The sequence below is a fragment of the Sphingomonas sp. Xoc002 genome, from assembly GCF_050408055.1.
GTDB lineage: Bacteria > Pseudomonadota > Alphaproteobacteria > Sphingomonadales > Sphingomonadaceae > Sphingomonas > Sphingomonas yabuuchiae.
Map to the genome: position 1 here is coordinate 1,390,428 of NZ_CP191175.1, position 57,671 is coordinate 1,448,098.

The following is a 57,671-nucleotide window of genomic DNA, read 5'->3' on the forward strand; positions in this document are numbered from 1 at the left end:
TCATCATCCGCGGGATCATTTTCGCCAAGACCGCGTTTCGGAACCGAAAGCAGGAGATGCCATATGGCACGCGATCACGGCGCCCAGATCAAGGATGACGCCCTGTACGAGGAACTGCGCAAGCAGGGCCAGTCCAAGGAGAAGGCGGCGCGCATCGCCAATGCCAAGGCGAAGGGCAGCCTGGATCACAACGCCACCCATCTGGAGGATCGGACCAAGGACGATCTGCTGTCCGAGGCACGCAAGATCGGGATCGAAGGGCGGTCGAAGATGAACAAGGGCGAACTGATCGAGGCGATTCGCGGGCACGGCTAGGCTCGCTGGCATTGTCGGCCCCTCCGGTGCCGCGAAGCGGTGGTGGAGGGGCGGGGGAGCCTAGCCGTAATGGGTGACTCGGCCGTGGTTCCGTTATAACCCCGGCTCCATGGCCGACCAACGCGACACCGGGCTGACGCTCGACCCCAAATTCGACGCCCATGGCTTGCTGACCGCGATCGCGACCGATCGGGCGTCCGGCGAGTTACTGATGGTGGCGCATATGAATGCCGAGGCGCTGGAGGCCACGCGGACGACGGGTGACGCGCATTTCTGGTCGCGCAGCCGCGGGCGGCTCTGGAAGAAGGGCGAAAGCTCGAACAACGTGCTGCGCGTGGTCGAGATGCGGATCGACTGCGATCAGGACGCGATCTGGCTGATCTGCGATCCGGCCGGCCCGGCCTGTCACACCGGCGCGCGCAGTTGCTTCTATCGTCGGATCGAGGGCGACGGATTGGCACCGGTCGCGTGATCCGGCGGGCGAGTGCGCTTGCGTCCCTGTTGCTGCTGGCCGCCTGTGGGCAGGCAGGCCAGGGCGGGGACGACAAGGCGGGCGAAAGGCTGGAGGCGGCGAGCATCGCCGCCGGGCTGGTCGCCGATCCGGCCGCCGCACCGCTGGAAGGCATCTGGTCGCGGGACACGGATCGCATGTGCATCCTGCCGGCTGGGACGGGGCCCGCCCGCCGGGTCGGCGTGATGCTGGATTACGGCGAAGGGCAGGGCTGCACCGCCATCGGCACCATGGAGCGATCGGGCGCGGCGTTGAAGCTGACGCTCGGTGCGTGTCGCTTCACCGCGCGATTTGACGGAGACGCCATCCAGTTCCCCGCGACATTGCCCTCCACCTGCAATGCGTTCTGCACCGGCCGGGCGACGCTCTCGGCACTGAATGTCCAACGGATCAGCGCCTCGGTCGCCGAGGCGCAGGCCTTGCGCAATGCGAACGGCACCGCGCTTTGTGCTGATTGACGTTCACGTAAAGGGCATTTAGCCTCAGGCGTCATGATCCAGGTCGCCGCCTCCGCCGAACCGCTGCCCAGCGCCGACCGCGACGATTATTCGATCACCGAGCTGTGCGCCGAGTTCGGCGTCACCGCGCGGGCGCTCCGCTTCTACGAGGACGAGGGGCTGATCTCGCCGCAGCGGCGGGGCACGCAGCGTATCTATTCGCAACGGGATCGCGCGCGGCTCGCCTGGATCCTGCGCGGCAAGCGGGTCGGGTTCAGCCTGGCCGATATTCGCGAGATGATTGACCTGTACGATCTGGGGGATGGCCGCCGTCTCCAGCGTGAGGTGACGCTGGAACGCTGCACCGCCAAGATCGAGGCGCTCCAGGCGCAGAAGCGGGATATCGACGCAGCCATCGCCGAGTTGACCGAATTCGTCGCGCTGGTCGAATCGCACCGGGATTAATCGACGATATTCCTCCCCTGTAAGGGAGGGGGACCATCCGAAGGATGGTGGAGGGGTGTCGCGGGTAGCGATGGTCCACCTGCTCCAGCCATAACACCCCTCCGTCAGGCCTCCGGCCTGCCGCCTCCTCTTACAGGGGAGGAATCTTTTGCTTGGGCTCGGCCGGCGGCGTGCTGGCGCGACGGACGCCGGCCAGTTCGCCGGTGGGGGTCGGCGTCGGGCTGGGCTGCGGCGTGGGAGCGGCCAACGGGACGATGGTCATGGACATGCGCTTCATGCAGCGCGGGCCCTTGAACGCCGGATAGACGCCGCAATTCCACAGGGTCCGCTCCAGCCCGATGCCCGCATCGCGGAAATAGCTGAACGCCATCGTCTCCATCTGGACCTGGTTGAGCGGCACCGAGAAGGCGGTCGAGGCGGCATCGCGCCACGCCATGACCGTGCAATGCTTGCGCGGCCCGCACAGGGTCGTCGCCAGCGCCGGGAAGCCGTCCGGCGAGAGTCCGGCAGGCAGGGTGATCAGGAACGTGTCGGGCTCGCTGGCCAGCGGTGCCATGGTCCCCGTCGCGGCGGCCCCTTCGGCCAGCGCGGCTCCGGCATCGTCGCTGGCATCGGTCCCCGCCCGGTGCGCGGGCGAGAAGGGGGCCAGCTGGGTGATGACCGGCTCCCCCGCCAGCATATGCCGGTTGAAGGCGGGCGGCGTGCCCCACCAGCCGGACCAGCGGAAGAACAGATGGCTGCCGACCCGCGCCACCTTGTCCAGGCTGGCCTGCCAATAGGGCACGACCCAATCGGTATGATAATGGGTCGAATGGCCGACCGCCGGGAAGACCTTGCCGTTCAGCGCCATCGCCGCGACCTGACGTGCGCGGGTCCAGGCGGCTTCGGGCGGCTGCCACTTGGTCAGCGCCCCGTCGCAGGTAAAGGTGAACTGGCAGCCGGTGCTGCGCTCCTGACCCTCGAACACCACGCCGCACACTGTCTTGGGGAAGGCGGGATGGCGGAGCCGGTTGAGCACGACCTGCGCCACGGCCTGTTCGCCCTTGGCGTCGTCGCCCGCCTCGTACAGCACACCCGCCGCCAGACAGTCGAGCGCCCGCGCCTTGTCCTCCGCCGAGCCGCGATAGAGGAAGGGCCGGGCGGCCGGGTTGGGATCGGTCGAGAACGCTACGCCCGCATTATAGGCGCGTGCCTCGTCCGGGCTCATATCGACGAACGCGACCGGCTCGACCGGGGGCAGTTCGGCGGGCGGAACGACGCGCGGCGCGGGGCGAGCCCGCTGGGCCGACCTGTGCTGGGTCCGGGGCATGTCGGGCGCATTCGCCACGAGCAAAGCCGGTACGACGCTGGCCGTACCGGCGATCACGATCAGGGGGGCGAACAGGGCCGCGCGGGTGCCGCCGCGCGGCCGGGACACATCGCTCACTGTTCGGGCAGGAAGTCCGGCACCGACAGATAACGCTCGCCCGTGTCATAGTTGAAGCCCAGCACGCGCGTGCCGTCGGGCAGGTCGGGCAGCTTCTGCAGGATCGCGGCCAGCGTCGCGCCCGACGAGATGCCGACCAGCAGCCCCTCTTCGGTGGCCGAGCGGCGCGCCATGTCCTTGGCGACATTGGCATCGACCTCGATCACGCCGTCGATCGCCTGGGTGTGGAGATTGGCGGGGATGAAGCCTGCGCCGATGCCCTGGATCGGGTGCGGACCCGGCTGGCCGCCCTGGATGACCGGCGAGGCGGCGGGTTCGACCGCATAGACCTTGAGGCCCGGCCATTCCTTCTTCAGCGTCTCGGCAACGCCGGTGATGTGGCCGCCGGTGCCGACGCCGGTGATGATCACGTCGATCGGCGAATCGCGGAAGTCGTTCAGGATTTCCTGCGCGGTGGTGCGGACATGCACGTCGATATTCGCCGGGTTCTCGAACTGCTGCGGCATCCAGGCGCCGGGCGTCTCGCGCACGATCTCCAGCGCGCGTTCGATCGCGCCCTTCATGCCCTTTTCACGCGGCGTCAGGTCGAAGGTCGCACCATAGGCCAGCATCAGGCGGCGGCGCTCGATCGACATGGATTCGGGCATGACCAAGATCAGCTTGTAACCCTTGACCGCCGCGACCATCGCCAGGCCGACGCCGGTATTGCCGCTGGTCGGCTCGACGATGGTGCCGCCGGGCTTCAAATCGCCCTTGGCCTCGGCCGCCTCGATCATCGCCAGGGCGATACGGTCCTTGATCGACCCGCCGGGATTGGAGCGTTCCGACTTGATCCAGACCTCCGATCCGGGGAACAGCCGCTGGAGCTTGATGTGCGGCGTATTGCCGATCGTTTCCAGGATGGTGTTGGCCTTCATGGCTTGGCTTCTCCGTGGCTAGGTTCGGTTGCAAGGATTTCAGGCGGATCAAAGGTTCGCGCGCGCCGGAGTTCCGGGAACAGTCGCGACCAGAGCAGGGTGACGCCGATCGCGCCCAGCCCGCCGAACACCACCGCGCCGACCGGACCGAGGATCGAGGCCATGACCCCGCTCTCGAACTCACCCAGTTCGTTGGAGGCCGAGATGGTCAGCTGCGACACCGCGCTCACCCGTCCGCGCATTTCGTCGGGGGTGTGAAGCTGGATCAGCGACTGGCGGACATAGACCGACACCATGTCCGCGCCGCCCGCGCAGATCAGCGCGATCAGGCTGAGCAGGAAGGCGGGATGGATGAAGATGTTGAAGCCGTTCACCGCCAGCGTCCCCGTGCCCAGACCCAGCGCGCCGGTGATATGGCTGGCGATACCGAAGGTCAGGATCGACAGACCGAATACGACGACCGCGATCAGCATCTTCACCCCGACATTCTGCGTCATCGGCTTGAACGAGAACCAGATCGCGGTGGTGGCCGCCCCGATTCCCATGCCCGCCGCCAGCACGCCCAGCCCCTGCGATCCCACATGCAGGATGTCGCGCGCATAGACCGGCAACAGCGAGGTCGCGCCCGCCAGCAGCACCGCGAACAGATCGAGCGTGATCGCCGCCTGCACCAACCGGTTGCGCCGGACATAGCTGAACCCCTCGACGATTCGGGTCAGCGGGCGGCGGTCGGTCTGCGCCGGGGGTTGCGGCACTGGGCCGATCAGGAAGATGCAGAACAGGGCGACGGCGAACAACAGGGTCGCGACGCCGTAGGCGAATTCGGGATGCACCGCATAGAGCAGGCCACCGACGCTCGGCCCCGCGATGGTGCCGACCTGCCACGCGATCGAACTGACCGCGATGGCGGTCGGCAGGCTCTCGCGCGGCACCAGATTGGGGGCAAGCGACGAATAGGCCGGTCCCGAAAAGGCGCGCGCGATGCCGAAGGCGATGGCGGCGGTGAACAGTGCGCCCAGCGTGAGATGTCCCGACCAGGTGAGCAACCAGAGCGTCGCGGCGGTAAGAACCAGAAGCGTCGTCGTCGCCCGCACGATCCAGCGCCGGTCGACGCTGTCGGCGACCAGCCCGGTGATCGGGGTCAAGAGGAACAGCGGCACGAACTGCGCAAAGCCGATCATGCCCAGCATGAAGGCGGCTTGGCGCACGTCCATCGTCTCGCGCGCCAGATTGTATACCTGCCACCCGATGACGATCGACATGGCGGAAACGGCGATGGTACCGCTGAACCGCGACAGCCAGTAGCTGCGGAAATTGGCGATGCGGAACGGGTGAACGGGTCTATCCATAATCGGCCAGCGTTGTAGGCTGCGGTTCGCCGACAAGGCAACCGAGGCAAAGCTATTCCCCGCTAAATTCCCGCTGTCCTGATGGGAATTAAGAGGGGGAATTGAGTTTCATGACAAAGCACGCCAATAGGCGTCCATCCTTCCCTAACGGAAACAAAGGTGTTCCCGACTGTGGCAAAAGCTCCAAGCCGTACCAGCGAGCCCCCCATTCCCAATCGGGAGCGTCCCGCCGAACCGCAACCGTTCCAGGCTACCAAGGAACAGTTGCTGGATTTCTACAAGCAGATGCTCCTGATCCGCCGCTTCGAAGAAAAGGCGGGTCAGCTTTATGGCCTGGGCCTGATCGGCGGTTTCTGCCACCTGTATATCGGCCAGGAAGCCGTGGCGGTGGGTCTCCAGTCGGCGCTCGACGGCGACAAGGATTCGGTCATCACCGGATATCGCGACCATGGCCATATGCTGGCCTATGGCATCGATCCCAAGGTCATCATGGCCGAGCTTACGGGGCGTGCCGCCGGCATCTCCAAGGGCAAGGGCGGGTCGATGCACATGTTCTCGACCGAGCATAAGTTCTACGGCGGCCACGGCATCGTGGGCGCGCAGGTGTCGCTGGGCACCGGCCTGGCGTTCGGGCACAAGTACAGCAATGACGGCGGCGTCTGCCTCGCCTATTTCGGCGACGGCGCGGCCAATCAGGGCCAGGTGTACGAGAGCTTCAACATGGCCGAGCTGTGGAAGCTCCCGATCATCTTCGTGATCGAGAACAACCAGTACGCCATGGGAACCGCGGTCAACCGCGCCTCGTCCGAGGACCAGCTGTATCGCCGTGGCGAAAGCTTCCGCATCCCGGGCATCCAGGTCGACGGCATGGACGTGTTGGCCTGTCGCGGTGCGGCCGAAGAGGCGCTGGCCTGGGTCCGCGCAGGCAAGGGCCCGGTCATCCTCGAGATGAAGACCTATCGCTATCGCGGTCACTCCATGTCCGACCCCGCCAAGTATCGCAGCCGCGAGGAAGTGCAGGGCGTGCGCGACAAGTCCGATCCGATCGATCACGTGAAGCGTCTGCTCGAAGAGCAGGGCGTTACCGAGGCCGATCTGAAGGTCCTGGAGCAGGACATCCGCAAGCAGGTCAACGAGGCGGCGGACTTCGCCGAGCAGACCCCCGAGCCCGATGTGGCTGAACTCTACACTGAAGTGCTGGTGGAGCGTTACTAAGATGGCGATCGAGATCAAGATGCCGGCCCTTTCCCCGACCATGGAAGAGGGCACGCTCGCCAAGTGGCTCGTGAAGGAAGGCGATACGGTCAAGTCCGGCGACATCATGGCCGAGATCGAGACCGACAAGGCGACGATGGAATTCGAGGCCGTGGATGAAGGCGTGATCGCCAAGATCCTGGTCGCCGAGGGCACCGACAATGTGAAGGTCGGCACCGCCATCGCGCTGCTGGCCGAAGAGGGCGAGGACGTTGCGTCCGCCGCCGCTTCGGGTTCGCGTTCGGGCGATGCCGCCAATGCCGCGCCGAAGAACGAGGCGACCGACCACAACGCGCCGCCGATGCCGGAAGGCGCCGCCGCCGCCGAGCAGGAAAGCGGCACGCAGAAGCTGGTCGCCGCGGCCGAGCAGGAAGCGCCCGCCTCGCCGGAGATTCCGGAAGGCACCGAGATGGTGAAGCTCACCGTCCGCGAAGCGCTGCGCGATGCGATGGCCGAGGAAATGCGCGCCGACGACCGCGTCTTCGTGATGGGCGAGGAAGTCGCCCAGTATCAGGGCGCGTACAAGGTCACGCAGGGGCTGTTGGACGAGTTCGGCGACCGTCGCGTCATCGACACGCCGATCACCGAATATGGCTTTGCCGGTGTCGGCACGGGTGCGGCCATGGGCGGCCTGCGCCCGGTCATCGAGTTCATGACGTTCAACTTCGCCATGCAGGCGATCGACCACATCATCAACTCGGCCGCCAAGACCAACTATATGTCCGGCGGCCAGATGCGCTGCCCGATCGTGTTCCGTGGTCCCAACGGTGCCGCCAGCCGCGTCGGTGCGCAGCACTCGCAGAACTATGGTCCGTGGTACGCCTCGGTCCCCGGCCTGATCGTGATCGCGCCTTATGACGCGGCCGATGCCAAGGGCCTGCTGAAAGCGGCGATCCGTTCGGAAGATCCGGTCGTGTTCCTCGAGAACGAGCTGATGTACGGCCGTTCGTTCGACGTGCCCAAGCTCGACGATTTCGTCCTGCCGATCGGCAAGGCGCGGATCATGCGCGAGGGCAAGGACGTGACGCTCGTCTCCTACTCGATCGGCGTGGGCGTCGCGCTCGAAGCCGCCGAGAAGCTGGCCGCCGAGGGCATCGACGCGGAGGTCATCGACCTGCGCACGCTGCGTCCGCTCGACACCAAGACGGTGCTGAAGTCGCTCGCCAAGACCAACCGTCTGGTCGTGGTCGAGGAAGGCTGGCCGACCTGCTCGATCGCGTCGGAAATCACCGCCGTCGTGATGGAAGAAGGGTTCGACGACCTCGACGCGCCAGTGCTGCGCGTGACCAACGAGGACGTGCCGCTGCCTTATGCCGCCAACCTCGAAAAGCTGGCGCTGGTCGACGCGAACAAGGTCGTCGCGGCGGTCAAGAAGGTGACTTATCGCGGCTAAGCCGTGAAGTAACCTGTTGGTTGAAAGGGGCCTTCCGGGAAACCGGGAGGCCCTTTTTCATGCACGCGACCTGTGCGAAGGGCAGGGGATGACCGACGCCCCCCCATCCGCCGCGCCCCCGCCCGCCATCGAAGCGGTGATGCGCGAACAGGCGCTGGCGGTCGGCTATGCGCCTGCGTCGGCGCGTGAGGGGTTTGCGGCGCTGCTCGATCTCGACCACCAGCTTGCCTCGATCCTGCAAAGCACGACCGAGCCGATGATCGGCCAGATGCGGCTGACTTGGTGGTATGAGGCGTTGGAGAAGCTCGACCACGCGCCCGCGCCCGCGCATCCGGTGTTGCAGCGGCTGGCGGACTCGGTCCTGCCCGGCGGCGTCCGAGGTGCCGACCTCGCGCCGATGATCGAGGGGTGGGAAGCTCTTCTCGATGATGGCGAGGCGCTGGATGACGAGCGCATCGCGCGCCATGCCGAGGCGCGCGGGGGCGTGTTGTTTGCGAGCGTCGGGCGGTTGCTGGGGCAGTCGGGGACGGCGCCGCTGGGGGAGGGATGGGCTAAGGCCGATCTGGCGCAGCATGTTTCCGATGAAGCGACCCGCACGCGAATCGGGGCTGCGGCTCTATTGGACTTGGACGCGATACTGGCGTCGAAATCACCCAAGCCGGTTCGGGGTTTGAGTGGATTGGCCATCCTGGCCCGCGAAAGCCTGCGCCACCCGGATCGTCTGCCCGGCCACCCGATGCGCGCGGCGCGATTGGCGTGGCACGGTCTGACGGGGCGCTGACCCCCCTATTTTCAGAGCGGAGCCGTACCCCGGCGAAGGCCGGGGTCCAGTTCCTACGCGGCTCGTAGCGCGGCATGGATAGGCGAAGAAGCAAATGCCCTGCGCCGTCGATAAGGCAGAGCAACTGGACCCCGGCCTTCGCCGGGGTACGCCCGAGGTGCGGCAGGGGCCAGCAAGCCCGTTCAGCCTGAGCGAAGTCGAAGGCCAAGGGAATCACCTTGTCGCCCAGGCCTGTCCCCGGTTAACCATAAACCCGTCGAACGGGGGGGGAGACGGAACCGATGTGGCGCTATCTGGCCGGTGGGTTGGGCACGCTCGTGCTGGTGGGGGCAGGGCTGTTCCTATGGGGCAGCCGCCCGGACACACCGTCCCCGCTCCCCGCCGCGAGTGCCGCAACGGCGGCTTCCCCGCAAACCGCCACCGACGACGCGCCCTTACCTGAAGCCTCCGCCCGCACGCGTGAGCAGAAGCGCTTCGACCGCTACGACAAGGACCGCGACGGCACGATCACCCGCGAGGAATATCTCGCCGCGCGTCGCAAGGCCTATGCCAAGCTGGACCGGGACGGCGATGGCAAGCTGTCCTTCGACGAATGGGCGATCAAGGCCACGACCAAGTTCGCCACCGCCGACCGCGACAAATCGGGCACGATGGACGCGGCCGAGTTCGCCACCACCGCCGTCAAGCGTCGACCGGCTGCTCGGCGGGACTGTCCTCCGGCGCGAACGGCACCGGCTGAGGCACCGGAGGCGGGCCAGGCGGAAGAGAATTGAGCCAGCCGGGCAGCGCCTCGCGCGCGCGGTCGGTGTACATCCGCTTACGGTCGGCCTTTTTCGTTCGGCCGGGAATGGGCGTGAACAGGCCGAAATTGACGTTCATCGGCTGATAGGTCTCGGCCTCCGCCAGCCCGGTGATATGGCCGAGCAGCGCACCCAGAGCCGTCTCGACCGGCGGCGGCGCAATGGTCTTGCCGGTCAGTTCGGCGGCAGCGAAACGTCCGGCGAGCAAGCCGATCGCCGCGCTCTCGATATACCCCTCGCACCCCGTGATCTGGCCCGCGAAGCGCAGGTTCGGCCGCGATTTCAGCCGCAGCGTGGCGTCGAGCAACTCGGGCGAGCGGATGAAGGTGTTGCGGTGCAGGCCGCCCAGCCGCGCGAACTCGGCCTTTTCCAGGCCCGGAATGGTGCGGAAGATGCGGATCTGCTCGGCATATTTCAGCTTGGTCTGAAAACCGACGATGTTCCACAGCGTGCCCGCCGCATTGTCCTGGCGCAGCTGGACCACCGCATAGGGCCAGCGCCCGGTGCGCGGGTCGTCAAGGCCGACGCCCTTCATCGGCCCGAAGCGCAACGTCTCGACCCCGCGCTCGGCCATCACCTCGACCGGCATGCAGCCGTCGAAATAGGGCGTGTCCTTCTCCCACTCGCGGAACTCGGTCTTCTCGCCGTCGAGCAATGCCTGATGGAAGGCGTAATATTGCTCCTTGTCCATCGGGCAGTTGATGTAATCCTTGCCCGTGCCCTTGTCCCAGCGGCTCTGGAACCAGGCGACGTCCATGTCGATCGACTCGCGATGGACGATGGGCGCGATCGCGTCGAAAAAGGCCAGCGCCTCCGCGCCGGTCGCCTCGCCGATGCCGCCCGCCAGCGACGGCGCGGTCAGCGGGCCGGTGGCGATGATCGCAGGGCCATCCGGCAAAGCATCGATCCGTTCGCGGACGATGGTGATGTTCGGGTGGGCCTCGAGCGCCGCGGTCACGCCGCCCGAAAAACCGTCGCGATCGACCGCCAGCGCGGACCCGGCGGGCACCGCATGGGTGTCGCCCTTGGCCATGATGATCGAGCCGAGCGCACGCATTTCCTGATGCAGCAGGCCGACCGCGTTGGAGGTTGCATCGTCGGACCTGAAGGAGTTGGAGCAGACCAGCTCCGCCAGGTCGCCGCCGTGATGGGCGGGCGTGGTGTCCGCGCCGCCGCGCATTTCGGACAGGCGCACCTTCAGGCCGGCCTCGGCCAGCTGCCAGGCGGCTTCCGAGCCCGCGAGCCCGCCGCCGATCACATGAATGTCATAGGTCATCGCGCCGCCTTAAACCCGGACGGCCCCGGTTGGAAGGACTTGGCGTGTCGGACCCGGCTCCCCAAGTCGGTGATATGACCACCATCTTCACCATCGGTTACGAGGGCGCGACCGTCGACGGCTTCCTCTCGACGTTGAAATCGGCCGGGGTCGAGCGGCTGATCGACGTCCGCGCGCTGCCGCTGTCCCGGCGTCCGGGCTTTTCCAAGTCACCGCTGGCCGCCGCGTTGAAGGAGGTCGGCATCGACTATGTCCATCTGAAGGATCTGGGCACCCCCAAGCGCGGGCGCGATGCGGCCAAGAAGGGCGATGTCGGCACGCTGCGCGAGGTCTATGACGACCAGCTGGCCCTGCCCGAGGCACAGGCGGCCGCCGCGCGGATGCTCGATCTGGCGGGCGAGAAACCGAGTGCGCTGCTATGCTTCGAGCGCGATCCCTGCCACTGCCACCGAACGCTGCTGCTGGAGGCGGTGGGGCAGGGGATGACCGTCGTCGATCTCTACGTCTGATCCGTCAGAGAACGGACGCGACGAAGGCGTCGGTGCGGTCGCGCAGCATTTCGATATTTCTTTCCAGCGCCTGGGCCAGGGTCAGCAGCGATCCGGCGTCCTGGTCGATCCGGTTGGCGTCCTGCTGCAAGCGATGGACCTGCTGGCCCACGCGGTGCGCGGAGGCGACCGACTGGTCGACGCTGGCAGCGATGCCGGTCGTGGCGAGGCCCTGTGCCGCCACCGCCTCGTCGATCGATTGCGAGATGGTACCGATCGTGTCGACCGCGCGGTTGAGCTGCGCCTGTTCGGCGACCAGCGCGTGAAGATTGGCGGTGACCTCGCCGATATTGCGCGCGGCGTCGCGCGCGGCTTCGCGGGTCTGTCCGGCAAGCGCCTTCACTTCATGCGCGACGACGGCGAAGCCCCGCCCGGCATCGCCCGCTCGCGCCGCCTCGATCGCGGCGTTCAGTGCGAGCAGATTGGTCCGCGCCGCGACGGTTTCGATCAACGACAGCAGAGTGTCGATCGTCGTCGCGCTCGCCGCCAGTGCCTCCGCCCGCCGATCGGTCGCGGCGATGCGGTGGCGGACAACCTCCCGCACGGTGCGGGACTGGTCCATGTCGCGGGTGATGGCGGCAAAGGCACTGGCCAGACCATGGCCGCGCGCAGCGATATCGCTCAGCGCTTGGCCGGTATCGGCCATCGCCTCGGTCATGCGATCCGCGCTGCCCTGCGTCTCCCCGGCATAACGGGCGAGGGTGCTGGCCATGCCGCCCATATCGACGGTGGCACGGAGCAGATCCGCCGACAGGGCGGCGATGTCGGCGGTGAAGGATCGCGCGGCCTCGTCGATGCGCCGCGCCCGCACCATGCGCTCCTGCGCCAGGGCCATCTGCGCGTCGGCCGCCAGCCGGGCGATCCGGGCGGCGTCGAGCAGCCCGGTGAACACGCCCTTCCGGGTCAGGATCAGCGCATCGGGGGCGCCCCAATCGGCATGAAGCGCCAGCTTTTCGGCCAGCGGCGCGTCCTCTTCGCAACCGGGATGCGGGCGGACATAGGCGGTCAGGCTGGCACCGAAATCAGGATTGTGGAGCAGCGCGTGGCCGAACGGGTTGTAGAGCAAGCCCTTCACATCGCGTTCGACGATCGCGCCGACCGGCCTTCGTTCGGCATCCAGGACCGGCAGCAGCCGCATGTCCGGGGACTGCCGGAACAGCGCGATGGCGTCGATCAGCGACGCATCCGCTGCGATGACCGGGCTTTCCGTAGTGGCGGACCAGGAGGAGAAAACGGGCGGCTTCATCACGGTCCGCCGTACGACGAGACCGTAAACGCGATGTGATGGATTTGTGGCGTTTCGATGACGAAACGGAATCGGCCGAAGCCGGTGGGGGGATTAGCCCGCCACCGGCAGACGGACGGTGCCGTCCTCGTCCCGCTTCATCGGGCCATAGGCGATCACCGCCGTCAGCGGCAGATCGGCATAGATATGCGGGAAGAGCTGGCCACCCCGGCTCTCCTCCCATTTCACCGCCTGGCCCATCGCCTCAAGATCGACGGCCGCGATGTGCAGGTCGCGCTGTCCGGCGAAGTGCTTGTCGACCGTCTCGGTCAGCTGGGCGGCGGTGGAGAGGTGGATATAGCCATCGGCCAGATCCACCGGGGCGCCCGCGAAGACGCCCTCCTGCTCCAGCGCCGCCATCTGATCGGCGGTCAGCACCTTATAGGCGGTGGCGGGACGGCTCACTCGCCGTCCTCCGGTCCGGCGGCCAGGTTCTCGCCGACGACCGCATCCGGCTCGGGCGCGATCTCGGGGGTGCCGTCGGCCAGGTTCATCTCGGCATCCTCCTCGGTCTCCTCGATGCGCGCGGCCGAGACGACATGCTCGCCCGGTGCGACGTTGAAGAGCCGCAGACCCGCCGAGCCGCGCCCGATGACGCGCAAGCTCGCCAGCGACATGCGGATCAGCTTGGCCTGGTCGGTCACGAGCATCAGCTGATGCCCCTTGGCCGCCGGGAAGCTGGCGACGACATCGCCGTTGCGGGCGATATTGTCGATATTGGTGATGCCCTGACCACCGCGGCCCGTGCGGCGATATTCATAGGCCGAGGACAGCTTGCCATAGCCATTGGCGCAGACGGTTAGGATGAACTGCTCGCAATTGCGCAGTTCCTCGAAACGTTCGACCGACAGTTCGGGCTCGCCCTCCTTCTCACCCTTCCAGGGGGCGAAGCGCAGATAAGCCTCGCGCTCCTCCTGGGTGGTGCCGACGCGGTGCAGGACCGAGAGCGAGATGACCTCGTCCTCGCCCTTGAGCGCGATGCCGCGCACGCCGGTCGAGGTGCGGCTCTGGAACTCGCGTACATCGTCGGCGGCGAAGCGGATCGCGCGGCCGCAACGGGTGGCGAGCAGCACGTCGTCCTCGGCACCGAGCAGCGCGACGCCGATCAGTCGGTCTTCGCTGCCCTCTTCGAAGCGCATGGCGATCTTGCCGTTCGAGGGCACGTTGGTGAACGCATCCATCGAGTTGCGGCGCACCGCGCCCTTGGCGGTGGCGAACATGACGTGGAGCTTGCCCCACTCCGCCTCGTCCTCGGGCAGCGGCAGCACGGTCGAGATGACCTCGCCCGGTGCCAGCGGCAACAGGTTGACCATCGGCCGTCCGCGCGTGGCAGGTCCGCCCTCGGGCAGGCGCCAGACCTTGTAGCGATAGACCTTGCCATGGTTCGAGAAGAACAGGACGGGCGTGTGCGTGCTGGTCACGAACAGCTCGGTGACGACGTCCTCGTCCTTGGTCGCCATGCCCGAGCGACCCTTGCCGCCCCGGTTCTGCGCGCGGAAGGCATCGAGCGGGGTGCGCTTGATATAGCCCTGCATGGTCACGGTGACGACCATGTCCTCGCGCTCGATCAGGTCCTCGTCGTCGATGCCATCGGCGGCGGCGGCGATTTCCGAGCGGCGCGGGGTCGCGAACTGGTCGCGGATCGCCACCAGCTCGCCGCGCATCACCTCATACAGCTTCACACGGTTGGCGAGGATTTCGAGCAGCTCGGTGATCGAGTCCGCCAGACCCTTCAGCTCGTCGCCGATCTCGTCGCGGCCGAGCGCCGTCAGGCGGTGCAGGCGCAGGTCGAGGATCGCGCGAACCTGAGTCTCCGACAGGCGATAGGTATCGCCGAAGCCCTCATGCTCGACCGCTTCGACCAGGCGGATATACTGCGCGATCTCGGCGATCGGCCATTCGCGGGCGAGCAAAGCCTCGCGCGCGGCGACCGGCGAGGCCGAGCCACGGATGATCCGCACCACTTCGTCCAGGTTCGTCACCGCGATGACGAGGCCCAGCAAGATGTGCGCCCGCTCGCGCGCCTTGGCCAGTTCGAACTTCGAGCGGCGGGTGATCACCTGCTCGCGGAACTGGACGAACGCCTGGATGATGTCGCGCAAGTTCAGCAGCTCGGGCCGACCGCCGCGAATGGCGAGCATATTGGCCGGGAAACTGGTCTGGGCGGGGGTGTGCCGCCACAGCTGGTTGAGCACGACTTCCGGAGTCGCGTCGCGCTTCAGGTCGATGACGATGCGAACGCCTTCGCGGTTCGATTCGTCGCGAATGTCGCTGATCCCCTCGATCCGCTTTTCCTTGGCGGCCTCGGCGATCTTTTCAACGAGCGCGTTCTTGCCCTGCTGAAAGGGGATTTCGGTCAGGACGATGGCCCGGCGGTCGCCACGCATCTCCTCGATCTCGTGGCGCGAGCGCACGATGATCGAACCGCGCCCGGTCTGGTAGGCCGAGCGCGCGCCCGAGCGGCCCAGGATCAGCGCGCCGGTCGGGAAATCGGGGGCGGGGACGATCTCGTTCAGTTCCTCGACCGTGATCGCGCCGTTTTCCATGTATGCGAGACAGGCATTGACTACCTCGCCCAGGTTATGCGGCGGGATGTTGGTCGCCATGCCGACCGCGATACCGCCCGCGCCGTTGACCAGCAGATTCGGGTACTGGGCGGGCAGGACCGAGGGTTCGCGCTCCGAGCCGTCATAGTTGGGCTGGAAATCGACCGTGTCCTTGTCGAGATCGTCAAGCAGCGAATTGGCGACCTTCGCCAGACGCGCTTCGGTGTAACGCATCGCGGCGGGCGGATCGGGGTCCATCGAGCCGAAATTGCCCTGACCGTCGATCAGCGGCACGCGCATCGACCAGTCCTGCGCCATGCGGGCCAGGGCGTCATAGATCGCGCTGTCGCCGTGCGGATGGTATTTACCCATCACGTCGCCGACGATGCGCGCCGACTTGCGATAGGGCTTGCCCGCGACGAAGCCGCTTTCGGCGGCCGAGTAGAGGATACGGCGATGGACGGGCTTCAGGCCGTCACGGACATCGGGCAGCGCACGCGCCACGATCACGCTCATCGCATAGTCGAGATAGCTCGACTTCATCTCGTCGACGATCGAGATCGTCGAAATATCGGAAGGTTCCGCGAGGGTCGTCTCGTCGGCCAAAGTCTGTTGCTTTCCGGCTTGATGGTCAGATGGGAACCGAAGGTACTAGCCGAGCGTGAGCCGCCTGACCACCCCCGCGCGACCCATTCGCGAGCAGCCGTTTGGGAGGAACGGTGGTTGCGTCGAACGAGGCGGCGGGGGCAGGCCCGACGGAATATGCTCCCCCCCTCGGCAGCAGGTTCGCGGGACTTTGGAGGCGCTGGCCGCCGACGGGAGTAAACGGCGGCCAGCCCGGTCCTTATGCGCAGGCCGCGGTTTCGGCCGGATGTCGCAGATGTTACGATGTTGTAATCTGAATGATAATCAGTGCTTTGTGATCCTCCCCGGCCGGGGAGGAATGGTTAAGGCTGAACCTCTTTGCCTTCCCAGTCGAACAGCTTGCCGCTGTCGGGGGCCTTCAGCCCGTCGATTACGTCGAGCAGTTGGACCGCCGCACGGTCGGGTGCGAACAGGCCACCGGGGCGGACATTGCCCTGGAACGGCTTGGACAGTTGGGTGTCGACCGTTCCGGGGTGCAGCGCGACGACGATCGAGCGGTCGTTGCGACGCTTGTGCTCGATCGCCAGCGTCCGGACAAACTGGTTGAGCGCGGCCTTGGACGCACGATAGCCGTACCAGCCGCCCATGCGATTGTCGGAGATCGACCCGACCCGCGCGGAGAGAACCGCGAACAGCGTCTTGCCCGTGCGCGGCATCAACGGCAGCAGATGCTTGGCGACCAGCGCCGGGCCGATCGCATTCACCGCGAAATTGCGTGCCAGCCATTCGGGCGAAAGCTGGTCGAGCGCCTTTTCCGGTCCCCGTTCTCCGTCATGCAGCAGGCCGGTGGCGACGATCACCAGATCGGGGGCGGGGCCCTTGGCGATGCGTTCGGCGGCGGCGGCGATGCTCGCTTCGTCCTCGATATCGATATGGCCGTCACCCGGCATCGAGCGGGCGAGGCGCGTGACGCGGACAGCTTCTTCCTCCAACGCCTCGGCCATCGCCTGGCCGATCCCGCCCGAGGCACCGATGACGACCGCCTGCTTCCACTCGCTCATCGCACGAATCTCCAAAGGGTCGACGTGCTCGCCTCGGCATCGAACGCATAACCGTCGCTATCGAACCCGCGCATCGCATCGGTATCGGTGACGTGATGTTCGATCATCCAGCGGGCCATGGCGCCGCGCGCCTTCTTTGCGTGGAAGCTGACGAAACGGTCGCCCTCGCGGAAATCGACCGCGATGACCCGGATCGCGGCGGGCAGCTTGCCGTCGACTGCGTGCCAATATTCCTGGCTGGCAAGGTTCAGGATGGTGCCCGAACCCTCCGCCTCGATCTCTTGCGTCAGTCGCTCGGCGATGCGGTCGCCCCACCAGTCGGTCAGCTTGCCGCCACCCGGCGCCCAGCGCGTGCCCATTTCCAGCCGATAGGGGCGCATGGCGTCCAGTGGGCGGAGCAGGCCGTACAGGCCCGACAGCATCCGCAGATGGTCCTGCGCGAACACGACTGCGGGCACGTCGAGCGACTTGGCTTCCAGCCCGGTATAGACGTCGCCTGCGAACGCGAACATCGCGGGCCGCTCCGGCGCGGTGGCGAAATCGCGGAAGCGTTCGGCATTCAACTGCGCCAGCGCAGGCGAGATCCGCATCAGCGAGGCGAGCTTCTCCTCGCCTAGCCCGGAGGCCGCCTTGGCCAGCGTCTGCGCCGCGTCGGCGAAATGGGGCGCGGTCGGCGCGAGATCGGGCAGGGGGCTCTGATAGTCGAGCGTCTTGGCGGGGGAGATGACGGCGATCATGCCGCGCGGGCTAGCGCCGGGAGCGTTCGCGTTCAATCCGCGTTCAGCGGTTGTTGGATAGAGGGGACATCCACCAATCGCTTTGCTTGAACGGGACGCGCGCTGTCCCTATCAAGCCTGCCATCGACGATCCCGGACCGACCGGCTGTATTCTTGGAGAGAATTCGCATGAAAATCCTACCGAAGCTCGCGCTGGCGGCCGCGCTCGCGACGGGCATGGGCAGCGTCGTGCTGACCGCGCCGCTGTCTGCGCAGAAGAAGAAGGAAGAAGCGGCCGGTGGCCTGAAGCTGAGCCCCGAAGCGCTGAAGGCGGCCCAGGCCGCGCAGCCGGTGCTGCAGCAGAAGAATTATGCCGCCGCCGATCCGCTGGTCGCCGCGGTCGAGGCCGCCGCCAAGACCGAAGACGACAAGTATATCGCCGCGGCGATGCGCTACGAGCTCGAATCGGGCAAGCTGTTCGCGGCTCAGCAGGCCAATCCGAACGCCCCGGTCGACGAGGCGGTGCTCGCCAAGCCGCTCGACGCGCTGATCAACAGCCCGTCGACCCCGGCGGCCGACAAGCCGCGCTACGTCTATCGTCGCGGTGCGCTGGCCTTCAACGGCAAGCAGTATCCGATCGCGCTGCAATATTTCCAGCAGGCCAAGCAGCTGGGCTATAACGATCCCAACCTGCCGATGCTGATCGTCAAGTCGAAGATCGAGATGGGCGACGTGGCGGGCGGCAATGCCGAGCTGTCGTCGGTGATCGACCAGATGAACGCCTCGGGCCAGAAGGCGCCGGAGGACTATTACAAGTTCGCCATCGGTCGCGCCAACAAGGCCAAGATGGTCCCCGAGACGCTCGGCTGGATGCGCAAGTGGATCGCGGCCTATCCGACCCCGCAGAACTGGCGCAACGCGCTGGTCATCTATGGCCTGCAGCAGGGTTCGCTGGCGACGCTGGACAAGAACCAGAAGCTCGACCTGTTCCGCCTGATGCGCGCGTCCAAGTCGCTGGCCGACCAGAACGACTATATGGAATATGCGCAGTACGCGACGGACAAGGGCCTGCCCGCCGAAGCCGCGACCGTGCTGAAGGAAGGCATGGCGACCGGCAAGATCCCGGCTGGCAATGCCACGGCCAAGGCGATGCTGACCGCCGCCGAGACCAAGAACCGCCAGGAAGGCTCGCTCGCCCCGACCGAGACGCGCGCCAAGTCGGCCGCCGACGGCAAGCTCGCCGCGCTGACTGCCGAGGCCTATTACGGCCAGGGCAATTACGCCAAGGCGGCCGAGCTGTATCGCCTGGCGCTGCAAAAGGGTGGCGTCGACGCCAATGAGGTGAATACCCGCCTCGGCATCGCGCTGGCCGCCAGCGGCGACAAGGCGGGCGCGAAGGCCTCGTTCGACGCCGTCAAGGGTGCTCCGCGCGCCGATCTGGCGAGCTTCTGGAACACCTGGCTCTCGACCCAGGCGTAAGGAATGGGACCCGCGTCCGGAACGGCGCGGGTCCTTTTTTGCCTTGCTTGGCGAAGGCCAAGCATCAACCCAAAAGAAAAAGGCCGGTCCTCCCGAACGGAGAACCGGCCTTTTTATTGCCTCCGAAACCGGATCAATCGGCTTCGATCGGAATCCCCGAAACCTGCTTGGCCGTCCGGATGGTCAGCGACGTCTTGACGCTGGCCACGTTCGGCGCGGGCGTCAGATGGCCGGTCAGGATTTCCTGGAAGCTCTTCAGGTCCGACGCGACGATCTTCAGGATGAAGTCGATCTCGCCGTTGAGCATATGGCATTCGCGCACCTCGGGGATGCCTGCGACATGTGCCTCGAAGGCGGCCAGATCATGCTCGGCCTGGCTGCGCAGCGACACCATGGCGAAGACGGTGATCGGGAAGCCCAGGCGTGCGGCGTCCAGGTCGGCGTGATAGCCGCGAATGGCCCCCGCTTCCTCCAGCGCGCGGACGCGACGCAGACAGGGCGGGGCGGTCAATCCGACGCGTTCGGCCAGCTCCACATTGGTCATACGGCCATCGGCCTGCAACAGCGCCAGAATCTGCCGATCGATGCGATCGAGCGCCATTACACGATACTCCACATAAACTGCCGAATCCCTATGCTCTTTGACGGCGTACTATAAGAAAATTACGCACTACCGTAATTCTCGGGCATTGCAACGGCACCGATAAGGATATTTGCAGGTTACCAGTTGGAAGGATAAGGACGTTATAGAAGCGGCATGAAGGCCGGACGGCCACGCGTGAAGGGAGCTCAGTGCGGTTCGACGATAGTCTGGCGACGATTTTATCGGCCGACACTGCGACGCCTTTCGGCGCGCAGACTGCCTGGCGGCAGCTGATCGACCTGATGAGCCGTGGGCGCGTGCCTGCCGATCCGCCGATGCTGGAGCGGCTCGCCGAATTGCGTGGCAAGGTGGCCGAAGGCGTTCGCATCGCCAGCGCGCGCATGTTGAGCACCAGCCGCCCGCCCATCGCGCTGGTGTCCTTCTTCGCCCAGGATACGTTGCCCGTCGCCGCGACCGTGTTGCGCAGCGCGCAACTGGCGGATGAGGATTGGTTGGCCATCCTCCCCGCGCTGAACCCGCGAACCCGGTCGGTTCTGCGGCACCGTCGCGATCTGTCCGATACGGTGATTCGCGGGCTGGAAAGTTTCGGTCCGGTCGATTTCGTCCTGCCGCATATCGCCGGCGCGGCCGAGCCAGCGCCGCAAGCCGCCGCCGTGCCGCTGGAAGCCGTGCCCGAACCCCTGGTGGAACCGGTCCGTGCCGCGCCCGTCCGGGAAGAGCCGATGACGGTTCCGAAGCCCGTGGAAGAACCCGAAGCCGCGCCGCTATCGATCCTGCTCGAACCGCTGCCGACCCAGGCGGCGACGCCTTTCGTCGCGCTGGGCCAGGTCGCTCGCAGCCTGCCCTTCATGGCCGAGGCGATGCGCCACGCTCCGCCTCCCGCCGCCCCGCCCCGCTATGAGATCGCCGATCTCGTCGCGCGTATCGACGCCTTCAACCAGCGGCGCGAGGAAGTGACCGGCGCGACGCAGAATGATGCCGGGCCCGCCCATTTCGATTTCGAGACCGACGCCAACGGCCTGATCCTGGGGGTCGAGGGCGTCACGCGCGGCCCGCTGGTCGGCGTGAGTATCGCCGAGACCGCGATGCAGGGACTGGCGCAGTTCGACGGCGTGGCGATGGGGGCCTTTCGTCGCCGCTCCGGTTTCCGGGATGCGCGGCTGGAGATCGGCGGCAGTTCGGCGGCGGCGGGATCGTGGCGGGTGTCCGCCATGCCCTTTTTCGATCCTGCGTCGGGCCGTTATGCGGGCTATCGCGGCAGCGGCCGTCGTCCGCGCCGCGACGAGATGGCCAATGTGGTCGAGGCGGCGCCCGAAACGTCCTCGTCCGATTCTCTGCGGCAGCTCGTCCATGAACTCCGCACGCCCGCCAATGCGGTCGCAGGCTTTGCCGAGCTGATCGAAAGCGAATTGCTGGGGCCGGTGGCGCCCGTCTATCGCGACCGGGCCAGCGCGATCCGCGCGATGGCCGCCGACCTGCTCGCCTCGGTCGAGGATCTCGACACCGCCGCACGGATCGAGGGCCATGTGCTGGAGCTGCGGCCGACCATAGTTCCGCTCGCGCCGCTGATCCAGCGGGTGCTGGGTGAACTGGGGCCGCTGGCCGAACTGCGCCGTGCCGAAATCCGTTTCGATCCGTCTTCGGCGAACCTCTCGGCCCTCGCCGACGACCGGGCATGCGAGCGGCTACTGACCCGTCTGTTCTCGGTGCTTCTGTCCAATTGCGTGGTCGGCGAGCGTCTGTCGGCCAGCCTGTCGATCGATCAGGGCATGGCGGCGCTGCGGATCGATCGCCCGCTTGCGCTGACGGTCGAGGCGGATGCCGCGCTGCTCAGCGAGGCGGGGGATGAGGAACAGCGTGACGGCGCGCCGCTGCTGGGCACGGGCTTCTCGCTGCGCCTGATCGACAAGCTGGGCGCCGAGATGGGCGGCGGCCTGACCATCGGTCTGCACCGGGTCGTACTGGCCCTGCCCATCGGTGAGGATCGGCGGGCAGGACAGGCGTCGAGCGCCTGATCATGCCCAGCGCCGTTCGCCCCCGGCGCCACGAGGCCGCCTCCGCCGCCGAGCGGATCGTCTGGCCCGAAGCCTTTGGGCGGCGTTTCCTGGTGACGGTCGATGTCGAGGAGGAGTTCGACTGGACCGCGCCGCTCGACCGGCGTCATCGCGCGACCAAGGCGATGCGGGCGTTCGGTCCGGCCCATCGCCGCTTTGCCGAGGCCGGTGTCGGTCTGGCCTGCATGGTGGACTATCCGGTCGCGGTGGACCCCGTCGCCGTGGACATATTGGCCGAATGTCTGGGCGATGGCCGGTCCGAGATCGGGGCGCAGCTCCATGGCTGGGTGACGCCGCCCTATCATGAGGTCGTCGATCCCTTCACCAGCCATGCGGGCAATCTGCCGATCGAATGGGAGGCCGCCAAGCTCGACACGTTGACGGACACGCTCGCCGAGTCCTTCGGTACGCGGCCGCGTTTTTTCCGGTCGGGCCGTTATGGCCTGGGTCCGGCCTCGCTTTCGTTGCTGGCGTCGCGGGGCTATCGGATCGACAGCTCGATGCGGGCCCGCCATGATTACGGGCCAGGCGGCGGCATGGATTTCAGCGCCATCGACGCGCATGGTTTCCGTCGTGAGGGGATGGTCGAACTGCCCTTGACCAGCGTCTATACCGGATTGCTCCGGCGGGGCGGGGCAGGGCTGTACCGCCGGGCGGGGTGCTGGCCGCGCGGGCACGGTATCCTCGCACGAGCCGGCCTGCTGAATCGGATTCCCCTGACACCCGAGGGGGTGAGCATAGCCGACGCGCTGGCGGGGATCGACCGGGCGGTGGACGACGATGTGCGGCTGCTGACCTTTTCCTTCCACTCGCCGACGCTCGAGCCGGGGCATACGCCCTATGTCCGCGATGCCCGCGATCGGGCGATGTTCGATCGGTGGTGGGAGAGGGTCTTCGAGCGGCTGGCCAGACATGGTGTGACCGCGACGACCATCGACGAAATTCTCGCCGTCACCTGATGACCGGGCTGCCGGGGGGGGGGGCAGCCCGGTCGCCGGGATCAGCGCTTCATCGCTTCGATCAGCTTCTTGACGTCCTGGCTGCGGCCGCGCGGCAGGATCAGGATATCGTCCCCGCTCGCCACGACGATCAGGTCCTGCACATCGACCGCCGCCACCCGGACCCGGTCGGTGCGGATCAAGCAATTCTTCGTGTCGATCGCCAGCACTTCGCCGCGATGGGCGTTGCCGAACCCGTCCAGCTCGCTGATCGCGTGCAGCGCGTCCCAGCTGCCGACATCGTTCCAGCCCATGGCCACGGGCACGACCGCGACACGGTCGGCGCGTTCCATCACGGCATAGTCGATCGAGTCCGACGGACAGGCGGCGAATTCGGTTTCGTTGGGGCAGATGCGCTTGCCCTCATGGCTGGCGGCACGCATCGCCTTTTCGGCCGCGACCAGCATTTCGGGGGCGTGCTGGCCCAGTTCCTCCAGGAACCGGTCGGCGCGGAACAGGAAGATGCCGCCGTTCCAGGCATAGTCGCCGCGCGCCAGCATGGCTTCCGCGCGTTCCAGCCGGGGCTTTTCGACGAAGCGGGCGACCTGATGCACGCCCGGTGCGATCTCGCGACCGACCTGGATCCAGCCATAGCCGGTTTCCGGCTTGTCGGCAGCGATGCCGAAGGTGGCGAGCCAGCCCTGCGACACCATCGGCAGCGCGGAGCGGATGGCGGCGTGGAAGGCGTCGAGATCGGCGATGACATGATCTGACGGCATGACCAGCAGCACGTCCTCGGGCTTGGCGGCCAGGGCCGCCAGCGCGATCGCGGGGGCGGTGTTGCGCGCCACCGGCTCCAGGATCAACGCCTGGGGCGGCGTGCCCGCTTCGGTCAACTGCGCTTCGACCATATCGGCGTGCTGCTTTCCGGCGACGACGATAGGTGCAGCAAAGTCGTTCGAGTTGGTGCGCTGGGCCGTCAGTTGCAGCATCGTCTCGTCGGACGTCAGCGGCAGCAATTGCTTGGGCATTTCCGGTTTCGACATCGGCCACAGGCGTGTGCCGGAGCCACCGGAAAGGATGACCGGCACGATCGGATTATGCATGAATGCCCCTTCTGATTGTCCGGACCAACCGGGAATGACATGGTGGCCGGGTAGCTTATGACGGTGACACAACGCATATCTTCACGGTTCGTTTGTCATTGTCTGCAAAAATATGAAAAGTCGCTCCAATAGCGGGGCTTAGGATGCGTTGGGGAAGTCGGTCCGGTAGATGATCCGCCTGTTCAAACATTATGTCCCCCATGCGGCGCTGCTGCTCGGCCTGGTCGACTTCCTGCTGCTGATGGTCGCGGCCGAGTTGGGCTGGGTGCTGCGCGCGCATCAGATCGACTATCCGGTCGGCAGTTTGATCGAGCGGCTGCCGCAGGTGCTGAGCTTCGCGATCCCGCTTCAGATTTCGCTGCTCGCCGTGGGGGCTTATACGGCCGCGTCCTTCCTGTCGCTGCGGTTCGCGGCGGCGCGGTTGATGGTGGCGATCTCGCTGGGCGTGATCTTCCTGTCGCTGATCTTTTTCTTCTTTCCCAGCGTCAGCTATTGGCGGTCCAGCCTGTTCTATTCGATGGTCTTCGCGTCCGTGCTGCTGGTCGTGGTCCGTGGCATATTGGGGCGATATCTGGGCGGCGATCGGTTTAAGCGGCGGGTGGTCCTGATCGGTGCGGGCGCGCGGGCGGCGCAGATCGCCGCGCTGGCGGAACAGCCAGGCTCCAATTTCGTGATCGCCGGTGCGATCGCGATGCGCCCGGAGGAGGATGCCGTCCCGCGCGCCGTGCCGCGTTCCGCCATCCCGAGCCTGTCGGCCTTCGTGCTCGAACGCGAAGCGGGCGAGGTGGTGCTGGCGCTTCAGGAACGACGCGGCGCGCTGCCCTATCAGGACTTGCTGCGCGTTCGCACGACCGGCGTCCATGTATCAGAAATATCAACCTTTCTGGAACAACAGACGGGCCGTATCGACCTGGCCTCGGTCAGCCACAGCTGGCTGATCTTTTCCGATGGCTTTGCGTCGGGCCGTATGTGGTCGGCCATGGCCAAGCGCGCCTTCGACATTTCGGTCAGCCTGATCCTGCTCATCTTCGCGGTGCCGGTGATCCTGGTCACGGCCATCCTGATCCGGCTGGAATCGCGCGGGCCCGCTTTCTATCGGCAGCGACGCGTCGGCCTGTTCAACCAGCCCTTCGACATTCCCAAGCTGCGTTCGATGCGGCAGGATGCCGAACTGGCCGGGCAGGCGGTCTGGGCAGAGAAGGACGATCCGCGTATCACCCGTGTCGGGCGTTTCATCCGCAAGGTGCGGATCGATGAGCTGCCGCAAATCTGGTCGGTACTGATGGGCGAGATGAGCTTCGTCGGCCCGCGCCCGGAGCGCCCGCAATTCGTCGAACAGCTCGAACAGCAAATTCCTTTCTATGCCGAGCGCCACATGGTGAAGCCGGGAATCACCGGCTGGGCACAACTGAACTATCCCTATGGCGCGTCGATCGACGATGCGCGGCACAAGCTGGAATATGACCTGTATTACGCCAAGAATTATTCGCCCTTTCTCGATGCCCTGATCCTGCTTCAGACGTTGCGGGTGATCCTCTGGCCGTCGGGCGCGCGCTGATCATGAGCGAGGACAGGAGGGTGCTGCCGAGGGGGCGCGACCGGCGGCGGTCGCATCCCTATCCGATGATGCGACGCAAGCGGCGTATCTGGTGGCGGCGCTCGATCCGGCGGCGTCTCCGTATCCTGGCCGCGCTGGGTGTCATCGGTCTGGCCGTGGCGGGGTTGCTGGCGCTCGTCTATACCGGCAAGCCGCCGGTCGATCCGACGCAGGCGCTGCGGCGTGGGACGGCCGCGCTGGAAGCGGGCAATTACCACGCGGCGCATGACCAGGCCCGGCAGGCGGCCGAAGCGGCTCCCCGATCGCAGGCGGCGCAGATGATGCTGGCACGGACCAGCCTGTTGCTGGGCGAGGGCGTAACGGCGGACGCCGCGCTCGACCGGGCGCTGAAGGACGGCGTGCCGCTGGCCCAGACACTGGCGGCGCGGGCCGAGGCGCGGTTTCTCCAGGGCGATCTGGCGGGTGCGCAGGATGCGGTCGACCATATGCCTGCCGAGCGCGACGCGGCGATGGCGCGGATCGCGGCGCAGGTGGCGGCGCAGGAGGATGGGGGCGTTCCCCTGCGACAGGCGCTGCAAGGCCTGGTCACCCTCTATCCCGATGATGCGCGCCTCTGGACCGATCTGGGGCGCAGCCGCTTTGGCGCGGGCGATATGGACGGAGCGTCCCAGGCGGCGGCGCGAGCGGCGGCACTGGCTCCGGCCGATCCCGATGCATTGACCCTTCAGGGTGAGGTGCTGCGCGCCCGCTATGGGCTGGCGGCGGGGCTGCCCTGGTTCCAGGCGGCCTTGGCGCGGGATGCCTATCACTTACGGGCCTTGATCCAATATGCGGCGACGCTCGGCGATCTGGGGCGGGCGAGCGATGCGCTGGCGGCGACCCGATCGGCGCTGGTGTCGCAGCCCGGCAACCCCGACGCCTTCTATCTCCAGGCGGTCATCGCCGCGCGGGCGGGGCGTTATGCGCTGGCGCAACAACTGCTCCAGCTCACCGGCGGCGCGCTGCGGATGCGGCCCGGCACGGCGATGCTGGAGGGCGCCATCGCCTATGCGCAGGGACGGCCGCAGCGGGCCGCGCGTGCCTGGGCGCGGCTGGTGACGATGCAGCCCATGAACGTGGCCGCCCGCGAACTGCTGGCGGCGGCGCAACTGGGCGTGGGGGACCGGCCCGCCGCACTGGCGACGCTGCGCCCGATCCTGACGCGGGCCGATGCGGATGGATATGCGCTGCGGCTGGGCATGATGGCCGACCCCGAGAATGCCTTGGTGCTGAGCGACCGAGCCGCCTCCGGGCAGCGGGGCGACGCCGCGATCTTCCGGCCCGATCGCGCGGTCGGCGAACTGAAGATGGCGGCGGCGGAGTCCCCGACCGATCCGACCTATGCGCTAGGCCTGATCCGGGGGCTGGCGAGCCAGGGCGACCGCGCGGGGGCGATCCGGGTCGCCCAGTCGCTGGTCCGCGCGAGCCCCGGTGCTCCGGCCGCGCAGCTGGCCTATGGCGATGCCCTGGCCACCGCCGGGCAACATGCCGCCGCGCTGGGCCCTTATGCCAGGGCGGCGGACCTGACCTTTGACGAGCCGACCATGTTGCGGCTGGTCGACGGCTATCAGCGAACCGGGCGCGCCCATGACGCGGCGGTCAGCCTGGGACTGTATCTTTCGCAGAATCCGCAGAGCGTGCCCGCACGCCGCCTGCTCGCCCAGTGGCAGATGGCCGCCGGGCGATGGGATGACGCGATCGAGACGCTGGAGGGACTGCGCACCCAACTCGGCGCGCGGGACGTGGCCCTGCTCCACGATCTCGCCATCGCCTATGCCGAGGCGGGGGATGGGGTGGTCGCGCGGCGTTACGCCGCGGCGGCCTATCGGCTGGCGCCGATGAATGCGGGGGTGGCCGATGCCTATGGCCGCGCGCTGGCCGTGGCGGGCGAGCCCGAGGGCGCGCGGCAGCTGTTTGACAAGGCGCTGGCCCTTGCACCGGGCAACCCCACGATCCTGGCGCACCGCGCGCAGCTCTGACGCCGCGCGCTTGGCAGGAGGGGAGGGGTGCCGTACCAGCGGCGCCATGACCGATCTCGCCAGCCCCTTTTCAGCCAGCCCCGTCCTGGAACGTATCGCCGCCGCTCTCGAACGTCTGGCTCCGCCGCCCGCGCCGTCCGCCGATCCGCTGGCGCATCCGGCCTATATCTGGCGGGGCGGGGCGCTGCAGGCCGCGCGCGGTTTCGCGCCGGTGCCGCTCGACCTGTTGCAGGGGCTGCACCAGCAGCGCGAGGCCTTGCTTGCCAATCTGGTCCGTCTGGCCGACGGGCATGCGGCACAGGACGTGCTGCTCTGGGGCGCGCGCGGCACCGGCAAGTCGGCGCTGGTCAAGGCGGGCGTCGCCGCCGTCCAGGCGGATCGTCCGGGGCGGCTGGCCCTGGTGTCGGTCGATACGCTCGACAGCCTGCCAGACCTGTTTGCGATGCTGGAGGGCGCCGACCGCGCCTTTGCCGTCTTCATCGACGATCTGGGGTTCGACGAAGCGGGCGAGGCGCGCAAGCTGCGTTCGCTGCTCGACGGCGGGGCGGAGGCGCGGCCCGCGCATGTCCGACTGCTCGTCACCGCTAATCGCCGCCATCTGCTGCCCCGCGACCTGAGCGAGCAGGACAGCGCGATCAATCCGCGTGACGTGGTGGACGACCAGCTGGCGCTCGCCGACCGGTTCGGCCTGAGCCTGGGTTTCCACGCCCTCGATCAGGATGGGTATCTGGCGATCGTGCGCGCCTATGCGACACGCCATGACCTGCCGTTCGACGGGCATGAGGCGGTCAACTGGGCCACCCGCCGGGGTAGCCGTTCGGGGCGCGTGGCATGGCAATATATCGTCGATCTGGCGGGGCGGCTGGGGCGAAATCTGTAATAAATCAGGTGACGGATAAAAAACCTCTTGCACCTATCCGAGCCGCTGGCTATTGGCGCGCCTCCAGCACGGATCGGCCTTCCCGAAAGGCTTCGAAAGCGGTCCGTACTCTCTAGTCGGGGAGTAGCTCAGCCTGGTAGAGCACTGCCTTCGGGAGGCAGGGGCCGGAGGTTCGAATCCTCTCTCCCCGACCATTTCACCGCCTGACGCGGTCCAGTCCATCGATAGCGAACCGCCCCTGACAGGGCGCCCCGGCTCGACCGGGTGGCATGACCTGGCTCGAATCCATCGCCTTCATCCTCGGTGTCGCGAACGTCACGCTGGTCGTGCGGCGCAGCCTGTGGAACTATCCCGTCGCGCTGGTGATGGTGTCGCTCTACGCGCTGCTGTTCTGGCGCGAGCGATTGTACAGCGACGCCGCGTTGCAGCTCTTCTTCTTTGCGCTCAACCTCTATGGCTGGATCGTCTGGCGGCGCAGCGTGACGCAGGCGGGTGAGGTGACGGTCGAGAGGCTGTCTGCGCCCGAGCGTGGCGGGTGGCTCGCGGGTATCGCGGTCGCCTCGCTCGGCTGGGGCGCGGTGATGGCGCACTGGACCGATGCGGCCATGCCGTTCTGGGATGCGGCCAATGCCGTCACCAGCGTCGCGGCGCAGATCTTGCTGGCGCGGCGGCGGCTGGAGAATTGGCTGCTGTGGATCGTCGTCGATCTCTCCTCCATCGCGCTCTACGCGGTAAAGGGGCTGACATTGACCGCGATCCTATACGTCATCTTCCTGGGATTGAGCCTGTGGGGCTATCGCGAATGGCGGGAGCGGGCGTGACGAGCATCTGTCTTCACGGGCCGGAAAGCACCGGCAAGTCGACCGTCGGGCCACGCCTGGCCCAGGCTCTGGGTGGCCGGTATCTGCCCGAATATGGCCGCGACTATGCCGAGGCGCATGGCACGGACTTCACCATGGCGGATCTGGTGGCGATCGGGCAGGGGCATGACGCGATGCTGGCCCGCGCGATGGCCGATGGGCCCTGGCCGGTCGTGACCGATACCGATCCGCTGATGACCGCCGTCTGGGCCGACATGCTGTTCGGGACGCGCGATCCGTGGTTCGCCCGGTGGGACCGGCTGTCCGACATCTATCTGCTCTTCGCGCCCGATCTGCCGTGGATAGAGGACGGCACCCGGCTGTTCGGCACACTGGCGGCACGGCAGCGCTTCTTCGAATGGTCGCGGGCCGAACTGGATCGGCGCGGCGTTCGCTACGCCTTGATCGAGGGGCAGGGCGAAAGCCGCTATGCAAATTGCATCGCCGCGCTAGAGCACTTTGGCATCCGCCCGCATCTTTGCTAGTGGCGTGATCGAATAGCTTTTCAGGAAACCATTCCCCCCGTGTCCACGCCGCTCGACAAGATCCGCAACTTCTCCATCATCGCGCATATCGACCATGGCAAGTCGACGCTCGCCGATCGCCTGATCCAGTTCACCGGCGGCCTGACCGACCGCGAGATGAGCGAGCAGGTTCTCGATAACATGGAGATCGAGAAGGAACGCGGCATCACCATCAAGGCGCAGACCGTGCGCCTGGCGTACAAGGCACAGGACGGCGAGACCTATACGCTGAACCTGATGGACACGCCGGGCCATGTCGACTTCGCTTATGAGGTCAGCCGGTCGCTGGCTGCCTGCGAAGGCGCGCTGCTGGTCGTCGACGCCGCGCAGGGGGTCGAGGCGCAGACGCTGGCCAATGTCTATCAGTCGATCGAGCATGATCATGAGATCGTGCCCGTCATCAATAAGATCGATCTTCCCGCCGCCGAGCCGGAAAAGGTCCGCGCCGAGATCGAGGACGTGATCGGCATCGACGCCTCGGGTGCGGTGCTGGCCAGCGCCAAGTCGGGTATCGGCATCGGCGACATCCTGGAAGCGATCGTCAAGAATATCCCCGCACCCAAGGGCGACGCGACCGCGCCGCTCAAGGCGATGCTGGTCGACAGCTGGTACGACCCCTATCTGGGTGTCGTCATCCTCGTTCGCGTGATGGAAGGCACCCTGAAAAAGGGGCAGCAGATCAAGTTCATGCAGGCGGGCACCACCCATCTGATCGACCGCGTCGGCTGTTTCCGGCCCAAGATCGAGCAGTTGACCGAGCTGGGTGTGGGCGAGATCGGTTTCATCACCGCGCAGATCAAGGACGTGGCGCAGGCGCGCGTCGGCGACACGCTGACCGACGCCAAGAAGCCGACCGAGCAGGCGCTGCCGGGCTTTAAGGAAGTCCAGCCGGTGGTGTTCTGCGGCCTGTTCCCGGTCGACGCCAACGACTTCGAGAAGCTGCGCGAGTCGATCAGCAAGCTGCGCCTGAACGACGCCTCGTTCAGCTTCGAGATGGAAACCTCGGCCGCGCTCGGCTTCGGTTTCCGTTGCGGCTTCCTGGGCCTGTTGCATCTGGAGATCATCCAGGAGCGTCTGACCCGCGAGTACGACCTCGACCTGATCACCACCGCGCCGTCGGTGGTCTATCAGATCGAGCTGAGCCATGACGGTGGTCAGATCGACCTGCACAACCCGGCCGACATGCCCGATCCCAACAAGATCGCGTCGATCAGCGAGCCGTGGATCGAGGCGACCATCTATGTCCCCGACGAGTATCTGGGGTCCATCCTGAAGCTGTGCCAGGACCGTCGCGGCATCCAGAAGAACCTGACCTATGTCGGCGGTCGTGCGCAGGCGACCTATGAACTGCCGCTCAACGAGGTCGTCTTCGATTTCTACGACCGGCTGAAGTCGCTGTCCAAGGGCTATGCCAGCTTCGACTATCACCAGATCGGCTATCGCGAGGGCGACCTCGTGAAGATGTCGATCCTGGTCAATGAAGAGCCGGTCGACGCGCTGTCGATGATCGTCCACCGTGGCACCGCCGAGACGCGCGGTCGCGGCATGTGCGAGCGGCTGAAGGAACTGATCCCGCGCCACCTGTTCAAGATCCCGATCCAGGCGGCGATCGGTGGCAAGGTGATCGCGCGCGAGACGATCAGCGCGATGCGCAAGGACGTGACCGCGAAATGCTATGGCGGCGACGCAACGCGTAAGCGCAAGCTGCTGGAAAAGCAGAAAAAGGGTAAGGCCAAGATGCGCGAATATGGCTCGGTCAGCATCCCGCAGGAAGCCTTCATCGCCGCGCTCCGCATGGGCGACGAGGCGTAAACCTTCATTCCTCCCCAAGCTGAGCTTGGGGAGGGGGACCGCCGCGAAGCGGTGGTGGAGGGGCAGCCGTGCGAACGCCAAGGCCCCTCCGTCAGGGCTTCGCCCTGCCACCTCCCCAAGCTCAGCTTGGGGAGGAATTGCGCCGAGGAGGAAGGAATAAAATCGTTCCTTGTGCGTTACAGCCCATCGACGCCATCAGGGCGAAAAAGGGGGACGCCGATGATGGGTTTGCGATTTGCCGCGTTGATCGGAGCATTGTGCGCGTCGACGCCGGTTCTCGCCCAGAACCGGGCGCCCTTGGTCCTCGCCGCCGCCAGCCTTCAGGAATCGATGACCGCCGCCGCCGATGCCTGGGCGAAGAAGGGCCATCCCCGCCCGGTCATCTCGTTCGCCGCTTCCTCGGCACTGGCGCGGCAGGTGCAGGCGGGGGGCAAGGCCGATCTGTTCGCCTCCGCCGATGAGGAATGGATGGACGTCCTGCAAAAGGACGGCCTGCTCGCCGACAAGACCCGGAGCGCGTTTCTGGGCAATCGCCTGGTCGTGATCTCGCCTGTGGGCAAGGGCGGACAGGTGACGACGCGCACGCTGGGCAAGACCCTTTCCGCCGGTCCGTTGGCCATGGCCGATACCGACAGCGTGCCTGCGGGCAAATATGGCAAGGCGGCGCTCGAAAAGCTCGGCGCCTGGATCATGGTCGCACCGCATGTCGTGCGCGCTGAGAATGTCCGCGCGGCACTTGCCCTCGTCGAGCGGGGCGCGGCCCCCTATGGCATCGTCTACGCCACCGACGCCAAGGCCTCGTCGCGCGTCCGCGTGGCGGGCATGTTTCCCGCGGCAAGCCATCCGCCGATCACCTATCCGCTCGCCCGGCTGAAGGCCTCGACCAATTCGGAGGGCGAGGGCTTTCGCCGCTTCCTGCTGTCGGGCGAAGGCAAGGCGATCTTCCGCCGTTACGGTTTCGCGACGCGATGACGGTTTGATGCTGTCGGCCGAGGAATGGGGGATCGTTCGCCTGTCGCTGCTGGTCGGCGGCACGGCGATGCTCGTGACGCTGCCGATTGCCTTCGTCCTGGCTTGGGCCCTGGCGCGGTGGCGGTTTCCGGGGCGGGTATTGCTCGACGGCATCGTCCATTTGCCGCTGGTCGTGCCGCCGGTCGTCACCGGCTGGGTACTGCTGCTCGCCTTCGGACCGGAGGGGCCGGTCGGACGCTGGCTGGCGGAGTGGTTCGGGGTGAGCGTGCTGTTCCGCTGGACCGGCGCGGCGATCGCGGCGGGGGTCATGGCGCTGCCACTGGTCGTGCGCGCCATTCGCCTGTCGATCGAGGCGGTCGACCCCCGGCTGGAGCAGGCCGCCCGGACATTGGGGGCGGGGCCGGTACGGGTCTTCGCGACCATTACCCTGCCGCTCTGTGCACCCGGTGTCCTGGCGGGACTGGTGCTGGGATTTGCGCGCTCGATCGGGGAGTTCGGGGCGACGATCACCTTCGTCTCTAACGTACCCGGAGAGACGGCGACCCTGCCGCTCGCCATCTATTCCGCGCTTCAACGGCCAGGCGGCGAGGAGATGGTATGGCGACTGGCCAGCGTGTCGGTCGTGCTGTCGCTGGTCGCGCTCGTTGCCTCCGAATGGCTGGCGCGGCGGATGGGGCGGGGGCTGCATGTCCTTTGACGTCGACGTCACGGTGCGGCGTGGCGAAGGGCAGATCGCGGCCTGCTTCGCCACCGGGCCGGGCGCGACCGTGCTGTTCGGGCCGTCGGGCGTCGGCAAGACCACGATCCTGCAAATGGTGGCCGGGCTCGTCCGGCCGGATACGGGCCATGTCCGGGTCGCGGGCGAGACACTGTTCGATGCCGCTGCCCGGATCGATATCCGCCCCGAGCATCGCCGTATCGGCTATGTCTTTCAGGAACCGCGCCTGTTCCCGCATCGGCGGGTCGCAGCCAATCTGCGCTATGGCATGGGCCGGGGCGGCAGCGATTGGGACGGTGTCATCGCGATGCTGGGCATCGGCCATCTGCTCGATCGTTGGCCGCGCAGCCTGTCCGGCGGCGAAGCGCGACGCGTGGCGATCGGGCGGGCCCTGCTCAGCAATCCGCGCGTGCTGCTGCTCGACGAGCCGCTATCATCGCTCGACCGGGCGCGGCGGGGGGATATCCTCAACGCACTGGAGGCGGTGCGCGACCGGAGCGGCATCCCGATCCTGATGGTCACGCATGACCCGGAGGAAGCCGAGCGGATCGCCACCGCGATCGTCCGGCTCTAGCGTGGTGCCGAAGCGGGCGGATCGGTGCACCACAGAACTTGCGCGATCAGCCGGGGTTTGGGGCAGGCGCGATCGGGCAGGGGAAGCGGTTGGCCCGGCTGCCACAGCTTCAACCGGCGCAGGGTCTCGGGCATTTCCGAGTCGATGGCTGCCAGCGGGTTGCCGTCGCCATAACGCGTCCCGCTGCGATAGCGCAGGACCTGGGCATAGCGACCACCAGCATTCATGCGGTTCACGGTAATCCAGAAGCCGAACGGTGCGTCGGAGGTCGGCACGGCAGAGACGATCGCGCCGCGCAGCGGGCCCATCTCGATGAACCGCACCTCCTGATTGTTGTTGCGCCCCGTCTGCTGGCGGAACACCGGAACGAAGCGGCCCGTTGCCCGGTCATAGGACAGTGCCATGCGGCCGACCCATTGGTCGCCATTGCCGCCATGGACACTGGCCACCTGTACCCAGAGCAAGGCCCGGCCGGCACTGGGGCGGACGATCCGGGCCGTTTCCAGATAATGCGCCTCGTCGAACGGGCTCGGCTGGCCGGGTCTGGTCAGCAGGTCGTCGAGCGCAGGGCGACAGGTCTTGCCGCCGTCGCGCGTGATGCACAGGTGGAGCTTGCCCGGTGCGGTATTGCCGCCGGGGTCTTCTTCATCCGGGCCCTGAGTCGCCACAAGCCGCCAGCCGGGGGCCAGACCGGAAAGGTCGACGCGGGACGGCGGAGAGGCGGCGGCCGGTAGCGCGAAGCTCGCCAAGAGCAGCAGCCAATGACGGGTTGCGAGACGAACCGGCATGTCCCCTCCTCCACGAGCCAGATCGAACCAATATGCGGTGGCGCAAATGGCTGTCTTATGAAGGCGCCATGACATCGCTGCCGGAACGCACGGTCAGAACAGCGTCGTCAGCAAGACCCCGCCGATGATTGCGACTCCCGACAGGATTTGCCGCGCGCCCAATCGCTCGCGGAACAGCCGGTGCCCGGCCATGGCGGCGATGGGCGCCTCGATGATGCCCAGCGCGCGAACCGGCGCGGCGGGGGACAAGGCGAGCGCCACGAACCATCCCGCCGAAGCGCAGGCACCGCACAGCCCCGCGCCCAGCGAAGGCCGCCAGCGGCGCGCCACCTCGACCAGCGTCGCCGGATCGCGCCAGGCGAGGATCAGGCCCAGCGCGACCGTCTGCATCGCCTGGACGACGGCGACGCAGACCAGCGCGGCGAAGACCGGGTGGACGGGGTCGAGCGCCAGCGCGGCGTGGCGAAACGCATTGAGCGAGAAGCCGAAGAAAAGCCCCGAGGCCAGCCCCATCGCGGCCCCGATCAGCGAGGCGCGGCGTTGCTCGGGCGGCGGCCAGGACAGGGCGACGAGTCCGGCAGTGGTGATGGCGACGCCGATCCAGGCCACGCCGCTGATCCGGTCATGATAGACGATCAGTCCGAGCAGTGCGGCCAGCGGCAGCGAGCTTTGCTGAAGGGCGGTGCCGACCGCAAAGCCGGACCGCTGCATCGCGTCGAGCAGGGCGGCCGTCGCCAGAACCTGCGACGCGGCACCCACGATCGCCGACAGCCAGAAGGCCCCGCTCCAGTGAAGATCGGCCCCCGGCATGACGAAATGGGCGAGCGTGACGAACAGGATCGAGAAGGGTAGGCCGAACAGGAACCGCACCAGCGTCGCGCCCCAAGGACCAGAGGACGCCATGACCCCGCGTTGCAGGGCATTGCGACCGACCTGAAAGGTCGCGGCGGCGATGGTGGCGGGAATCCACAAGGGGTTCGTCATGGGTGCTTCCGTCCTGTCGGGCGCATGAAGTCCGCCCCAAACGAAAAGAGCGGCCCGTTGCCGGACCGCTCCTTCGTGCTTCGTGCTGCCACGCCGTCGGACATGAACGGCCTTGCCGTTCCTGCCGCCCGCCGTGGCCTGTCCTTGGATGGCTTCGGCCATCCAAGGCGGCCCGCATCTTAGCGCTTCGAGAACTGGAAGCTGCGACGCGCCTTGGCGCGGCCATACTTCTTACGCTCGACAGTACGGCTGTCGCGGGTCAGGAAGCCAGCGGCCTTGACCGGAGCGCGCAGAACCGGCTCGAACTTGGTCAGCGCCTGGCTGATGCCGTGCTTGACCGCACCGGCCTGGCCCGACAGACCGCCGCCCTTGACGGTGCAGATCACGTCATACTGACCTTCGCGCTCGGTGATGCCGAACACCTGGTTGATGACGAGACGCAGCGTCGGACGTGCGAAATACACTTCCTGGTCACGACCGTTGATCGTGATCTTGCCCGAACCCGGCTTCAGCCAGACGCGAGCGACGGCGTCCTTACGACGGCCGGTCGCATAGGCGCGGCCGAACTTGTCCAGTTCCTGCTGACGCAGCGGGGTGGTGCTGACGCGCTCGGCGGGAGCGGCAGGCGCTTCACCGGCAGCGGCGGTCTGCGCCGGAGCGGCAGCGGCCTGCTGGTTCAGGGTGGCGCCGAGATCGGCGAGCGACTGGCGGTTATCGGACATTATGCGCCCACCTTGTTCTTGCGGTTCATCGACGCGATGTCGAGGACTTCGGGGTTCTGAGCGGCGTGCGGATGCTCGGTGCCGGCGAAGATGCGCAGGTTGCGCATCTGCTGACGGCCCAGGGGCCCGCGCGGGATCATGCGCTCGACGGCCTTTTCCAGGACGCGCTCGGGGAAGCGGCCTTCCAGGACCTTGGCGGCGGTGATGCCCTTGATACCACCGGCATAACCGGTGTGCTTGTAGTACACCTTCTGACCCAGCTTGTTGCCGGTGAAGCGCACCTTGTCCGCGTTGATGACGATGACATTGTCACCGCAATCGACGTGCGGGGTGAACGACGTCTTGTGCTTGCCGCGCAGGATGTTCGCGATGATGGTGGCGGCACGGCCGACAACCAGACCGTCGGCGTCGACGATATGCCACTTCTTCTCCACCTCGTGCGGCTTGGCCGCCTTGGTGGTCTTCATGAGCGCCTTCATGGGCGTGAGACCTTTCGGTTTGAAATGCAACACGCCGCCCGTGAACCCGGGCGGCGCGAACGAGGGTCCAATGCTGGAGAGGCCCCAAAATGTCAAGCAAAGTGGGGCTTTGCTGACGGGTATTATGATACCTTATGGGTTTGGCCGGGGCTGCCCAGGCGATGCGCGGCGGCGGTCGCGGCGATCAGCAGGAGCGCGGCATTGGCCTGATGCGCGACCGCGATGTCGATCTGCACGCCCGACAGCAGGGTGGCGATGCCGAGGCCGATCTGGACGACGACCAGCACGATCACCAGCCATCCGGCGCGAAGCGCGCCATGCCGGATCGCCCGTGCGGCCATCCAAACGAGCAGCCCCGCCGCGGCGAAGGCGAACCAGCGATGGATGAACTGAACCACGACCGGGTTGTCGAAGACGTTGGCGATGGCGGGCGACATCATCGGCGTGCCCGCCGGGAACCACGCGTCGCCCATCAGCGGCCAGCTGGAAAAGGCATAGCCCGCATCCAATCCGGCGGTCAGCGCCCCGAACATCAGCTGGACGAACAGCGTCAGCACCGCGCCTGCGCCCAGCAGTGTCAGCCGGGCAGGGGCCGCCAGCCGGTTGCGATGCAGCGCCATCAGGTCGAGCGCGGTCCATACGATCCCCGCCAGGATGAACAGCGCGGTCAGCAGATGCACGGTCAGCCGGATGTGGCTGACGTCGGTCCGCTCGACGAGGCCCGAGGCGACCATCCACCAGCCGATCGCCCCCTGCAATCCACCCAGCGCCAACAGCGCGACGAGCCGCGGCTTGTAGCCCGCCGGAATCGCCTTGCGCGCCCAGAACCAGATCAGGGGCAGGGCAAAGGCCATGCCGATCACCCGGCCCAGCACGCGGTGGAGATACTCCCAGAAGAAGATCGCCTTGAACCCCGCCAGCGTCATGTCGCGGTTGAAGGTCCAATATTCGGGGATGCGCTTGTAATTGGCGAACTCGGCCTGCCACTGCGCGTCGGTCAGCGGCGGCACGATCCCGGTGATCGGTTTCCACTCAGTGATCGACAGGCCGCTATTGGTCAGGCGCGTGATGCCGCCGACCACGACCATGGCGACGATCAGCCCGGCGACCGCGAACAGCCAGCGGGCCAGGCTGCGGGGGCGGGCGGTGATCATGAAGGCGGGGCTCGGTTGCAGCATGACGCCATGATAGGGTTTCGCGCGCCCGCGCGATAGTGGACCGAATGCCCCGCCGCCCGGACCCCCGCCGCCCGGACCTTGCCCGCCGGGGCGGCACCGCCTAAATCCCCTCCATGGCGCATGCTCACACCCATCAGGAGCCCCAGGGGGCCGATCTTTCCGTCGCGGCCAAGGCTACCCTGGAGCGCGCCGGGGAGCAGTGGACGGCGATGCGCGCCAGCGTGTTCGAGGCGCTGGCCGGGTTCGACAAGCCCGCCTCGGCCTATGATATCGCCGATGTCATGTCGCAGTCGCAGGGGCGGCGCGTGGCGGCGAACAGCGTCTATCGCATTCTCGACCTGTTCGTCGGCGCGAACCTGGCCCGGCGGGTGGAGAGCGCCAACGCCTATGTGGCCAACGCACATCCCGACTGTCTGCACGACTGCATCTTCCTGGTCTGCGACAAATGCGGGCAGATCACGCATATCGACGACGACCGCCTGACCGGCGCGGTCCGCGATGCCGCCGTTGGCGCCGGGTTTCGCCCCGAGCGTCCGGTGATCGAGGTGCGCGGTCGCTGCGCGGACTGCCCGAAGGATTGAACCCCTTCTTTTCCTCCCCGGTGAGGGGAGGGGGACCATGCGCAGCATGGTGGAGGGGTGTCCCGCTATCGAGAGGGTGACACCCCCCCCGTCAGGGCTTTGCCCTGCCACCTCCCCTTGCAGGGGAGGAATTTCACAGCGGTTCGCGCGTTGCCACTTTCTAATATTGTCCGGGCGGGAAAGCTTCTCCGCCTGCGGCTTCACGCGTCCCCGCCTGACGCACGTATCATTTTGCAACATTGACACGAGCGCCAAAACAGGAAATGAGTGCTGGTAACGTTACCAGATAAAACAGAATCAAAAGGGATGAGGATCATGATGAAGACGGGAACCCAAACCCGGCGGCTGCGCCGTCACGCCTTGGGCGCGGCGAGCCTGATGGTTTTGGCGGGCGGCATAATGGCCGCACCGGCCTGGGCGCAGGTTCCGCCGAACCAGGCAGCGCAGGACGCTTCATCCGATCCGGCAACCGTTCAGACCCCCGCGCCTCCGGCCGAACAGGTCGACGAAGGTGCGACCCGCGACATCATCGTGACCGGATCGCGCATCACCACCGGCGGCTTTACCGCACCGACCCCGACCACGGTGATCGGCGAGGAGCAGATCGCCGCCAACGCCCAGCCCAACGTCTTCACCACGGTCGCCCAGCTTCCCTCGCTCCAGGGGTCGACCGGCACCGCGACGAACACCTTCAGCACGTCGAGCGGCCAGCAGGGCCTCAGTTCCTTCTCGCTGCGTGGCGTCGGCGCGATCCGCACGCTGACCCTGCTCGACGGCCAGCGCGTCGTCGGCGCGAACGTGACCGGCGTTCCTGATATCAGCCTGTTCCCGCAGCTGCTGATCAAGCGGGTCGATGTGGTCAATGGCGGTGCCTCCGCCTCCTATGGCTCGGACGCGGTCGGTGGTGTCGTCAACTTCATCACCGATACCCGGTTCAAGGGGATCAAGGGCAATATCCAGGGCGGCGTCACCACCTATGGCGACGATCAGCAGGTGCTGATCCAGTTGGCGGGCGGCACCAGCTTGCTCAACGACACGGTGCATGTGATCGCCAGCACCGAATATGCCCATGAAGACGGCGTCGGCGGCGGCGATTTCGGCATCAACCTGGCGAATGGCCGTGACTGGTTCCGCCAGTCGACGCTGATCAACCGCAACGTCCTGAACGACGGGTCGCCGCAATATCTGTTCCGCGACTATGCCCAGTCCTACAACTACACCAAATACGGCCTGATCACCGCCGGGCCGCTTCAGGGCATCGCTTTCGACCAGTCGGGCAACCCGTTCCAGTTCCAGTACGGCTCGAACGGCGTGCCCGCGCGCGACGCGGCGGGCAATGTCCGCGGCTGTCTGCCCGGCTTCTGCCAGGGCGGCGACTTGTCGGGCAATGTCGATGCGGGCCGCTCGCTCCAGTCGAAGATCCAGCGCGTCAACAGCTATGGCCGCATCGGCTATGACTTCGCGCCCAACGGCGAAATCTACGGTACGATCAATATCGGCCAGGTGAAGACCAACAACCAGCCGGTCGGTGGACAGAACCGCCCGAACCTGACCATCCAGTGCGCCAATCCGTACGTCCCCGCGCTGGTCAAGGCGCAGTGCGCCACGGCGGGCATCACCAATTTCCAGTATGGCACCAGCAACGCGGCGCTGGGCAACACCCAGGTCTATACCGATCGCCGCCAGTTCCGCTTCGTCGCGGGCGCCAAGGGACGTGAGAGCGTCGCCGGGTCCGACTGGTCCTACGACATGTATTTCGAACACGGCACCAACTATACCGATGTCGATGTCAGCAACATCATGCTGTCGCGCCGCTTCAACCAGGCGATCAACGCGACCACGCTGAACGGCGCGATCGTCTGCGCCGATGCGACCGCGCGGGCAAACGGGTGCCAGCCGCTCAACATCTTCGGCGGCAACCCGTCGGCGGCGGCGATCAGCTATATCATGCCGCAATATGGCCCGTACCAGCGGACCCGCCAGACGCAGGACGTCATCAGCCTGAACTTTTCGGGCTCGCCCTTCTCGTCCTGGGCCGGGCCGGTGTCGATCGCGTTCGGCGGCGAGTTCCGCCACGAATTCTACCGCGTGCGCGCCGACCCCTATGGCGCGGGTTTCGCCAACACGCCCGCCAATGCCAACTACCCGGCCGACCCGGCGCTGCTGGATGCCGGTAACAATTGGTATGCGGGCAATTACAAGAACGGGACCGGCGCCTATAGCGTCAAGGAAGCGTTCGTCGAAGCTGACCTGCCGATCATCAATTCGGATGCCGGTGGCCGCGCCAACATCAACGGCGCGGTGCGCGTCACCGACTACAGCACCTCGGGCACGGTCTGGGCTTGGAAGATCGGCGGCACCTGGGACCTGCCGGTCGATGGCCTGCGCATCCGTGGCGTGACCTCGCGCGATGTCCGTGCGCCCAACCTGTCGGAGCTGTTCGCCGCGCCCGTCACCACGACGCTGCCGGGCTTTTTCGATCCGTTCCGCAACGTCAATGTGCTGGCGCTCCAGAACACGATCGGCAACGTCAACCTGACGCCCGAAATCGCGCGCAACACCACGTTGGGCATCGCCTTCTCCAACTCGCAGGCGATCCCAGGCCTCAGCCTGTCGGTCGACTACTACAAGATCAAGATCACCGACGTGATCTCCAGCCTGGGCGCGCAGGACATCGTCAACCTGTGCTATCTGAACATCGCGCCGGAGACCTGCGGCGTGTTCAACCTGAACAACCCCAACGGCCCGAACTTCATCAACGTCCAGTCGTTCAACCTGGCGTCGATCCTGACCGACGGCTTCGATATCGAGGCAAGCTATCGCTGGCGCAATCCGCTGGGCCTGCCGGGTAGCCTGACGCTGCGCGCGCTGGCGACCAATATCCGCCGCTTCATCACCGACACCGGCCTGCCGAACACGATCCCGAACGATACGGCGGGCGTGAACATCGGCAACACGCCGAAGTGGAAGTGGCTGGCGGTGCAGACCTATGCCACCGATGACTGGTCGCTGCTGCTGCAGGAACGCTGGTTCAGCGACGGCAAGCTCGGCAATCAATATATCGAATGCACCACCGGCTGCCCCGCCTCGACCGCGAACCGGCCGACGATCGACAACAACTTCATCCCCGGCGCTTTCTATTTCGACGTGGGCGGCACCTATAACGTGACCAAGGCGGTGACGGCCTATTTCAAGGTCGACAATGTGTTCAATCGCGATCCCGCCCGCTCGCCCTATTTCGTCAACCCGGCGCTCTACGACGTTCTCGGGCGGGTGTACCGCGCGGGCGTGCGCTTCAACTTCTGACGGGGATCCAGATGATGACGATGTCGCGGACGATCGCGTCCCTCCTGCTGCTGGCCGCGTCGGGGGCTGCGCTGGCGGCCGACCGGCCGGGGAGCAACCCAATCATCCGCGACAGATTCACGGCGGACCCCGCGCCGCTGGTCGTGGGGGATCGGCTGTACCTCTATGTCGGGCATGACGAAGCGCAGCGCGACGAGATGTTCAACATGAAGGAATGGCTGGTCTATTCCACCACCGACATGAAGAGCTGGACGCCGCACGGGCCCATCATGAACGTGAAGGATTTCAAATGGGCCAAGAAGGACGCCTGGGCCAGCCAGGTGGTCCGCAAGAACGGCAAATACTGGTTCTATGCCGCGGTCGAGCATGACAACAGCCACCCAGGCAAGGCGATCGCCGTCGCCGTGGCCGACACGCCGACCGGCCCGTTCGTCGACGCCAAGGGCTCCGCGCTGATCACCAACGAGATGACGCCGAAGGGCACCCACAGCTGGGAGGATATCGACCCGACCGTGCTGACCGACGACGACGGCACCACCTGGATCGCCTGGGGCAACCGGCAATGCTATATCGCCAGGCTGAAGCCCAACATGATCGAGATCGACGGTCCGATCACCGAGATCACCCCGCCGCATTTCGAGGAAGGGCCTTGGCTGCACAAGCGCGGCAAGCTCTATTACCTGACCTATGCCTCGCTCGACCGGACGACGCAGCGGGACGAGCATATCTCCTACGCCACCGCGCCGTCGCTGAAGGGGCCGTGGACCTATCGCGGGCTGCTGACGGGCTCGGGCAAGTACAGCTTCACCATCCATCCGGGCATCGCCGAGTTCAAGGGCAAGTCCTACCTGTTCCTGCACAATGCGACCCTCGCCATCGGCGACCAGAGCGGTGCGATCGGACGCCGCGCGGTGACGGTCGAGCGGCTGTATTACAATCCTGACGGGACGATGAAGCCGGTGGTCCAGACCCAGGCCGGTGTGACAGCGTCGGCGCGGTAGGGGGGTGAACGTACCTCTCTTGCTCCACCCCGGCGAAGGCTGGGGCCCAGTCGCCACGCGTTCAGAATGGTCGGGTCATGCCTTGGATCGATGCGAGCCCCTCCCCTTCAGGGCAGGGGTTGGGGTGGGGCCTCGCCACGAACGCCGCGCCTGGGGATACGCCCCACCCCCGGCCCCTCCCCTGAAGGGGAGAGGTGGAGCGGCAGTTTTACGAACGGGGAGGCGCGGTGGAGTCGCGTTCGATCAGTTGATGCTCCAGCACCGTGATGCGCGGCTGGCCGTTCGGTGCTGGCACCCCGCCGCGAATTTCCTGGATCAGCCTTTGCAGCGCTTCGGTCGCCAGCGCGCGGACCGGCTGGTGGATGGTCGTCAGCGGCGGCCAGAGCGTCGTCGCGGCGGTGCTGTCGTCGAAGCCCACCACGGTCAGGTCGCCGGGCACGTCCAGATGCCGCCGATGCGCGACAGAGACGATCGCGGCGGCCATGTCGTCGTTGCTGGCGAAGATCGCGGTCGGCGGACTTTCGCCGCCCAGCAGCGCCTCGCCCGCCGTCAGGCCCGAGGCATAGCTGTAATCGCCCTGGACGACCCGCGTTTCCAGATCGCCTTCCTCCTCGACCGCGCGGCGAAAGCCCGCCAGGCGTTCGATACTGGCAGACTGGCCGGGATTGCCATGGACGAAGCCGATGCGGCGATGGCCCAGGCCGATCAGGTGGCGGGTCATGTCATAGGCGGCGCGGGCATTGTCGATCCACACGGACACGGCATCGGGCGCGACGCCGCCGATCACCGCCATGGGCAGCCCCGCCTCGCGGATGATGTCGCGCACGAAATCGGATTCGCCCAGCGGCGGCGCCAGGATGACGCCCGCGATCCGCTGCTCGATCAGCCCCTCGATCGCTTCGCGCGCGGGCGGGCGGCCCTGTTCGCCCTTCAGCAGGAACAGCTGCGCCGCGCGGGTCGAGGCTTCCTCGAACACACCGACCAGCAGCTCGCTCATGAAGGCGGCGCTGGGGTTGGAATAGATGACGCCGATGCGAATCTCGCTCGACGTGACCAGGCTGCGCGCCATCAGATTGGGCGTATAGTTCAGCCGCTTGATGACCTCGCGGACATGGACGCGAACCTCGTCGCGCACGCCCGCATCGCCGTTGATGACGCGCGAGACGGTCATGGGCGAGACACCGGCCTCCTTGGCCACGTCGATGATGGTCACGCCGCGCGGGCGCCGTCGGGTCTTGGTCACGGTCATCCTGTCGCGTCATCGGGCTTCACGCTATGCCGATGCTCGGCCACTGCCGTGCCCCGGCAGGCCGCATCAGGTCAATGGGAACGACATATGCCGAACAGGCCGAAGGACCGCATGTGAAGGGTTTTCCCTATATCCGCTGGACGATCATCGCGCTGTTCGTGGGCGCGATGGTCATCAACTATCTGACGCGCAGCATCCTGGGCGTCGCCGCGCCCGCGATCATGGCCGAGCAGCATATCAGTTCGGAACAATATAGCTGGATCACCGGCGCCTTTCAGTTCGGCATCATGTTCCAGCCGGTGGCGGGCTATCTGCTCGATCTGATCGGCCTGAAGATCGGCTTTACCCTGTTCGTCGCGGTCTGGTCGTGCATCACCATCGGCCATGGCTTCGCCAATGGCTGGCTGGGCTTTGCCGGGCTTCGCGGCGCGCTGGGGCTGGTCGAGGGATCGGCGCAGCCCGCGGGCATGAAGGTCGTCGCCGAATGGTTTCCGGCCCGCGAGCGCGGGGTGGCGGGCGGCATCTACCAGATCGGGGCGTCGTTCGGTGCGGTCTTCGCGCCGCCGCTCGTCGCCTGGGCGGTGTTCCACCACAGCTGGCGCGCGGCGTTCTTCGTGGCAGGCGGGCTGGGACTGCTCTGGGTACTGGCCTGGCTGTTCTGGTACGCGGCGCCCGCGCGCCACCGGGCGCTGTCCGCGCGCGAGCGGACGTTGATCGTCGAGGGACAGGAAGCCGCGCTCGTCAAGCAGCGCCGCCGTCCGCCGCTGGGCGAACTGCTGCGCCGTCGCAACCTGTGGGCGATCGCGGCTGCGCGGTTCCTGGCCGATCCGGTCTGGGGCATGTTGTCGCTTTGGATGCCGCTCTACCTCGTCCAGGCGCGGCATTTCGACCTGACCCAGATCGCGCTGTTCGCCTGGCTGCCCTTCCTGGCCGCCGATCTGGGGTGCCTGTTCGGCCCGGCCGTCGTCGCCTTCCTGCAACGGCGCGGGGTCAACCTGATCGACGCGCGGCGCGGCGCCTTTACGCTGGGCGCGGTGCTGATGACCGGCATGATGTTCGTCGGCAGCGTCAACAGCCCCGTCGCGGCCGTCGCGCTGCTGTGCCTGGGCGGTTTCGCGCACCAGACGCTGTCTGTCACCGTCATCACGCTATGCTCCGACCTGTTCCCGCAGGATCAGGTGGCGACCGCGACCGGCGTGTCGGGGACGGCGGCCAATCTGGGCGTCCTGATCTTCACCTTGACCCTCGGCTCGCTGGTCGATCAGGTCGGCTATCAGCCCTTCTTCATCCTGCTCGGCCTGCTCGATCTGGCGGGCGCGGCTCTCCTCTGGACCTTGGTGCGCAAACCCGCATGACCCCGAACAATCCCATCCTGCCGGGCTTCAACCCCGATCCCTCGATCGTGCGCGTCGGCGAGGATTACTATATCGCGACCTCGACCTTCGAATGGTATCCGGGTGTCCAGATCCATCATAGCCGCGATCTGGTGAACTGGACGCTGGTCGCCCGGCCTTTGGCGCGCGCCAGCCAGCTCGACATGCGCGGCAATCCGGATTCCTGCGGGGTCTGGGCCCCCGACCTCACTTACGCCGACGGACGTTTCCACCTGATCTTCACCGATGTGAAGCGTTATGGCCGCACCACCGTCGACGGCGCGAAGGGCGCCTCGCTTCGCGACTTCCACAATTACTGGGTGTCGTGCGACCGGATCGACGGCGAGTGGTCCGACGCCGTCTATCTCAACAGTAGCGGCTTCGACCCCGCGCTGTTCCATGACGAGGACGGGCGCAGCTGGCTGCTCAACATGCTTTGGGACCACCGGCCCGACCGCAAGCGCTTCGCCGGGATCGTGATCCAGCAGATGGACATAGTTACCGGTCGCCTGCTCGGCGAGCCTCGCCGCATCTTCGACGGCACGCCGCTGGGCTTTACCGAGGGGCCGCATCTCTACAAGCGCGACGGCTGGTATCACCTGTTGGTTGCCGAGGGCGGGACCGAGCGCGGTCATGCCGTGACGATGGCGCGTTCGCGCGATCTGTTCGGGCCCTATGAGGTGCATCCCGACGGCCCGGTGCTGACCGCGCGCGACACGCCCGACGCACCGCTGCAACGCACCGGTCATGGCGATCTGGTCGAGACGCCGGAGGGCGAGACGTGGATGGCCTATCTGTGCGGCCGCCCGCTGCCCGCCAGCAATCGCTGCGTGCTGGGGCGCGAGACGGCGATACAGCGTATGGAGTGGGGCGCGGACGGCTGGCTGCGCTGTGTCGAGCCGACGCCGGTGGCCACGAACCCTGCATCGGTCGAGGCGCGGGATTTGTTCGACGGCTCGGCGCTGCCCACCGCCTTCCAATGGCTGCGCACGCCCGAACCGGAACATATCTTCAGCCTGACCGAGCGCCCCGGCCATTTACGGCTGTTCGGGCGCGAGACGATCGGCAGTCATTTCGAACAGGGGCTGGTCGCCCGCCGCCAGACCGCCTTTTGCTATGACGTGCGAACGCTCGTCGATTACGAGCCGGTGCATTTCCAGCAGGCGGCCGGGATCGTCGCCTATTACAACAGCACCAAATATCATTTCCTCCAGATCACGGCAGGGGATGCGGGCGAGAAGCTCGTCCAGGTCCTGTCGGTCCTGCCGAACGGCGAGGGACAAAGCCTGATGAGCCCCGCCGTCCCGGCTCCCGCAGGCCCGCTCGAATTGCGGGCGGTGGTCGATCATGAGGCGTTGCGCTTCGCCTTCCGGGCCGAAGGGGCGACGGAATGGACCTGGCTGCCCCGGGATTTCGATGCCTCGATCCTCTCCGACGAGGCGACGCTGGCGGGTCTGCCCAATTTCACCGGCGCCTTTGTCGGTATGGCGTGTCAGGACATGAGCGGTTCGGGCCACCCCGCCGACTTCCGATATTTCCATTATGTCGAGCGGCTTGGCGACGATTGATCGGATCGCTGGAATGATTGGCCAGACCAATATGGACAGGCCGCTTTCCAGCGGTTAAGCTTGCCCCAGACACCGGCGCCGCGATGCGTACGGAGAGGCTAGGGGAGTGACGGGCTTGCGGGTACGCAATCTGCGCTGGTGGATCGTTGCGCTGATCTGCGCGGGGACGATCGCCAATTATCTGGCGCGCAACAGCCTGGGCGTCCTCGCGCCCGAGCTGAAGTCCGCGCTTCACATGTCGACGCAGCAGTACAGCTATGTCGTCGGTGCGTTCCAGCTCGCCTATACGATCATGCAGCCGGTGGCGGGGGCGTTCATCGACCGCTTCGGCCTGCGCGCCGGGTTCGCATTGTTCGGCCTCGCCTGGTCGGCGGCGAACATGATGCATGCGCTCGCGATCGGCTGGGTCAGCCTGGCCATCTATCGCGGCATATTGGGCCTGTTCGAGTCCGCCGCCATTCCCTCGGGCATCAAGGCGGTGGCCGAGTGGTTCCCGGCGCGAGAACGCTCGGTGGCGGTCGGCTGGTTCAACGCGGGCACCTCGCTCGGCGCGCTGATCGCGCCGCCCGTGGTGGTGGCCGTCGCGCTCTGGGCCGACTGGCGCACCGCGTTCCTCGTCACCGGCGGGGTCGGCATCTTCTGGGCGGCCGCCTGGTACGTCTTCTATCGCTCGCCCGACGACCACCCCGCGATCACGCCGGAGGAAAAGGCGATGATCGCGGTCGAAAAGCCTAAGGGACCGGTCCAGCGCGCCAAGGCGAAGGATATCCTGCGCACGTCTCGCTTCTGGGTGATCGCAGTGCCGCGTTTCCTGGCCGAACCCGCCTGGCAGACCTTCAGTTTCTGGATCCCGCTCTACCTCGCCAGCGAGCGCGGCATGGATCTGAAGCAGATCGCGCTGTTCGCCTGGCTGCCCTTCCTGGCGGCGGATGTCGGCGGCATTCTGGGCGGCTATCTGTCGCCCTGGCTGATGAAGCGTGGCGTCACGCTGATCCCGTCGCGCGTGGCGGGCGTGGCGCTGGGCGCGGTGCTGATGATCGCGCCGGGGTGTATCGGGCTGGCCGCCAGCCCCTATACCGCGATCGCCCTGTTCTGCATCGGCGGCTTTGCGCATCAGATGATCTCCGGCCTGATCAACACCCTGTCCGCCGATGTGTTCGCGCCCGCAGAAGTCGGCACCGCCAATGGCTTTATCGGCCAGGCGGGCTGGATCGGCGGGCTGCTCTTCTCGCTGCTGATCGGGCAGCTGGCCGATACGGTCGGCTATGCCCCGCTCTTTGCCGTGCTCGCGGTCTTCGACCTGATCGGGGCGGCGGTGCTCATCATCTTCATCCGGCGGCTGACGCCGTTCGCCACCAACCCCGTGACCCAGGAGCCCGGCCAATGAGGCGCGCCACCCTTTCCCAGCCGCCCCGCTTCGCCGTCACTGGCCGTTCGCGCGGATTTCTGACCCTGACCGCCGATACCGGCGCGGTCGCGCATCTCTTCGTGCTGGAGGAGGACGTGATGCGCCTGCTGCTGCTGGCCGAGGGGCGCGTGACCAGCCCGCCAAGCTGGGCCATCGCGCCGGGGGCCGAGGATATCGCCGAGCCGGGGCGCGACCGGATGGACGTGTCGGGCTTTGCCTGCCCCGACTTTACCTGCGAGGAAGCGGAGGGCATCCTGATCGTCGCGACCGAGCGGCTTCGCGTCACCCTGACGCTGGATGGTCTGCACGGGCGTTGGGAGCAGCGGGCGGGCGAGGGCTGGCACGTCATCACGCAGGACCGACCGACCCAGGCCTATGACTTCGGCTGGTGGGACGGTCGCGCGCATCACTATGCCGCCCGGACGCCGGGCGAGCGCTTCTTCGGGCTGGGCGACCGCACCGGTGATACCGACCGGGCCGGGCGACGCTTTCGGCTGACCAATGTCGATCCGATGGGCTTCGATGCCGAGACGAGCGATCCGCTCTACAAGTCGATCCCCTATCTGCTGGTCGCCGATGCCGAGGGGCGGTGCCACGGCGAATTTTACGACACGGTCGCCGACGTTACTTTCGACCTGGGGCAGGAACTCGACAATTATCACGGCCTGTACCGTCATGTCGTGGCGGACGCAGGCGACGTCGATCGCTGGATCGTCGCCGGGCCGGACCCGCTGGCGGTGACGCGGCGCTTTACCTGGCTGACCGGCCGCCCGGCGCTGATGCCGCGCTGGTCGCTGGGCTATTCGGGGTCGACCATGACCTATACCGATGCGCCCGACGCGGCGGCGCAGATGGCGGGATTTCTGGCGCTGTGCGAGCGGCACGATCTGGGCTGCACCTCCTTCCACCTGTCGTCGGGCTACACCTCGATCGGCGACAAGCGGTACGTCTTCCACTGGAACCGCGACAAGTTCCCCGATCCCGCTGCCTTCATCGCCTCCTATGCCGAGGCGGGTGTCCGGCTGGTCCCCAATATCAAGCCCGCCCTGCTGCGCAGCCACCCGCGTTATGACGAGGTGGCGGCCGCCGGGCATTTCGTCGCGGACGCGGAGGGCCGGCCGGTGGAGGCGCAGTTCTGGGACGAGGTCGGCAGCTATATCGACATGACCAGGCCGCAGGCGGCGGCGTGGTGGCGCGATCAGGTGACGTCGGCGCTGCTCGACCATGGCATGGAGGCGACGTGGAACGACAATAACGAATATGAGCTGTGGGACGCCCGTGCGATGGTCGACGGCTTCGGCCAGCCCCGCCCGGCGTCGGAGATGCGCCCGGTCCAGCCGATCCTGATGACCCGCGCCTCGCGTCAGGCGCAGGTCGCCGCGCGGCCCGATACCCGGCCCTATGTCGTCACCCGCTCGGGCATGGCGGGGCTGCATCGCTATGCGCAGACCTGGTCGGGCGACAACCGGACCGCATGGAAGACGATCCGCTACAATGCGCGCCAGTCGATCGGCCTCGCGCTGTCGGGCGTGTCGAACAGCGGGCATGACGTGGGCGGCTTTTCCGGCCCCGCGCCATCGCCCGAGTTGCTGATCCGCTGGGTGCAGGCGGGGGTGCTGATGCCCCGGTTCAGCATCCATAGCTGGAATGACGATCGCACGGTCAACGAGCCCTGGATGTACCCGGAGGTGCTGCCCGCGATGCACCGCCTGATGGCGTTGCGGCAGACGCTGATCCCGTTCTTCTATGACCTGCTGCATCGCTATCACGCCGATTATGAGCCGATGGTCCGACCACTCTGGGCGGACTTCCCGCAGGACCCGGCAAGCTGGGGCGAACGCGACGAGCATATGCTGGGACCGGACGTCCTTGCCGCGCCGGTGATGGACGAAGGGGCGGAGCGCCGTTCGGTACAGCTGCCGAGCGGGGCGGAATGGGTCCATGTCTGGACCGGCGAGCGTTTTGCCGGTGGGGAGGCTGCCGATGTCGCGGCACCGCTCGATGGCCCGCCGCCGTTGTTCGCGCGGGGCGGGTCGGCGATGCTGGTCGATCTCGCCCGGGGCGGCTGGCGGCCCGAGCCCTATCGCCGTGGGCTGTGGCTCTTCCCGCCCTCGACCGGCGTCATCCGCTGGACCGGCATGGACGATAGCGGCGACGGCCATGGCCCGGTCACGCGCTGGCATCTGACCGGCCATGCCGATGCGGAGCGCGTTGTCGTCACCCTGTCGCATGACGGTGAAGGGCAGGGCGGCACGACCCTGCTGCTTCCGCCGGGCGACGATCGGATCCTGATCGTCGAGGGCGCGGATACTAAGCCGGTCGAACAGGACGGACGGCGCGGCCTTCACCTGACCATTTGATGCGGATCCATAGGCATTGCGCCCTTACACTCCCTCGCCCCTCATAGAGGGGAGAGGGTTGCGCAGACTTGGTCTTTGCGAAAGCAAAGGCTTAGTCGGAGCTGGGTGAGGGGTGAATGCTCGCGTAAGCGAGCGCGAGCCGGAGGCTCGCTCGACCCCTCACCCAAGCTCCGCTAACCCTCTCCCCTGTCCAGGGGCGAGGGAAGAAAACTATCTTAATCCGTTCGAGAGGCGTCCGGCCCTGGCCGGGCGCTTTTGCGTATCCGGTGCTGGCCAGTGATGCGCAAATGTCGCACACGTTTGCAATTCTTCCCATCGCTTGCGCCCCTGTGCCGACAAATCCGACGCAGGTCTAACAACAGCATTGCATTGGTAAGGCCATTCGGTATGTTTGGTTGACAAGGCAAGACCGGCCAAGACCGGCGGCAATGGGAGGGAAGGATGAAGATGCTGCGTTCCACCGTGGCCCTGACGGCGATGATCGTATCGCTTTCCGCGGCAAGTCAGGTTTCGGCCCAGCAGGCCGCACCGTCGCCCACCGACGAAGCGCAACTGACCCAGGAGGCGCAGGGACAGCCCGGCGGCCCCACCTCCAACGTCGCACCCGAACCGGCCAGCGCAGGCGACATCATCGTCACCGCCAACAAGCGCGCCGAGAATGTCCAGCGCGTGCCGCTCGCCGTGTCGGTGGTCGCCCCGGCCCAGCTGGCGGCGGCGGGTGTCCGCAACTTCACCGATATCGGCAAGGTCTCGTCCTCGCTGGTCGTCCGCCCGGCCGAACAGCCGCAGAATTCCAACATCTCGCTGCGCGGCGTCGGCACCTTCGCCTTCGGCATCGGCGTCGAGTCGAGCGTCGCGGTGCTGGTCGACGAAGTGCCGCTGGCCTTCCAGGCGCGTGCGTTCACCGACCTGCCCGATGTCGAGCGGATCGAGGTGCTGCGCGGCCCCCAGAGCACGCTGTACGGCAAGTCGGCCTCGGCCGGTCTGGTCAACCTGATCACCCGCAACCCGACCTCGGAACTGCGTATCCGCGCCAATGCGGTGGCGACGACCGATCGCGAGCAGGGCGTCAACTTCAGCGTGTCCGGCCCGATCAACGAGCAGCTCGGCTATGTCGTGTCGGCCGCCTATAACAATTGGGACGGCAATATCCGCAACCTGTTCAACGGCAAGCGGGTCAATGGCCGCGAGACGCTGAACCTGCGTGGCAAGCTGCGCTGGGAGCCGACCGATACGGCCGCGCTCGTCATCTCGGGCAATTACGTCAACGGCAACACCACGGTCGGCCGCCCCTTCCTGGCGTTCGGGCCAAATGCCCGACTGCGCGGCACCGCCGGGCTGACCCCGTCGGTCGTGCTGCCCGGCGTGGTCGTCGGGCCGGACAACCAGACGATCAGCAACAATTACGACTCGCGCACCCGGTACGAGGGCGGCGGCGGCTATATCCGCGGGGAGTTCGGCATCGGTTCGCTGAACCTCGTCACGATCAGTTCCTATGACCGTTTCCACCTGAACGACTATCTCGACCATGACGATACATCGGCGCCCGGCAATCTGGGCAACAACACCCAGATCGGGGTGTTCAATTCCGAGCAGGTGACCGAGGAGGTCCGCCTGCAATCCGATGCCGACAAGCCGTTCCGCTATACGGTCGGGCTGTACGGCGCGAATGTGAAGTTCAATCGCCCGTTCCAGCGCGGGCCGTATTTCTCGCTCGCCAACTGGTACGCCACCTCGCAGTCGCGCCAGGTCGCGGCCTTCGCGCAGGTCGACTGGACGATCGTGCCCGACCTGACCTTCACCGGCGGCGGGCGCGTCCAGAACGAGCGGGTCAGCTACACCTTCCGCGACAATCTGGCGGGCACCGCCTTTGCGGGCCATGCCAGCGACACGGCGGGCACCTATCGCGGCACGCTGCGCTATGATTTCAGCCCGACGATCAACGGCTTCGTGACTTATGCCACGGGCTATAAGGGCCAGACCTACGACCTGACGACCGGCTTCAACCGCAACCGCGCGCTGGCCGGGCCGATCCGCCCCGAACGGTCGCGCGACAAGGAACTGGGCATCCGCAGCCAGTTCCTCGACCGTCGCCTGACCGCCAACGTCACGCTGTTCGACACCAATTACCGCGACCTTCAGGCCCAGACGATCGAGACGCTGGCCGACGGCACGTCCAACTATCGCCTGACCAATGTCGGCAAGCTCAACACCAAGGGCGTCGAGTTCGAAGGATCGATGCGGTTCAGCGACAGCTTCAACCTCGGCGGTGCCGTCACCTATCTCGACGCGAAGTATACCGAGTTCGCCCGCGCGCAATGCTATCCGTTGCAGACGGCGGCGCAGGGCTGCACCGGCTCGCCCGCCAGCCAGAACCTGACCGACACCACCGCGATCCAGGCGCCCAAGTGGAAGTTCAACGCCAATCTGGATTACTCGCCGCGCCTGACCGCGACGACGCGCGGTGTCGCGCAGGTGAACTGGCAATATCAGAGCAGCCTGTATTTCCAGGCACGCGATCCGCAGACTTTCCAGCCCGCTTTCAGCATCGTCAATGTCGGTCTGGGCGTGCGCGAGGAGGATCGCCGCTGGGAACTGGTCGCCTTCGTCAACAACCTGTTCGACAAGCAATATTACGGGTCGCTGGTGAACACGGCGGGCAATTTCGGCAACAATATCGCGACCCAGGCGGTGCTGCCGCGTGACTTCCGCCGCTATGCGGGTATGCGCCTCGGCCTGAACTTCTGATGCGCCGGGTCGGCCTGGGGCTGGGGCTGGCGGCGGCGGCGCTCGCGGTCGCGGCCACGGCGCAGCGGCCGGGGGCGGGGCAGGGCGATGCCCCGGCCCGGCCGCCGGTCGATGCCCCCGAACTCGCCCGGCTGGGCCGCTATCCGGTCGGCGTACAGCGCAGCCGGTTCGTCCAGCCGGGGCAGGCCGATCCGCTTCAGGGCAGGGACCGGCCAGCCATCGTCGATCGCGAGCTGCCGCTGCTGATCTGGTATCCGGCGGCCTCGGCGGGGCGGGGGACCACCTACAAGACCGCCTTGTCCGGCGAGGATGGCCGTGACGTGGCCTTCGACCTGCCCGGCCTGGCCTCGCCCGACCGTCCGGTCGCGGCGGGTCGTTTCCCGCTGGTGATCCTGGCGCATGGTTATGGCAACACACCCGAACTCCTATCCTGGCTGGGTGAAAATCTGGCGAGCAAGGGCTATGTCGTGGTCGCCCCGGCCTTTCGCGATCCGCCGATCAGTATCCGCACCGATGCCGCCCGCGCCGGACCGATCGCGCGGCGACCGCTCGACATCGCCTTCGTCACCGCCGAGGCGCAGGCCCGCGCCGACCAGCATAAGGGCATATTCGCCGCCGCCGATCCCACACGGACCGCGCTGATCGGCTACTCGATGGGTGGTTACGGCGTGCTGACGGTCGGTGGCGCGCCGCTGAACCCGGCCATGGGCAAGCTCAGCCGGGATATCCTCACGCCCTTTGCCGCCGATCGGGCTAGCGAACTGCGCGCGAACAACCTCAAGGCCATCGTCGCGCTCGCCCCCGCCGCCCGCTTCGGCGCGGTGCCGATCTGGACGGGGCAGGGGGTGGGCGCCGTGCCCGTGCCGACGCTGATCGTCGTCGGCGATCATGACCGGGTCGTCGGGCATGAGGCGGTGCGGGCGCTGTTCGACGCACCCGCGCCCGCGCCGCGCTACCTGCTGACCTTCGCCCAGGCCGGGCACAGCATCGCGCTGACCCCCGCACCTCCCGCAATGCGGCAGCGCTTCTGGGACATGGATTGGTTCGAGGATGCGGTGTGGCGCAAGGACCGGCTGCTTCCCATCCAGACTCATTTCATCACCGCCTTTCTGGACCGCTATGTGAAGGGCGAGACGGGCAGGGACGCCTATCTCAACGGCCTGACAGTGCAGTCGGACGCGGGCCGCTGGCCGGACGCGCCGGTCGGCCGGGTGGCGCAGTATAGTCCGGGTCCGCCCGCCTCGACCGTGTGGAAGGGGTTCCAGCCCGGCCGCGCGGTCGGCATGAGTTTCGAATATCGCCCCGCCCCGGCTGGCGATGAGCGGGGGTGCGGTCTAGACTGACGACGAAGGCCGGCGGTCAGGATCGGCCGAATGACGGGAGAGCGACGTGATGGGCAGGACCATTTGGGGATATGCCGTGGCGGGCATGATGCTGGCCACGGGTGCGCCGCTCTTCGCACAGGATGCCGCGCCCCGGCCCGGCCCCGTTCTAGCGTCGGCCGATCTGCGCGACGGGACCGACCTGTCCGGCCCCTGGCATTATTCGATCGACCCGTTCCGTTCGGGGATTTCGGGCTTCCACGGCGGCATGCCCGATAGCGGCCAGCAGCGTTGGAAGGATGTCGACGTTCGCGCCGAAATGGCGAAGGACAGCCGCGTCCTCTACGAGTTCGATCTCCCCCATTCGCCGCTGACCTCGCTGCCGTCGTCCTGGCTGACCCAGGCGCCCGAGCTTCGCCATTATGACGGGTTGATGTGGTATCAGCGGACCTTCGCCGCACCCGCCGTCCGCAAGGGGCGCTATTTCCTCCGTTTCGGCGCGGCCAATTATGCGACCATCGTCTATCTGAACGGCAAGCCGGTCGGAAAGCATGAGGGCGGCTTCACCCCCTTTGCCTTCGACATCACCGGGCTGATGCGCGACGGCCTCAACCAGGTCACGGTCGGTGTCGACAGCCAGGCGACCGAGGCGACGGTGCCGCCGCCCGTCACCGATTGGGAGAATTATGGCGGCATCACCCGCCCGGTCCGGCTGATCCAGACCCCGGATACCTATGTCGACGACGCCTGGGTCCGCCTGACCCGCGACGGTCGCATGGCGGTGGACGTGCATCTCGACGGGCCGCAGGCGGCGAACCGGCCGGTACGGCTGCGCATCGCCGAGCTGGGGCTGGACCGCGCGGGCACGACCGACGCCAATGGCGACTGGCGCGCGACCATGGCCGCCCCTGGTGCGCTGGTCCGCTGGTCGCCCGAGCGGCCCCGGCTCTATGACGTGGCGGTCACGGCGGGCGAGGATCAGTGGCGCGACCGTATCGGTTTCCGCACCATCGAGCGGCGCGGAGCCGATATCCTGCTCAACGGCAAGCCCATCTTCCTGCGCGGCATTTCGATGCACGAGGAGGAACTGGGCGTCGATCCCACCCGCGCCATGACCCCGGCCGCTTCGCGCGCGCTGCTCAGTGAGATCAAGGACGGGTTGCACGGCAATTTCGTCCGGCTGGCGCATTACCCGCATTCCGACGTGACGGTGCGGCTGGCCGACGAACTGGGCCTGATCGTCTGGAGCGAGGTGCCGGTCTATTGGCGCGTCGCCTGGTCCAACCCGGACACGCTGAACCGCGCGCGGACGATGCTGGCCGAGAATATCCTGCGCGACCGCAACCGCGCCTCGATCGCGATCTGGAGCGTCGCCAACGAGACGCCCGTGACCGACGCGCGCAACGTCTTCCTGCGCACGCTGGTCGGCGATGTCCGTCGGCTTGACGACACGCGGCTGGTCAGCGCCGCGCTGCTGGTCGAGCGGGGGGAGGGCGCCGATCATCCCGTGATGACGCTCGCCGATCCGCTGGCCGATGCGCTCGATGTCATGGCGATCAACACCTATAATGGCTGGTACACCCAGGATCGCCTGACCGATCTGGCGCGCAGCGAATGGCGCGTGCCCGCCGACAAGCCGCTGATCTTCTCCGAATTCGGCGCCGATGCGCGGGCGGGTTTCCGCGATCCGGCGAACAAGCAGAAGTTTTCCGAGGATTTCCAGGCCGATTATTACCGCGCCACGCTGGGCATGGCCGACCATGTGCCGACCTTGCGCGGCATGTCGCCCTGGATCCTCAAGGACTTCCGCTCGCCCCGCCGCCAGAACCCCGATTTCCAGCAGGGCTGGAACCGCAAGGGCCTGATCTCCGAAACCGGGCAGCGCAAGGAGGCCTTTGGGGTGCTGAGCGATTATTACGGCACGAAGGCGGGGCAGCGTTAGGCCGAATTCCAAAGGCTTGAGCCCGAAAGCGGGGTGGAGGCGTTAAGCCCGCCATGACCCAGGACGACGAAAAATGGATGCGCATGGCGATCGAGGTGGCGCGGTCGAAAGGCTCCGACCCCTCGACCTCGCCACTCGGCTCGGTGATCGTGCTGAACGGCCGGGTTCTTTCCGCCGAGCGCAACCAGACCGAGGAACTGCCCGACGCCACCGCGCATGCCGAGATGATGGCGATCCGCCGCGCCTGCGAAGGGGAGGGCGAACTCGAACTGCGCGGTGCGACGCTCTATTCGACGCTGCAACCCTGCGGCATGTGCACCATGGCGTCGATCTGGTCCAAGGTCGGGCGGGTCGTCTATGGCGCAGGGCGCGATGACGTCCATCCGATGTATTTCGAGGCACGGCATGTCGACACGCTCGGCTTCATCGCCGATGCCTATCGCGACGACATCGTGGTCGAGGGCGGCTGCCTGCGCGAGGAATGCGCCGCCCTTTATTATCCGCCCGATGCCGACCTGCCCAAGGAGGAACAGGCCAACCTGTAACCCCCGCCTGTAACAGGCCCAGAAATACCCCTTGCACCGCCACCCCAGCTTCCCCTAAGGGCCAACCCCTGTCGGGGAGTGGCGCAGTCTGGTAGCGCGCCTGCTTTGGGAGCAGGATGTCGCAGGTTCGAATCCTGTCTCCCCGACCATCCGCATCCAAGTCTTTGATTTCGCGTCTTAACGACGGCGATCAGGGACGGTTGTACCCACGACTGTACCCCTCGCTGTACCCCTTGGGGTGGCGGAATGGGCTTTTCGAACGTGGGCTTGCGCGGCAGTCGCTATTGGTGGCGCAAGAAAATGACGGTCGCCGGCGTGCGGTTAACGCTGGCGTTACCCATCGGTGCGATGAGCT

49 protein-coding genes and 2 tRNA genes are annotated in these 57,671 nt (G+C 66.8%); 34 read left to right on the forward strand and 17 right to left on the reverse strand.

Features of this window, described 5'->3' with window-relative positions; translation table 11 throughout:
• Positions 1-63: 63 nt before the first annotated feature.
• The 4 genes from ACQR50_RS06345 to ACQR50_RS06360 all read left to right on the forward strand — a co-directional run bounded on the left by ACQR50_RS06345 (position 64) and on the right by ACQR50_RS06360 (position 1,728).
• Positions 64-315 (forward strand): Rho termination factor N-terminal domain-containing protein, encoded by a 252-nt coding sequence (locus ACQR50_RS06345; RefSeq protein WP_428970244.1) that lies wholly within the window; start codon positions 64-66, stop codon positions 313-315.
• 109 nt (positions 316-424) lie between these two features.
• Entirely contained in the window at positions 425-787 is a 363-nt protein-coding gene (hisI, locus tag ACQR50_RS06350) for a phosphoribosyl-AMP cyclohydrolase (RefSeq protein ID WP_076715739.1), read from the forward strand.
• Complete coding sequence (locus ACQR50_RS06355) at positions 784-1,284, forward strand: hypothetical protein (protein ID WP_428970245.1); 501 nt, start codon at positions 784-786, stop codon at positions 1,282-1,284. The genes hisI and ACQR50_RS06355 overlap by 4 nt, the downstream gene beginning before the upstream one ends.
• Positions 1,285-1,317: 33 nt before the next feature.
• Positions 1,318-1,728, forward strand: coding sequence for a MerR family transcriptional regulator (locus ACQR50_RS06360; protein ID WP_076715741.1), 411 nt, complete (start codon positions 1,318-1,320; stop codon positions 1,726-1,728).
• Positions 1,729-1,858: 130 nt separating this feature from the next.
• Here ACQR50_RS06360 and ACQR50_RS06365 read toward each other — a convergent pair whose 3' ends face one another.
• From ACQR50_RS06365 to ACQR50_RS06375, 3 genes are read right to left on the reverse strand one after another with little or no spacing between them, the layout of a single operon-like run.
• Complete coding sequence (locus ACQR50_RS06365) at positions 1,859-3,154, reverse strand: cell wall hydrolase (RefSeq protein WP_428970246.1); 1,296 nt, start codon at positions 3,152-3,154, stop codon at positions 1,859-1,861.
• Positions 3,151-4,071: a cysteine synthase A gene (gene cysK, locus ACQR50_RS06370; protein WP_428970247.1), complete on the reverse strand. Its 921-nt coding sequence runs from the start codon at positions 4,069-4,071 to the stop codon at positions 3,151-3,153. Before cysK ends, ACQR50_RS06365 begins: the two co-directional genes overlap by 4 nt.
• A complete protein-coding gene (locus ACQR50_RS06375; RefSeq protein WP_428970248.1) occupies positions 4,068-5,420 on the reverse strand; it encodes an MFS transporter in 1,353 nt (450 codons plus the stop codon). The genes cysK and ACQR50_RS06375 overlap by 4 nt, the downstream gene beginning before the upstream one ends.
• A gap of 171 nt (positions 5,421-5,591) precedes the next feature.
• On the opposite strand from ACQR50_RS06375, the gene pdhA reads away from it, so the two are divergent.
• The 4 genes from pdhA to ACQR50_RS06395 all read left to right on the forward strand — a co-directional run bounded on the left by pdhA (position 5,592) and on the right by ACQR50_RS06395 (position 9,621).
• The gene (pdhA, locus tag ACQR50_RS06380) at positions 5,592-6,635 is read left to right on the forward strand and encodes a pyruvate dehydrogenase (acetyl-transferring) E1 component subunit alpha (RefSeq protein ID WP_056432896.1); all 1,044 of its coding nucleotides are present in this window, start codon (positions 5,592-5,594) and stop codon (positions 6,633-6,635) included.
• 1 nt (position 6,636) lies between these two features.
• Positions 6,637-8,067 carry a pyruvate dehydrogenase complex E1 component subunit beta gene (locus ACQR50_RS06385; RefSeq protein ID WP_184106318.1) on the forward strand — a complete coding sequence of 477 codons (1,431 nt, stop codon included), beginning with the start codon at positions 6,637-6,639 and terminating at the stop codon, positions 8,065-8,067.
• 88 nt (positions 8,068-8,155) lie between these two features.
• Positions 8,156-8,848: a squalene/phytoene synthase family protein gene (locus tag ACQR50_RS06390; RefSeq protein WP_428970249.1), complete on the forward strand. Its 693-nt coding sequence runs from the start codon at positions 8,156-8,158 to the stop codon at positions 8,846-8,848.
• Positions 8,849-9,129: 281 nt separating this feature from the next.
• Positions 9,130-9,621 carry an EF-hand domain-containing protein gene (locus ACQR50_RS06395; protein WP_322539320.1) on the forward strand — a complete coding sequence of 164 codons (492 nt, stop codon included), beginning with the start codon at positions 9,130-9,132 and terminating at the stop codon, positions 9,619-9,621.
• On the opposite strand, the gene trmFO is transcribed toward ACQR50_RS06395, so the two are convergent.
• Positions 9,530-10,924 carry a methylenetetrahydrofolate--tRNA-(uracil(54)-C(5))-methyltransferase (FADH(2)-oxidizing) TrmFO gene (gene trmFO / locus ACQR50_RS06400; RefSeq protein ID WP_428970250.1) on the reverse strand — a complete coding sequence of 465 codons (1,395 nt, stop codon included), beginning with the start codon at positions 10,922-10,924 and terminating at the stop codon, positions 9,530-9,532. The genes ACQR50_RS06395 and trmFO overlap by 92 nt on opposite strands.
• A 74-nt stretch (positions 10,925-10,998) precedes the next feature.
• On the opposite strand from trmFO, the gene ACQR50_RS06405 reads away from it, so the two are divergent.
• Positions 10,999-11,433, forward strand: a complete 435-nt coding sequence (locus ACQR50_RS06405) for a DUF488 family protein (protein WP_428970251.1) — start codon at positions 10,999-11,001, stop codon at positions 11,431-11,433.
• A gap of 4 nt (positions 11,434-11,437) precedes the next feature.
• Here the strand turns inward: ACQR50_RS06405 and ACQR50_RS06410 are convergent, their stop codons facing one another.
• The 5 genes from ACQR50_RS06410 to yaaA form a co-directional block, all read right to left on the reverse strand.
• A complete protein-coding gene (locus tag ACQR50_RS06410; protein WP_428970252.1) occupies positions 11,438-12,718 on the reverse strand; it encodes a methyl-accepting chemotaxis protein in 1,281 nt (426 codons plus the stop codon).
• 93 nt (positions 12,719-12,811) lie between these two features.
• Complete coding sequence (locus tag ACQR50_RS06415) at positions 12,812-13,117, reverse strand: DUF952 domain-containing protein (protein ID WP_428970655.1); 306 nt, start codon at positions 13,115-13,117, stop codon at positions 12,812-12,814.
• A 41-nt stretch (positions 13,118-13,158) separates the two neighbouring features.
• Complete coding sequence (gyrA, locus tag ACQR50_RS06420) at positions 13,159-15,909, reverse strand: DNA gyrase subunit A (RefSeq protein ID WP_428970253.1); 2,751 nt, start codon at positions 15,907-15,909, stop codon at positions 13,159-13,161.
• 341 nt (positions 15,910-16,250) lie between these two features.
• Positions 16,251-16,949, reverse strand: coding sequence for an SDR family NAD(P)-dependent oxidoreductase (locus tag ACQR50_RS06425; protein WP_428970254.1), 699 nt, complete (start codon positions 16,947-16,949; stop codon positions 16,251-16,253).
• On the reverse strand, positions 16,946-17,686 hold the full coding sequence (yaaA, locus tag ACQR50_RS06430; RefSeq protein WP_428970255.1) for a peroxide stress protein YaaA: 741 nt from the start codon (positions 17,684-17,686) through the stop codon (positions 16,946-16,948). The genes ACQR50_RS06425 and yaaA overlap by 4 nt, the downstream gene beginning before the upstream one ends.
• A gap of 168 nt (positions 17,687-17,854) precedes the next feature.
• On the opposite strand from yaaA, the gene ACQR50_RS06435 reads away from it, so the two are divergent.
• Positions 17,855-19,144 (forward strand): hypothetical protein, encoded by a 1,290-nt coding sequence (locus tag ACQR50_RS06435; protein WP_428970256.1) that lies wholly within the window; start codon positions 17,855-17,857, stop codon positions 19,142-19,144.
• Between the two features lie 133 nt (positions 19,145-19,277).
• On the opposite strand, the gene ACQR50_RS06440 is transcribed toward ACQR50_RS06435, so the two are convergent.
• On the reverse strand, positions 19,278-19,745 hold the full coding sequence (locus ACQR50_RS06440; RefSeq protein ID WP_042487895.1) for an Lrp/AsnC family transcriptional regulator: 468 nt from the start codon (positions 19,743-19,745) through the stop codon (positions 19,278-19,280).
• A 191-nt stretch (positions 19,746-19,936) separates the two neighbouring features.
• Here ACQR50_RS06440 and ACQR50_RS06445 point away from each other — a divergent pair, with 191 nt between their 5' ends.
• Both ACQR50_RS06445 and ACQR50_RS06450 read left to right on the forward strand, forming a co-directional pair.
• Complete coding sequence (locus tag ACQR50_RS06445) at positions 19,937-21,763, forward strand: sensor histidine kinase (RefSeq protein WP_428970257.1); 1,827 nt, start codon at positions 19,937-19,939, stop codon at positions 21,761-21,763.
• A gap of 2 nt (positions 21,764-21,765) precedes the next feature.
• Positions 21,766-22,761: a polysaccharide deacetylase family protein gene (locus tag ACQR50_RS06450; protein ID WP_428970258.1), complete on the forward strand. Its 996-nt coding sequence runs from the start codon at positions 21,766-21,768 to the stop codon at positions 22,759-22,761.
• 41 nt (positions 22,762-22,802) lie between these two features.
• Here ACQR50_RS06450 and ACQR50_RS06455 read toward each other — a convergent pair whose 3' ends face one another.
• The gene (locus tag ACQR50_RS06455; protein ID WP_428970259.1) at positions 22,803-23,846 is read right to left on the reverse strand and encodes a mannose-1-phosphate guanylyltransferase/mannose-6-phosphate isomerase; all 1,044 of its coding nucleotides are present in this window, start codon (positions 23,844-23,846) and stop codon (positions 22,803-22,805) included.
• A gap of 169 nt (positions 23,847-24,015) precedes the next feature.
• Here ACQR50_RS06455 and ACQR50_RS06460 point away from each other — a divergent pair, with 169 nt between their 5' ends.
• The 10 genes from ACQR50_RS06460 to ACQR50_RS06505 all read left to right on the forward strand — a co-directional run bounded on the left by ACQR50_RS06460 (position 24,016) and on the right by ACQR50_RS06505 (position 33,762).
• Entirely contained in the window at positions 24,016-25,404 is a 1,389-nt protein-coding gene (locus ACQR50_RS06460) for a TIGR03013 family XrtA/PEP-CTERM system glycosyltransferase (RefSeq protein ID WP_428970260.1), read from the forward strand.
• Between the two features lie 20 nt (positions 25,405-25,424).
• Positions 25,425-27,422, forward strand: a complete 1,998-nt coding sequence (locus tag ACQR50_RS06465) for a tetratricopeptide repeat protein (RefSeq protein ID WP_428970261.1) — start codon at positions 25,425-25,427, stop codon at positions 27,420-27,422.
• A gap of 46 nt (positions 27,423-27,468) precedes the next feature.
• Complete coding sequence (locus tag ACQR50_RS06470; protein WP_428970262.1) at positions 27,469-28,302, forward strand: ATP-binding protein; 834 nt, start codon at positions 27,469-27,471, stop codon at positions 28,300-28,302.
• Between the two features lie 117 nt (positions 28,303-28,419).
• Positions 28,420-28,496, forward strand: a tRNA-Pro gene (locus ACQR50_RS06475).
• Between the two features lie 75 nt (positions 28,497-28,571).
• Positions 28,572-29,123, forward strand: coding sequence for a nicotinamide riboside transporter PnuC (gene pnuC, locus ACQR50_RS06480; RefSeq protein ID WP_428970263.1), 552 nt, complete (start codon positions 28,572-28,574; stop codon positions 29,121-29,123).
• On the forward strand, positions 29,120-29,647 hold the full coding sequence (locus ACQR50_RS06485; protein WP_428970264.1) for an AAA family ATPase: 528 nt from the start codon (positions 29,120-29,122) through the stop codon (positions 29,645-29,647). The genes pnuC and ACQR50_RS06485 overlap by 4 nt, the downstream gene beginning before the upstream one ends.
• Before the next feature lie 39 nt (positions 29,648-29,686).
• Complete coding sequence (lepA, locus tag ACQR50_RS06490; RefSeq protein ID WP_056432949.1) at positions 29,687-31,498, forward strand: translation elongation factor 4; 1,812 nt, start codon at positions 29,687-29,689, stop codon at positions 31,496-31,498.
• A 219-nt stretch (positions 31,499-31,717) separates the two neighbouring features.
• A complete protein-coding gene (modA, locus tag ACQR50_RS06495; protein WP_428970265.1) occupies positions 31,718-32,470 on the forward strand; it encodes a molybdate ABC transporter substrate-binding protein in 753 nt (250 codons plus the stop codon).
• A 7-nt stretch (positions 32,471-32,477) separates the two neighbouring features.
• Positions 32,478-33,167 (forward strand): molybdate ABC transporter permease subunit, encoded by a 690-nt coding sequence (gene modB, locus ACQR50_RS06500; protein WP_428970266.1) that lies wholly within the window; start codon positions 32,478-32,480, stop codon positions 33,165-33,167.
• A complete protein-coding gene (locus ACQR50_RS06505; RefSeq protein WP_428970267.1) occupies positions 33,157-33,762 on the forward strand; it encodes an ATP-binding cassette domain-containing protein in 606 nt (201 codons plus the stop codon). Before modB ends, ACQR50_RS06505 begins: the two co-directional genes overlap by 11 nt.
• Here the strand turns inward: ACQR50_RS06505 and ACQR50_RS06510 are convergent.
• From ACQR50_RS06510 to ACQR50_RS06530, 5 genes are all read right to left on the reverse strand, one after another.
• Positions 33,759-34,550 carry a hypothetical protein gene (locus ACQR50_RS06510; protein ID WP_428970268.1) on the reverse strand — a complete coding sequence of 264 codons (792 nt, stop codon included), beginning with the start codon at positions 34,548-34,550 and terminating at the stop codon, positions 33,759-33,761. The genes ACQR50_RS06505 and ACQR50_RS06510 overlap by 4 nt on opposite strands.
• 93 nt (positions 34,551-34,643) lie before the next feature.
• Complete coding sequence (locus tag ACQR50_RS06515) at positions 34,644-35,534, reverse strand: DMT family transporter (protein ID WP_056432963.1); 891 nt, start codon at positions 35,532-35,534, stop codon at positions 34,644-34,646.
• A 179-nt stretch (positions 35,535-35,713) separates the two neighbouring features.
• Positions 35,714-36,256, reverse strand: coding sequence for a 30S ribosomal protein S9 (rpsI, locus tag ACQR50_RS06520; RefSeq protein ID WP_061778995.1), 543 nt, complete (start codon positions 36,254-36,256; stop codon positions 35,714-35,716).
• Entirely contained in the window at positions 36,256-36,735 is a 480-nt protein-coding gene (rplM, locus tag ACQR50_RS06525) for a 50S ribosomal protein L13 (RefSeq protein ID WP_042488064.1), read from the reverse strand. Before rplM ends, rpsI begins: the two co-directional genes overlap by 1 nt.
• A 122-nt stretch (positions 36,736-36,857) precedes the next feature.
• A complete protein-coding gene (locus ACQR50_RS06530) occupies positions 36,858-37,913 on the reverse strand; it encodes a COX15/CtaA family protein (RefSeq protein ID WP_428970269.1) in 1,056 nt (351 codons plus the stop codon).
• Between the two features lie 113 nt (positions 37,914-38,026).
• Here ACQR50_RS06530 and ACQR50_RS06535 point away from each other — a divergent pair, with 113 nt between their 5' ends.
• The 3 genes from ACQR50_RS06535 (at position 38,027) to ACQR50_RS06545 (ending at position 42,801) form a co-directional block, all read left to right on the forward strand.
• A complete protein-coding gene (locus tag ACQR50_RS06535) occupies positions 38,027-38,494 on the forward strand; it encodes a Fur family transcriptional regulator (protein ID WP_056432966.1) in 468 nt (155 codons plus the stop codon).
• A gap of 315 nt (positions 38,495-38,809) precedes the next feature.
• On the forward strand, positions 38,810-41,800 hold the full coding sequence (locus ACQR50_RS06540; RefSeq protein WP_428970270.1) for a TonB-dependent receptor plug domain-containing protein: 2,991 nt from the start codon (positions 38,810-38,812) through the stop codon (positions 41,798-41,800).
• An 11-nt stretch (positions 41,801-41,811) separates the two neighbouring features.
• Positions 41,812-42,801 (forward strand): glycoside hydrolase family 43 protein, encoded by a 990-nt coding sequence (locus tag ACQR50_RS06545; RefSeq protein WP_428970271.1) that lies wholly within the window; start codon positions 41,812-41,814, stop codon positions 42,799-42,801.
• Between the two features lie 208 nt (positions 42,802-43,009).
• Here the strand turns inward: ACQR50_RS06545 and ACQR50_RS06550 are convergent, their stop codons facing one another.
• Positions 43,010-44,050: a LacI family DNA-binding transcriptional regulator gene (locus ACQR50_RS06550; protein WP_428970272.1), complete on the reverse strand. Its 1,041-nt coding sequence runs from the start codon at positions 44,048-44,050 to the stop codon at positions 43,010-43,012.
• A 74-nt stretch (positions 44,051-44,124) separates the two neighbouring features.
• On the opposite strand from ACQR50_RS06550, the gene ACQR50_RS06555 reads away from it, so the two are divergent.
• The 9 genes from ACQR50_RS06555 (at position 44,125) to ACQR50_RS06595 (ending at position 57,465) form a co-directional block, all read left to right on the forward strand.
• On the forward strand, positions 44,125-45,405 hold the full coding sequence (locus tag ACQR50_RS06555) for an MFS transporter (RefSeq protein WP_428970273.1): 1,281 nt from the start codon (positions 44,125-44,127) through the stop codon (positions 45,403-45,405).
• Positions 45,402-46,991, forward strand: a complete 1,590-nt coding sequence (locus tag ACQR50_RS06560) for a glycoside hydrolase family 43 protein (protein ID WP_428970274.1) — start codon at positions 45,402-45,404, stop codon at positions 46,989-46,991. The genes ACQR50_RS06555 and ACQR50_RS06560 overlap by 4 nt, the downstream gene beginning before the upstream one ends.
• Positions 46,992-47,106: 115 nt before the next feature.
• Positions 47,107-48,378, forward strand: coding sequence for an MFS transporter (locus tag ACQR50_RS06565; RefSeq protein ID WP_219019785.1), 1,272 nt, complete (start codon positions 47,107-47,109; stop codon positions 48,376-48,378).
• A complete protein-coding gene (locus tag ACQR50_RS06570; RefSeq protein WP_428970275.1) occupies positions 48,375-50,759 on the forward strand; it encodes a TIM-barrel domain-containing protein in 2,385 nt (794 codons plus the stop codon). Before ACQR50_RS06565 ends, ACQR50_RS06570 begins: the two co-directional genes overlap by 4 nt.
• Positions 50,760-51,200: 441 nt before the next feature.
• Positions 51,201-53,507 (forward strand): TonB-dependent receptor, encoded by a 2,307-nt coding sequence (locus tag ACQR50_RS06575; protein ID WP_428970276.1) that lies wholly within the window; start codon positions 51,201-51,203, stop codon positions 53,505-53,507.
• Positions 53,507-54,850, forward strand: coding sequence for an alpha/beta hydrolase family protein (locus ACQR50_RS06580; RefSeq protein ID WP_428970277.1), 1,344 nt, complete (start codon positions 53,507-53,509; stop codon positions 54,848-54,850). The genes ACQR50_RS06575 and ACQR50_RS06580 overlap by 1 nt, the downstream gene beginning before the upstream one ends.
• Before the next feature lie 49 nt (positions 54,851-54,899).
• Positions 54,900-56,771 (forward strand): glycoside hydrolase family 2 protein, encoded by a 1,872-nt coding sequence (locus ACQR50_RS06585; protein WP_428970278.1) that lies wholly within the window; start codon positions 54,900-54,902, stop codon positions 56,769-56,771.
• Positions 56,772-56,824: 53 nt separating this feature from the next.
• On the forward strand, positions 56,825-57,316 hold the full coding sequence (locus ACQR50_RS06590) for a nucleoside deaminase (RefSeq protein ID WP_428970279.1): 492 nt from the start codon (positions 56,825-56,827) through the stop codon (positions 57,314-57,316).
• A gap of 72 nt (positions 57,317-57,388) precedes the next feature.
• Positions 57,389-57,465: transfer RNA gene (locus ACQR50_RS06595), tRNA-Pro, on the forward strand.
• Positions 57,466-57,671: the final 206 nt, after the last annotated feature.

Coding starts and splice junctions, on each gene's coding strand:
- ACQR50_RS06345 (WP_428970244.1), top strand. CDS start 64: ATGGCACGCGATCACGGCGCCCAGATCAAGGATGACGCCCTGTACGAG.
- hisI (WP_076715739.1), top strand. CDS start 425: ATGGCCGACCAACGCGACACCGGGCTGACGCTCGACCCCAAATTCGAC.
- ACQR50_RS06360 (WP_076715741.1), top strand. CDS start 1,318: ATGATCCAGGTCGCCGCCTCCGCCGAACCGCTGCCCAGCGCCGACCGC.
- cysK (WP_428970247.1), bottom strand. CDS start 4,071: ATGAAGGCCAACACCATCCTGGAAACGATCGGCAATACGCCGCACATC.
- ACQR50_RS06375 (WP_428970248.1), bottom strand. CDS start 5,420: ATGGATAGACCCGTTCACCCGTTCCGCATCGCCAATTTCCGCAGCTAC.
- ACQR50_RS06385 (WP_184106318.1), top strand. CDS start 6,637: ATGGCGATCGAGATCAAGATGCCGGCCCTTTCCCCGACCATGGAAGAG.
- ACQR50_RS06390 (WP_428970249.1), top strand. CDS start 8,156: ATGACCGACGCCCCCCCATCCGCCGCGCCCCCGCCCGCCATCGAAGCG.
- ACQR50_RS06395 (WP_322539320.1), top strand. CDS start 9,130: ATGTGGCGCTATCTGGCCGGTGGGTTGGGCACGCTCGTGCTGGTGGGG.
- trmFO (WP_428970250.1), bottom strand. CDS start 10,924: ATGACCTATGACATTCATGTGATCGGCGGCGGGCTCGCGGGCTCGGAA.
- ACQR50_RS06405 (WP_428970251.1), top strand. CDS start 10,999: ATGACCACCATCTTCACCATCGGTTACGAGGGCGCGACCGTCGACGGC.
- ACQR50_RS06410 (WP_428970252.1), bottom strand. CDS start 12,718: ATGAAGCCGCCCGTTTTCTCCTCCTGGTCCGCCACTACGGAAAGCCCG.
- ACQR50_RS06415 (WP_428970655.1), bottom strand. CDS start 13,117: ATGGCGGCGCTGGAGCAGGAGGGCGTCTTCGCGGGCGCCCCGGTGGAT.
- ACQR50_RS06425 (WP_428970254.1), bottom strand. CDS start 16,949: ATGAGCGAGTGGAAGCAGGCGGTCGTCATCGGTGCCTCGGGCGGGATC.
- yaaA (WP_428970255.1), bottom strand. CDS start 17,686: ATGATCGCCGTCATCTCCCCCGCCAAGACGCTCGACTATCAGAGCCCC.
- ACQR50_RS06435 (WP_428970256.1), top strand. CDS start 17,855: ATGAAAATCCTACCGAAGCTCGCGCTGGCGGCCGCGCTCGCGACGGGC.
- ACQR50_RS06440 (WP_042487895.1), bottom strand. CDS start 19,745: ATGGCGCTCGATCGCATCGATCGGCAGATTCTGGCGCTGTTGCAGGCC.
- ACQR50_RS06450 (WP_428970258.1), top strand. CDS start 21,766: ATGCCCAGCGCCGTTCGCCCCCGGCGCCACGAGGCCGCCTCCGCCGCC.
- ACQR50_RS06455 (WP_428970259.1), bottom strand. CDS start 23,846: ATGCATAATCCGATCGTGCCGGTCATCCTTTCCGGTGGCTCCGGCACA.
- ACQR50_RS06460 (WP_428970260.1), top strand. CDS start 24,016: ATGATCCGCCTGTTCAAACATTATGTCCCCCATGCGGCGCTGCTGCTC.
- ACQR50_RS06470 (WP_428970262.1), top strand. CDS start 27,469: ATGACCGATCTCGCCAGCCCCTTTTCAGCCAGCCCCGTCCTGGAACGT.
- pnuC (WP_428970263.1), top strand. CDS start 28,572: ATGACCTGGCTCGAATCCATCGCCTTCATCCTCGGTGTCGCGAACGTC.
- modA (WP_428970265.1), top strand. CDS start 31,718: ATGATGGGTTTGCGATTTGCCGCGTTGATCGGAGCATTGTGCGCGTCG.
- modB (WP_428970266.1), top strand. CDS start 32,478: ATGCTGTCGGCCGAGGAATGGGGGATCGTTCGCCTGTCGCTGCTGGTC.
- ACQR50_RS06505 (WP_428970267.1), top strand. CDS start 33,157: ATGTCCTTTGACGTCGACGTCACGGTGCGGCGTGGCGAAGGGCAGATC.
- ACQR50_RS06510 (WP_428970268.1), bottom strand. CDS start 34,550: ATGCCGGTTCGTCTCGCAACCCGTCATTGGCTGCTGCTCTTGGCGAGC.
- ACQR50_RS06515 (WP_056432963.1), bottom strand. CDS start 35,534: ATGACGAACCCCTTGTGGATTCCCGCCACCATCGCCGCCGCGACCTTT.
- rpsI (WP_061778995.1), bottom strand. CDS start 36,256: ATGTCCGATAACCGCCAGTCGCTCGCCGATCTCGGCGCCACCCTGAAC.
- rplM (WP_042488064.1), bottom strand. CDS start 36,735: ATGAAGGCGCTCATGAAGACCACCAAGGCGGCCAAGCCGCACGAGGTG.
- ACQR50_RS06530 (WP_428970269.1), bottom strand. CDS start 37,913: ATGCTGCAACCGAGCCCCGCCTTCATGATCACCGCCCGCCCCCGCAGC.
- ACQR50_RS06535 (WP_056432966.1), top strand. CDS start 38,027: ATGGCGCATGCTCACACCCATCAGGAGCCCCAGGGGGCCGATCTTTCC.
- ACQR50_RS06540 (WP_428970270.1), top strand. CDS start 38,810: ATGATGAAGACGGGAACCCAAACCCGGCGGCTGCGCCGTCACGCCTTG.
- ACQR50_RS06545 (WP_428970271.1), top strand. CDS start 41,812: ATGATGACGATGTCGCGGACGATCGCGTCCCTCCTGCTGCTGGCCGCG.
- ACQR50_RS06550 (WP_428970272.1), bottom strand. CDS start 44,050: ATGACCGTGACCAAGACCCGACGGCGCCCGCGCGGCGTGACCATCATC.
- ACQR50_RS06555 (WP_428970273.1), top strand. CDS start 44,125: ATGGGAACGACATATGCCGAACAGGCCGAAGGACCGCATGTGAAGGGT.
- ACQR50_RS06560 (WP_428970274.1), top strand. CDS start 45,402: ATGACCCCGAACAATCCCATCCTGCCGGGCTTCAACCCCGATCCCTCG.
- ACQR50_RS06570 (WP_428970275.1), top strand. CDS start 48,375: ATGAGGCGCGCCACCCTTTCCCAGCCGCCCCGCTTCGCCGTCACTGGC.
- ACQR50_RS06575 (WP_428970276.1), top strand. CDS start 51,201: ATGAAGATGCTGCGTTCCACCGTGGCCCTGACGGCGATGATCGTATCG.
- ACQR50_RS06580 (WP_428970277.1), top strand. CDS start 53,507: ATGCGCCGGGTCGGCCTGGGGCTGGGGCTGGCGGCGGCGGCGCTCGCG.
- ACQR50_RS06585 (WP_428970278.1), top strand. CDS start 54,900: ATGGGCAGGACCATTTGGGGATATGCCGTGGCGGGCATGATGCTGGCC.
- ACQR50_RS06590 (WP_428970279.1), top strand. CDS start 56,825: ATGACCCAGGACGACGAAAAATGGATGCGCATGGCGATCGAGGTGGCG.